Consider the following 50,060-nt stretch of genomic DNA (forward strand, 5'->3'; position numbering starts at 1 on the left):
TCCTCGGGATAACGCCTTGGCACGAACAAGTCTCCTTCGACGACTTCGTGACCAAGAGTCAAGCAAACCAACTCCGGAAAACCGGGGGAACATCACGCCGACCGAGACATTGCGGGAGATCTACCGCTACTTCCACGCCGAGGAGCAGAAGCACGCCAACGCCGAGCTGGCGCTGATGCGCCGGTGGGGCATGCTCGACGGCGACGAGATCCCGCAGCCGAACGTGAACGTCAAGCTGGTGATCGACTTCCTGGACAAGTACTCCGACGACATGTCACTGTCGTTCCTCGGCACCGTGATCCCGATGCTGGAGGTCGCGCTGGACGGCGCCCTGATCAAGTTCATCATGGACGAGATCGAGGACCCGGTCTGCCAGGAGGCGTTCAAGAAGATCAACTCCGACGAATCCCGGCACCTGGCCGTCGATTTCGCCGTGATGGATCTGCTCGGGCACGCGGAGGCGCGCAAGCTGTTCATCGACCTGGTCGGCGGCTGGGCCAAGCCCTCGCTGATCATCGGCGTGCTGAGCTATGTGCCGCTGCTGAACAAGATGCGCGACAACATCGTCGCGATGGGTGTCGACGAGGAGAAGCTCTACGGCGCGCTCAAGCGGTACGCGAACGTCGGCGAGCGCAGCGAATTCGCGCGCCGGTTGCCGATGTACCAGATCGTGAAGACGCACGGCGGCTGGGTGATCGACCGCGGCCACCCCTATCACCTGGTGGCCGACGCGCTGGTGAAGATCACCGGATTGCTGCCGAGGGCACTGCTGCGCACCAACCCGACCTGGTCGAAGGAACTGACCTACGAGCCCGCGGCATGACAGGGGACCCGATGAGCACACACACCCTCGACGTCGCCGTGATCGGCGGCGGGTTCGCCGGAATCGGCACGGCCATCCGGCTGAAGCAGCGCGGCATCCACGATTTCGCGATCTTCGAGCGCGGCACCGCGATCGGCGGCACATGGCGCGACAACACCTATCCCGGTGCGGCGTGCGACATTCCCTCGCGGTTGTACTCCTACAGTTTCGCGCCGAACCCGGATTGGTCGCGCACCTACTCCGGAAGCAACGAGATCCTCGGCTACATCGAGGCGATGACCGCGGAATTCCGGCTCGGACCGCACCTCCGCTTCGGGCACAACGTCACCGGCGTCGTGTTCGACGAACAGGCCGGAGTCTGGCAGATCGCGATCGAGGGCCACGCGGACCCGATCCTCGCCCGCACCGTAGTGCTGGCGTCCGGGCCACTGGCCAACGCCAGTCTCCCGGACATCCGTGGCATCGAGACCTACCAGGGTCACAAGATCCACAGCGCTCGCTGGGATCACGACTACGACTTCACCGGCAAGCGAGTCGCGGTCGTCGGCACCGGGGCCAGTGCGGTCCAGATCATTCCGGAGCTGGTCGACAAGGCCGCCTCGGTGAAGGTGTTCCAGCGCACGCCCGGCTGGGTGCTGCCGCGGGTCAACCGGCAGACCAACGGCCTGACCAAAGAGCTCTACCGCCGCGTGCCCGCCGCGGAACAGCTGGCCCGGCGCGCCTGGTTCTACGGACACGAGTCGGTGGCGCTGGGCGTGGTCTGGAACACGCCGCTGACCAGGGTGGTCGAGCTGGTCGGCAAGGCCCAGCTGCGCAGGCAGGTCAAGGACCCATGGCTGCGCCGCCAGCTCACCCCGGACTTCCGGGCCGGCTGTAAACGCCTGCTGATGACCGACGACTACTACCCCGCCCTGCAACGGGACAACTGCAAGCTGATCACCTGGCCGATCGCCCGGATCTCCGAGCACGGCATCCGCACCGCGGAAGGCATCGAACACCAGGCGGATTGCATCGTGTTCGCGACGGGGTTCGACGTCTCCAAGACGGGGACGCCCATTCCGGTGACCGGGCGCGACGGCCGGATTCTCGCGGACGAATGGGCGCGTGGAGCCTACGCATTCAAGAGCGTCGCGGTCTCCGGATATCCCAACCTGTATCTCACCTTCGGCCCCAATTCGGGGCCGGGGCACAACTCGGCGCTGGTCTACATGGAAGCCCAGATCGACTACCTCGTCGGCGCGATCGGCGTCATCCTGGACCGCGACCTGCGCATGCTGGACGTGCGACAGGATCGGCAGGATCGCTACAACGCCGCCATCCAGCGCAGGCTCTCCGCCACGACCTGGAACTCGGGATGCCGCAGCTGGTACCTCACCGAGGACGGCTTCAACGCGACGATGTATCCGGGCTTCGCCACGCAGTACGTCCATCAGCTGCGCGCGGTCGATCTCGACGACTACCTCGTCGTCGAGCAGACCGCCGACCAGCGGCGACAACGGATGGCACCGGTTTCCTAGGTGCCGGGAGACCGGCGGCGCGGACGATAGACTCGGTCCACACGGAGTTCAGCGGCGCGCCGCCGGTCCATCGGCGCCCCGGTCAGCGAGGGAGGTGAGATCGACGCCGGAGTACCGGATCGATGACCTCGCGCGCGCCGCGGGCACCACCACCCGCAACGTGCGCGCCTATCAGGAACGCGGGCTGCTGCCGCCGCCGGTCGGCAAGGACGGCCGGGCCAGCATCTACGACGACGCGCACCTCGAGCGGCTGCGCCTGATCGACGCGCTGCTGCAGCGCGGCTTCACCACCGCGCACATCGGCGACTTCATCACCAGCTGGGAGACCGGCAAGGACCTGACCGAGGTGCTCGGCCTGCAACACGCCGTGACGGCGTCCTGGGCCAAGGACGAGACCTTCGAAGTGCCCCGCGAGCTGATCGGCACCATCCTCGGCGCCGACGCCGACGAGCTGGTCGACCGGCTGCGCGAGATGAAATTGGTCCGGCTGGAGGGCGACACGGTGGTATTCACCGACACCCAGCTGCTCACCTCGTTCGCCGAGTTGCACGAGTACGGGCTCGAACTGCGCACGCTCATCGAGATCTACGCCAAGGTGGCCGACCGGATCGATGACATCACGCACATCATGATCACCGCCGCCAAGCAGCACATCATCGACGAGCGCGGCCCCGGCTGGATGCCCGACACCAGCGGCGAAATCGCCGAGACCACAACGATGCTCAACAAGATGCGTGAACTGGCGGTCGCCTCGGTGCACGCCACGCTCGCGCGCTCATTGGACGTCACGCTGCGCCGCGAACTCGGCGACTACCTCGCGACGGCGGCCGAGCGAGAGAAACAGCGCAGCGAATCCGGCCGCGACGTACCCTCCTAGACAAGCGCGCAGAGTGCCGACCTTCGACGGATGGAGTCGCAGTGGCGTCCGACCGACCGAGAATCCCTCCGCTGCCGCTGGTGCGGGCCGTCGAGTCGGTGCGCGGCGCCTTGGCCCTCGCGTTTCGCAAGCTGGTGCCCGGCCACGTCGCACTGATGGAATTGATCGCCGCCGGGTGGATCACGCAGGCCATCCACGCGGCCGCGGTGCTGGGTGTGGCCGACGAACTCGCGGCGGGACCACGGTCCGGGGCGGAACTCGCGGCGGCGGTCGGCGCCGACGAGGACGCGCTGCGGCGATTGCTGCGGCTATTGATCAGTCACGGCATCTTCACCCAGCAGCGCGACGGGCGCTACGCGCTGACGCCGATGGCACGAGCCCTGCGCCGCGACGCCGACGTGTCGTTGCGCGATGCCGTGCTGTTCTTCGGTTCGCCCGGGCACCGCAATCACTGGTCGCATCTGGTGGAAGCGGTGCGCACCGGTGAGCCGGTCGGCGAGAAGCTCGACGGGATGCCGTTCTTCGACTACGTCCAGCACGACCGCGAACTCGGCGAATTGTTCGACCGTGCGATGACCAGCATCAGCAGCCTGGCGATGGAACCGCTGTTCGCGGCCTACGATTTCGGCCGCTACGAGACCCTGGTCGACGTGGGCGCGGGCGAAGGGGCGCTGCTCACCGAAATCCTGCGCCGGGCACCACGATCGCGCGGCATCCTGTTCGACCTGCCCGAGGTGGTGGCCGACGCGCCCGCTCGGCTCGCCGAACTCGGTCTCGCCGATCGTTGCGCGGTGCACAGCGGATCGTTCTTCGACAGCGTCCCCAAAGGGGGCGATGCCTACATCCTCAAGCACATCCTGCACGACTGGGCCGACCCGGACGCCGGGCGCATTCTGCGCACACTGCGTGCGGCCATGGAGCCCGACGCCCGGTTGCTGCTTGTCGAACTGGTCGTCCCCGAACACACCGCGCCGGACCCGAGCAAGTACATCGACCTGGAGATGCTGGTCAACGCGGGCGGCCGGGAACGCACCGAGGCCGAGTACCGCGAGTTCCTCGCCCGGCACGGATTCACGCTGACCAGACGCGTGCCGACGGCATCCCCGGACAACGTGCTCGAGGCCCGGCCGAGCTGACCGCCGCCTTGCGGACCGTGTAGCCGAAGGGCTCTCGCCGACAGGTCTCTACGGCGCCGTGGCGGGGACGACGAACGCGAGGGTGGCGATCCCCACGGCGCCGTCGGCCACGCAGGTGACCCGCATCGGCTTGCCGACCGGCGTCTGCTGCGATTCGAAGCCGCTGTAGTAGCCGAATACCGGCCCGGACCGGCCCGACGGCAGGAAGAAGCCCAGACATTCGGCCTCGAGCACCGACGCTCCTTCACCGCTGTGGCACAGGGCGGCCGCGTCGGTGACGCCGCGGTCGACATAGCAGCCGGCCGGGTCCGCTCCTGCTGATCCGGCTCCGGCCCAGAGACCTCCCGCGAGGAACAGCAGAACGGTTCCCGCGCCCACTCGCCGTATCGTGGTGTGCACCGCAATCCCTCCTCGGCAGATCTCAGCCATATCCGGTTGTTGCCGTGCGGGCTTCCACTTCGCCCACGCGCCCCGAAGCCTTTCGGATATTCCAGCAGAACCGGATGAGACGGTCGAGCACGACACCGCCTCGAAATCACGGTTTTTCAGGATGGATGCCGGCAGGCCGTAGCCGCCCCTGCGGTACATCTCTTGTCCGGGCGTCGAGACCGCTAGGCTACGAGCAGCATTGGCGGTTTCGGTGAGGATGTGATTCGGCCGTGGAATGGACCTTCACTCCGGACGAGTTCGCCTATATCTGGCGCGAGACCGACCTGGACCGCCACCCCTACCCGCTGCGCATCCTGGAGACGCCCCGCACCGAGGACGAAGCCGAGAAGTTGCGCATCGCCCTCGCCGAACGGCTGCCGCTGCGCTCCGACCCCGACCTGTCGGCCTGCCTGCGCATCCTGGCGAAGCCGCACACCAGGATCGTGGCGATCGGCGGCACACACCAGCCGGGCAGTGAACTACGCTTGCTGGCCGCCGCCATCTACGACCGCGCCGTGCTCGCGGTGCAGGAGCCCGGTACGAGCCCGGATTTCGGTGGTCGCGTGCGCGTTTCGATCGGCCACAGCACCAAACTGGGCCGACGGATCGCGGCGCTGCTGCCGAGGACACCGGCGGGGCGCGAACCCGCGCGGGTCGCGTCCGGTGCCGCGGTACGCGACCAGGAGACGGTGCCCGCGCGGCAACAGGCCGCGCCGCGAATCCGCAAGCTACTGCTCGAACCGCATACCGCTGAAGGCCACATCAGAATCGAACCGCGGCTGGATCGTCCGACCCCTCCCGCAGCGATCCACTACACCTGGATCGACGTGCGCGACGACGGAAGATACCTGATCAAAGCGGGCGACGAAGTGCGCATCGCTCCCGCCTCCCCCGAGCAGATCGCCCTCCAATTGCAAAAGCGCATACCGGTATAGCTCGTTTTCGCGGCCGTGGCCGCCGACTATTGCTGACCCGGCACCGGGCTTCCGGTTAGTCTGGGGCGGACCGACCGATCTCAGGGGTGAGCGATGACGATCGAGACCAGCCGAGCCGATATCGCCCGATTCAAGGACGCCGCCCGGACGGGGACCGTCCGGTTCGACCCGGCGGCGGCTCGGCAGTGCGCCGAAATGTACGACAGACAGGCAGATCGTCTGCTCCACCTACAGCAGCGCCTCCGATCCGCCGAAGACCTCGGCGGTTTCGGTGGATTCGTCTCCGCACAGCAATTGCAGGCCGGTTTCAGCCACAAAGCGCGAGATGCGGCGGCACTACTCGACCACTACATCGAAGCGGCCTACCGCATGAAGGAAGCCTTCCTGATCAGCGGAGGACTGTTCGAAGAAGCCGACGCCGCCGGCGCCGCAGCCCTGCGCGCAGTCCAGACGAGGTTGCCCCGATGAGCGGCTCCGATCCCACCTACATCAGCTCGATGGAGCATTTCGAGTCCCTGCGGCACGAGGAGATCTACGCGAAGGCACAGCAGATCGACGCCGCGCAGGTGCTGCGCGCCTCGACGATCTGGCTCGAGGCGGCAGGAGCGCTCACCACGTCGTTCCCGCTCACCCGCGGCGGTGTGGATCGCGTGATGGATTCGGCCGACTGGGCAGGCGCCGCCGCCGACGCCGCGCAGGCCTGCGCGCGCAGTTTCGCGGCGGCGGCCGACGAGCTGGCCGCGGTGCTGGGGCAAGTGGGCGCCCGCCTCGGCGGGGTCGCCGCGGCCGCCGAGGCGGTGAAACTCGCGGTGGTGCCGCCGGGCGCTTCCGGCCCGGTCGGCGCGATCGCGCAACTGTTGGAGGCGGCGCACGTCATCAACGCGCAGATGGCGCAGGAGGCGCTGCGCCAAGAAGCCGTGCTCGCGATGAACATGGTCTACAAGCCCGCCTATTCCGCGGCGGGAACCGGCGTGCCCGCGCTGCCCGAACCACCCGTTCTCACGGCGCCGGCCGCACCGCAGGCGCTCTCCCCCGGCACCCCGAAGTACTCGACCCCCGAGCCGGTGCTGCCGGAAGACGAATCCTCCCCGAACACAACGCAACCAGCACCTGATACCACACAGCCCGGACCCGACGCTCCGGAGTCGTCCGCGCCGTCCCACCCGCCCGCACCACCCACCCAACCGGCGCCGGACGCGCAGCAGACTCCCTCGGCGCCACCCACCCAGCAGACTCCGTCGCCGCAGCAGGCCCCCTCCACCGAGACGCCGACGCCGACGCCGACTCCGTCCACTCGGACACCGACGCCGGAACCCACACCGTCGCCTGAGCAAGCGCCGTCCCCGTCCCCCGAGCCGGTGCCGCAGACACAGCAGGCGCCCTCGACCGCACCGGCTCCGCCGAGTCCTTCTCCCGCGCCGGACATTCCGGAGCCCGTGCAACCGCCGAACTCGTCCGCGCCGCCACCTCCGGCCGAACCGACCTCGCCACAGGTTCCCGAACCGACGCAACCACCGAGTTCGTCAGCGCCCCCACCGCCACCGCAGAATCCGGAGCCGGCGCAACCACCGAGTTCGTCAGCGCCCCCACCGCCACCGCAGAATCCGGAGCCGGCGCAACCGCCGAGTTCGTCAGCGCCCCCACCGCCACCGCAGAATCCGGAGCCGGCGCAACCACCGAGCCCGTCGGTGCCGCCACCACCTCCACCCGCACCACCGCAAGCCCCCGAACCGGCGCAACCGCCGAGTCCGCCTCAGACACAGCCGCCGAGCCCGCCGCCACCTCCACCCGCGCAACCCCCGGCTCCCGCGCAACCCCCGGCTCCCGGCCCGTCCGGGCCAGGGGTCCCACTGCCCGACCCGGGTGGCCAACCCGGCGTCACCGGACCGGTGGAAGGCAATCAGCAGCAGATACCGACGACCAACCAACCGGGCGTCGTCCCGTCCTGACGGGCCGGTCCGCCGACCCGGTCCCCACACCGTGGCGGGCAGTTCACGGCAGCACAGTGCCGGGCGCTGCCGCGAACTATCGTGTCCTGCCTTGCCGACCTCCGCGGCCGAAAGGGACACAGTCCGCAGACAACCCGCGCCGCCCCCATCGCACTATCACGCGACCTCCGGGTGCTCCCCGTGCCGAGCGACGATCTCAACCGGCACGCAGACTACGATGCGACCAACTCATCGCCCCCGTACCGCGCACCCTGGATGCGGACGATGTCACTACGCCGTCTCGACAGCTCCCGGCCGTCACCGAGCAACCCGAAGTCGGCCGGTGGCGAGCACGTCCAGAACCGCCTCGCGTCGCCGCGACGGCCACCGGCTCGTAGAACACCGCATTGCCGTGATCGAGCCGCCCGGCCTCGCGATCACGTTCAGCTGGGGTGGACGAGCAGATGAGTTCCCAGGTCAGGCCCGGTGGGGTCGTGTCGGGGCCGAACGAGCGCGTGGCTACGCGCGACCTGCCCGCAGTCGGTGCGGGATCAGACCTTGACCAGGTCGTCGGCGTGGATGACCGGGCGTTGCATAGTGTCTGGGAGTTCGGCGGTGGAGCGGCCGAGCATACCCTCCAGTTCGGTGCTGTCGTATTCGACGACGCCCCGGGCGACGACGCGACTGTCGGGGGCGATCAGGTCCACCACGTCACCGCCGTAGAAGCGGCCCCGGACGCCGACGATACCGGCGGCGAGCAGCGATCGGCGCCGGTGTGCCACCGCTTGGACGGCGCCGTCGTCGATGAGCAGGGCGCCGCGGCTGTCGGCGGCGTGCCGGACCCAGAACTTACGGGCCGACAAGCGCACCGGGCGGGCGGCGAACGCGGTGCCCACGGTGCCGGTGGTCAGTGCGGTGGCGGCCGACGAGGCGGCGGCCAGCAGGACCGGCACGCCCGCGTCCGCGGCCAAGCGCGCCGCAGACAACTTGGACGCCATGCCGCCGGTGCCGAGCGCACCGCCACTGCCCGCGATGACGCCGTCCAGATCGGCACTGCTGCGCACCTCGGGAATCAGCGTGGCCGCGCCCTTACGCGGGTCACCGTCGTAGAGGCCCGCCACGTCCGACAGCAGCACGAGCGCGTCGGCGCCGACCAGATGGGCAACCAGCGCGGCGAGCCGGTCGTTGTCGCCGAAGCGGATCTCCTCCGTCGCGACCGTGTCGTTCTCGTTCACCACGGCCACCGCGCCGAGCGAGCGCAGGCGATCGAGGGTGCGCTGCGCGTTGCGGTGGTGCTCGCGGCGGGCGAAATCGTCGGCGCTCAACAGCACCTGCCCGACGGTGCGGTGGTAGCGGGCGAACGACGTGCCCCACGCGTGCGCGAGCGCCAGCTGCCCGACGCTCGCCGCGGCCTGCTTGGTCGCCAGATCGCGCGGGCGGCTGGTCAAGCCGAGCGGCGCGATACCCGCACCGATCGCGCCCGAAGACACCACCACCACATCGGATCCGGCGCGCATCCGAGCCTCCACCGCGTCGGCGAGCAGATCCAGCCGCGCGGTGTCCAGACCGCCTTTCAGGCTGGTCAGTGCCGACGAACCGATCTTCACCACGACCCGGCGCGCCGCCGCGATCGCCAGCCGGGCCTCACTCAGGCCCGACGAATCCGCCTCGGCGGTAATCGAATTCACCTGCATCGCCACCGAACTCTCTGCACCACAATCGAATCCACAGTAGTCTGGGCCGCTGCCCCGGCCCCACCCGGACCGCCCGCGATCGAGCCCGCCGAACGCGGCACCCGCCGCGAGCGCACGACGACTCGACCGTCGTGCACTTCCTACTCCTCGTCTTCCCGCACCAAACCGCGGCGCACCCGGGACGCGTGCTTGCGCTCCGCAGCGCTGACCCGGTCGGTCTGCTCCAGCCGGATGTCGGTGCCGCGTCCGGTGGGCACCATGTCGACACCCGCCGAGATCTGGGGTTCCCATTCGAACGTCACGTCGCCGATGGTCACCGGCGCTCCCGGCTCCGCGCCCAGCCGCACCAGTTCGTCTTCCACGCCCAAGCGGGCCAGACGGTCGGCCAGGTAACCGACGGCTTCGTCGTTGTCGAACTGGGTCTGCCGTACCCAGCGTTCCGGCCGGGTGCCGCGCACGATGAAACCACCCGGCTCCTCCGGGTCGGCGAGCACGCTGAACCCGGTGTCGTCCACCGCGATGGGGCGGATGACCGGGCGCTTGGGCGCGGCCTGCGGATGCTCCTCGCGGTACCGGCGCACCAGGTCGGCGAGGGCGAAGGTCAGGGTGCGCAAGCCGGCCCGGCTCACCGCGGAGATCTCGAACACCGGCCAGCCGCGTTCGGTGAACTCCGCGGTCACCATTTCGGCCAGTTCGGCCGCGTCGGGCACGTCGATCTTGTTCAAGATCACCACACGCGGCCTGCCCGCCAGGTCGCCGAGTACGGCGTCCGCGCTCAGCGCCGGCTTGTACGCGGCGAGTTCGGCCTCGAGCGCGTCGACGTCGGACACCGGGTCGCGGCCCGGCTCCAGCGTCGCGCAGTCCACCACATGGGCGAGCACCGCGCAGCGCTCTAGGTGCCGCAGGAAGTCCAGGCCCAGTCCGCGCCCCTCGCTGGCGCCCGGGATCAGTCCGGGCACATCGGCGACCGTGAAGGTGGTGTCGCCGCTGGCGACCACGCCGAGATTGGGCACCAGCGTGGTGAACGGGTAGTCGGCGATCTTCGGCTTCGCCGCCGACAGCACCGAGACCAGCGAGGACTTGCCCGCCGAAGGGAAGCCGACGAGCCCGACATCGGCGACCGACTTCAGCTCCAGAACCAGGTCGAGTTCTTCACCGTCCTCGCCGAGCAGCGCGAAACCCGGCGCCTTGCGGGCCTTCGAAGCCAGCGCGGCATTGCCGAGCCCGCCGCGACCGCCACGCGCGACGATGAAGCGGTTGCCGGTACCGACCAGGTCGACGAGCACCTTGCCGTCGTCGTCGAGTACCACGGTGCCGTCGGGCACCTTCAGCACCAGGTCGGCGCCCTGCTTGCCGTCTCGGTTGCCGCCCTCACCCGGCTTGCCGCTGCCTGCCTTCGCGTGCGGGTGAAAATGGAAGTCCAGCAGGGTGTGCACGTTGGAGTCGACTTCGAGGATGACGTCTCCGCCGTTGCCGCCGTTGCCGCCGTCCGGCCCGCCGAGCGGCTTGAACTTCTCGCGGTGCACCGAAGCGCATCCGTGGCCGCCTTTACCCGCACGCACATGTAGTACGACGCGGTCGATGAACTTGGACATACGCCGAATCATCCTCCTTCGGGACTGGTCGTACTGAGGGCTGGTCGTTCGGAAACACGAAAAACGGGCCAGGGTTTCGAGACCCTGACCCGCTCGCTGTGTATCCGGAAGTGGTTCGGCGGTCAGGCCTGAACCGGCTCCGGGGCCACGATGTTGACGGTCTTGCGTCCACGCTTGGTGCCGAACTCGACCGCGCCCGCCGCCAGGGCGAACAGGGTGTCGTCACCGCCACGGCCGACGTTCACGCCGGGGTGGAAGTGGGTGCCGCGCTGACGCACCAGGATCTCGCCCGCCTTGACGGCCTGGCCGCCGAAGCGCTTGACGCCGAGTCGCTGGGCGTTGGAATCACGCCCGTTCCGGGAGCTGGACGCACCCTTCTTGTGTGCCATAGCTGGTTCTCCTCGGGATGTCTTACTTGATGCCGGTGACCTTCAGGACCGTCAGCGGCTGACGGTGACCCTGGCGCTTGTGGTAGCCGGTCTTGTTCTTGAACTTGTGGATGCGGATCTTCGGGCCCTTGGTCTGCTCGACCACCTCGGCGGCCACGGAGATATCGGCCAGCTTGGCCGCGTCGGTGGTCAGCTCGGCGCCATCGACGACGAGGACCGGGTTCAGCGCCACGGCGGTGCCCGGCGCGCCCTCGATCTTCTCGACCTTCACCAGGTCACCGACCGCGACCTTGTACTGCTTTCCGCCGGTCTTGACGATCGCGTACGTTGCCATCGGTCGGCTGCCCTTCTTCCTGTAGTGCTCGGCACTCGCTCACGCGGCGACTCCTCCGGTGTGATGCCACCGGAAACCGCCACACGACTGGTCTGGTAATCGCCACCGCCTCGGCATCTGGTGGCTCTCGGTATCGAACTGTCGAGAACCGGGCCACGGAGACAAAACATGTTGCCACCGGGCAGCGACTGTCCAAGATTACAGGACGGCTACCGCCACGACCAAACCGGCGGCCACCCCCGCTCCCCGGCCATGCCACCGGTTCGCTGCCGGGACGCACGTGACCCCCGCCGGATGCGCCGGCGGGGGCCACGGAACGTGCGCGACGACTCAGTGCGACGCGTCCGGCGCACCTGCCGGGCGGCCGACCGCCCGCCTGCGCGGCCGGCCACGCTGCGGCAATTCGGCCGGTGCCGGCTGGGAGTAGTCGATCGCGGGTGCGGGCGCCTGCTCTCCGGTGGGCAGCACGAACACCGCTCCCGAACTGTCCGCGGCAGGTGCGGCGGCCGAGCGGGCAACCCTCCGGCGACGAGCCGGACGGGCCGCTCCCGGTTCGGCGACACCGTTGGCGGCGGCACCGTTCTCCGATGCCGGAGCGGGCTCCGCAGCCGGGACGGACGCCGGAGCCGAGACGGGCTCGGGCTCGGCAGCCGGAACGGACGCGCCGACGGCGGCGGCGGGCTCCTGCGCCGGTACCGGCTCGACCTTTTCGACTTCCTCGATGACCTCGACCACTTCGGCGGGCTCGGTCTCGGGCTCCTCGGCGGGCACGGCCACCGCGGCATCGACGGTCTCGGTGACCACTCGCTCGTCGGCCGGCCGGTCGGCGCTCGCGCCCTGCGGCTCGGCGGCGATCTCCTCGGCCTGTTCCGGCTCCTGCTCGGTCTCCTCCGAGTGGTGCGCGGCCATCGCCAACGCGACCGGATGCGCCCGCTTGACGGCCGCGTCCTCCTCGGTGTGCTCTTCCACGGGACCCGACCCGTTGGCAGGCTGGGCCGGTGCTGCCGCACTCTTGTCCCGGCCACGACGCCTGCGCGAACCGCTCTCTTTGGTGCGTCCGGCGGTCTCCTCACCGGAACCGGTCTCCACCGGGTAGGCGTGCACGAGGATGCCGCGTCCGTGGCAGTGCTCGCAGGTGGTGGAGAACGCCTCGACCAGGCCGGTGCCCAGCTTCTTGCGGGTCATCTGGACCAAGCCCAGCGAAGTGACCTCGGAGACCTGGTGGCGGGTGCGGTCCCGGCCCAGCGCCTCGGTCAGGCGGCGCAGCACCAGGTCGCGGTTGGACTCGAGCACCATGTCGATGAAGTCGACGACGATCATGCCGCCGATGTCGCGCAGCCGCATCTGGCGCACGATCTCCTCGGCCGCCTCCAGGTTGTTCCTGGTGACGGTCTCCTCCAGATTGCTGCCGCCGGAACCGGTGAACTTGCCGGTGTTCACGTCGATCACCGTCATGGCCTCGGTGCGGTCGATCACCAGGGTGCCGCCGGAGGGCAGCCACACCTTGCGATCCAGCGCCTTGGCCAACTGTTCGTCGATCCGGTAGGTCTCGAACACGTCGACGCCGTTGTTCTCGTGCCGGTCGACCCGGGCGAGCAGGTCCGGCGCGACGGTGCCGATGTACTTCTCCACCGTGCTCCAGGCCCGGTCACCCTCGATGACCAGCTTCGAGAAGTCCTCGTTGAACAGGTCGCGGATGACCTTGACCAGCAGGTCGGGCTCTTCGTAGAGCGTCTTGGGCGCGTTGCTGTCCTTGCCGGTCTGCTGCTGGATCGTGCGCCAGGTGGCCTGCAGCCGCTCCACGTCACGGGCCAACTCGGTCTCGCTGACGCCTTCGGAGGCGGTGCGGATGATCACACCGGCGTCGGAGGGCACGATGTCGCGCAGGATCTCCTTCAGGCGCTTGCGCTCGGTGTCCGGCAGCTTGCGGCTGATCCCGGTGGAGGTACCACCGGGGACGTACACCAGGAAGCGCCCGGCCAGGCTGATCTGAGTGGTCAGCCGGGCGCCCTTGTGGCCGACCGGGTCCTTGCTCACCTGGACCAGCACTTGGTCACCCGGCTTGAGCGCCTGTTCGATCTTGCGCTCCTTGCCGCCGAGCCCGGCGGCCTCCCAGTTGACCTCGCCGGCGTAGAGCACGCCGTTGCGGCCGCGACCGATATCGACGAACGCGGCCTCCATGCTGGGCAGCACGTTCTGCACCTTGCCCAGGTAGACATTGCCCACCATGGACGCCGAACCGGTGCTCGTCACGAAGTGCTCCACCAGGACGCTGTCCTCGAGCACGGCGACCTGCGTCGCGGTGGGGTGGTCGGGGAAAGACTTCTCGCGCACGACCATCACGCGATCGACGGCTTCGCGCCGCGCCAGGAATTCCGACTCGGTGAGAATCGGCGGACGGCGGCGGCCCGCCTCGCGGCCGTCGCGACGGCGCTGCCGCTTGGCTTCCAACCGGGTGGAGCCGGTGATGCCCTGGACCTCGTCGGCCGCGGCGGCGCGGGTGCGGGTCTTGTTGCGCGGCTCGCGCTCGTGCACGACCGTGTTCGGCGGATCGTCCTCGGACGCTTCGTTCTCGCCCGATTCCCCGGCCACCTTGCGACGACGGCGACGACGGCGACGACGAGTGGAGCCTTCCGGCGCACCGTCCTCGTCCTCGCCCTCGCCGGTTTCATCGGACTCCGCCGACTCGGCGGACTCGGTGGTTTCGGAAGCCGGCTCGTCCTCGGTTTCGGACTCGGACTCGTTCTCCTCGCCGTCGTCGGACTGCTGCTCGCCCCGGCCGCGACCCCGCCCCCGGCGACCGCGGCGTCTGCGGCGCGGTTGGCCTTCGGCGTCATCCTGCTGGTCGGCCGCCTCGGTCTCGTCCTCGGAGACCTCGGTCTCGTCCTCCTCGGCGGGCTCGGGCGCCCGCTCCTCGGTGCGCCGGGTGTCGCGCTCGGCGCGGCGCTGCTTACGCGCCTGCTCCGCGACCGCGGCGTCGGGCGACAGGAACAGCGGCGCCTGCACGACAGCGGCGGACTCGAACACCGCCGGGGCCACCGGCTCCGGCTCCGGGCGCGCCGAGTGCGTGAACAGTTGCGTGTGCTGGGTCGCCGACGTGCCGGTCGGCACCGGGGTGGCGCCCGGCACCTCCGGCGCGGAGAAGATGACGCCCGCACCGGTGAAGGGCGTGTCGGCCGGTGCTTCCCGTCCGGGTTCCGCCGGTGGTGCGTCCGCGACCGGGGCGGTCGCCGGCCCGGCGGTGGCGGCGTCCGGGGGCTCGGCGGTCTGCGCCGGTGCAGGGGTCTCTACCTGCCCCGTAGCGGGCTGCGCGGTCGCGGCGTCCGCCTCGACCGTCACCAAGGCGTCGCGCACCGACTCCGCGACGGCCCGGTCGACGTTCGACTGGGCGCTGCGCGCGTCCGCCCCCATCTCGGTCAGCTTGGCCAGGATGCGCTTGCTCGTTACCCCCAGCAGCTTGGCGAGTGCATGAACTCGGATTCGCTCCGGCAATTGTTCGGCATCCTGTGATGTTGTTTCCAGCGGCTCTTGATCGGCCACGAAGTCTCCTCGGGCCCCCGGGCGCGTCCCTCCCGGCGGGAGTGACGCGGCCGACGCGGGGGCGCTGTCCGTTCGACTCGCACCCGGTGGGCGCGAGTTCAAGTGGTCTCGCCCCGCGTGCCCGGTTATCTCTCGGTTGTTCGTCGTTCGGGCTAACTGGTCACGCGGCGCCTGGCTGTATGGCTGAACTCCGCGGTGCGAGCGCTCATCCAGCGTGCCTGCGCGAACAGCCGACCCTATGACCAGGCCGTTTGTCCATGGCAGCGATGATCGGCATCGAACCGTGGTGTCATCCGGCTGCGCTCGTCACCTCTCGTTCGCGCACCTGCACGAACAGTCGGCATCGAAAGCAGCCGATGCCAGTATCCCACACCGCGCGCCGGGCGTTCGCCATCGGCGCTCGACTCGGTCCGGCCGGCGACGCGAACACAGCCGTCGCGGCGGCGCGGGCACGGCGCTCGAGACTCGGTCAGGCGGGCCGATCGGGGAACCAGAGCGCGATCTCACGCTTGGCCGATTCGGGTGAATCGGAGCCGTGGACCAGGTTCTCCTGGGTCTCCAGAGCGAAATCCCCGCGAATGCTGCCGGGCACGGCCTTCTCGACCGGGTCGGTGCCGCCGGCGATCTGGCGGAACGCGGCGATGGCGCGGGGGCCTTCCAGAATGGCCGCGACGACCGGGCCCGAGGTGATGAACTCGATCAGGGACCCGAAAAACGGCTTCTCGGCGTGCTCGGCGTAGTGGCCCTCGGCCAGTTCCTCCGATACGTGCTTCAGTTCGAGGGCGGCGATCTTCAGGCCCTTGCGCTCGATTCGTGCCAGCACCTCGCCGACAAGGCCACGGGCCACACCGTCCGGCTTGATGAGTACCAACGTCTGCTCAGTCACGGCGCACAGCCTATCCGGCGCACTTCCGGGCAGTGCACCAGCGGTCGGACCGAGCGGCATCCCGGTGACGCAGCCGCCGCGCCCGCGTGCCCTGCGGCTATGGCCGCTGGATGCGCTGGCTGGGCAGCAGGCCCTTCTCCATCCGGCCGCGCACGTCGGCGCGCAGCACCAGGAGGAAGCCCCAGACCACGCCGAACACCACACCGATGATGCCGATGGACAGATGGATGAACGCGCCCAGCAGGACGAACACTTGAAGCCCGAGGTTGAACGGCAGCGCCCAGGACCGGCGCTGCACCCCCGCTCCGAGGAACATCACCACCGCCAGAACCACGAGATAGGTACCGGACAGCCAGGTCACCCCGCCGCCGACGTCGGCGACCACCGGCAGCGCGAGCAGCACCACGATCGCCTCGAGCACCAACGTTCCCGCCATCACCCCGCGAAAACCCTTCCACGGGTCGGTCGCGGGCGCGGGGACCGATTGCTCGCCCCGGTCGGCCGGTTCGCTCATGCTGTGCCCTCCTCGGCATCCGCCGGGCTCATGGGGTGTCCGGCGCTGGTGCGGCGGTTCTCGGCGGACGCGGGCCCGCCATGCTCACGTGGTCCGCCGTCCACGGGCCCGGCGCTCACGCCGGGTCCTTCCCGAACAGCGCGCGGGCCGCGCCCGCCGTGACCACCGATCCCGTGACCACCACCCCGGCGCCGGACACCATCTCACCCGCCTCGCCCACCTCTTCGGCGATCGCGATGGCGGTCTCCAGCGCGTCGGGCAGGGTGGCGGCGGAGACCACGCGCTCGTCCCCGAACCGCTGCACCGCGAGGTCGGCGAGAGTTTCCACGTCCAGTGCGCGGGGCGAACCGTTGCTGGTGACGACGATCTCGTCGAACACCGGCTCCAGCGCGGTGAGGATGCCGGCGGCGTCCTTGTCACCGAGCACCGCGACCACACCGACCAGCTTGCGGAAGTCGAACTCCTCGGACAGCGTGGCGGCCAGCGCTCGCGCCCCCGCCGGATTGTGCGCGGCGTCGATGAAGATGGTCGGCGCGCTGCGCATCCGCTCCAGCCGCCCCGGGCTGGTGACGCTCGCGAAACCGGCGCGCACGGCGTCGATGTCCAGTCTGCGTTGCGCGCCCGCGCCGAAGAACGCCTCCACCGCCGCGAGCGCGAGCACCGCGTTGCGCGCTTGATGCTCGCCGTGCAGCGGCAGGAAGATCTCGTCGTACACCCCGCCCAGGCCCTGCAACTCGAGTTGCTGCCCGCCCACCGCGATCTGCCGGGCGAGCACGCGGAACTCGGCGCCCTCACGCGCGACCGCGGCGTCCACCGCCACGGCGCGGCGCAACAGCACCTCCATCGCCTCGGGGTCCTGCTCCGCGATCACCGCGACGTTGTCGCGCGGCACCAGGCTCTCCGGGGCTCGCTTGATGATCCCGGCCTTCTCCCCCGCGATCGAGGTCAGATCCGGGCCCAGGTATTCGGTGTGGTCCAGGCCGATCGGTGTGATCACCGCTACCTGCCCGTCGACGACGTTCGTGGCATCCCAGGTGCCGCCCATCCCCGTCTCGACGACCGCGACGTCGACCGGTGCCTCGGCGAAGGCGGCGAAGGCCATGCCGGTGAGCACCTCGAACTTGCTCATCGCAGGGCCACCCGCGGCCGCCGACTGCTTGTCGATCAGCTCGACGAAAGGCAGCAGTTCGCGGTAGATCTCCACGTACCGGGCCGGGGTGATCGGCGCGTTGTCGATGCTGATCCGCTCGGTGGCCAGCTGCAGATGCGGGCTGGTGATCCGGCCGGTGCGCCGGTGCAGCGCGGTGAGCAGGGCGTCGATCATCCTGGTGACCGAGGTCTTGCCGTTGGTGCCCGCGATGTGGATCGCCGGGTAGTTCTGCTGCGGCGAACCGAGCAGGTCCATCAGCGTGACGATCCTGGTCAGCGACGGCTCGATCTTGGTCTCCGGCCAGCGCCGGTCGAGTTCTGCCTCGACCAGCGCCATCTCGGCCAATTCCACCGGGGAAGGGCCCGAGCCCAACCGCGCTCCGCCGCCACGGCGCTCGTCGTCGCCGTATTGCGGTTCCGGCTCGTGGTTCACTTGCCGCTCAACTCCGCCAGTCGCGCCCCGATGCGCGCCACCTCGTCGGAGGCGACCTGCTGCCTGCCGCGGATCTTGGCGACCACGTGCTCGGGCGCCTTGGCCAGGAACGCCTCGTTGCCGAGCTTGGCCGCGGTGCCCTGCAATTCCTTCTGCGCGGCGGCCAGGTCCTTCTCCAGCCTCCGGCGTTCGGCGTCCAGGTCGACCGCGCCCGAGGTGTCCAGCTCCACGGTGACCGTCCCCGCGCTCAGGCGGACCTCCACCGACGCGGTCGCGGCGAAGTCGGCGCCGGGCTCGGTCAGCCGCGCCAGGTTCGCCACCGACGCCTCCTGCTCGCCCAGCCCTGCCTCCTCGACCCCGATCAGCTTGGCCGCGACCTTCTGCTTGTCCGCCAGGCCCTGATCGCTGCGGAACCGCCGGATCTCCGTGATCAACCGCTGGGTGTCCGAGACGCGTTGCGCCGCTTCCTGATCCACCGGCACACCGGAGGCCTGCGGCCACGGCGCGAGCACCACCGACTCGCCGCCGGTCAGCGCCTGCCACAACGACTCGGTGACGAACGGGATCACCGGGTGCAGCAGGCGCAGCACCGCGTCGAGCACGGACCCGAGCACCAGCTGGGTCGCCTCGGCGCGGGCGCCGTCGGCGGCGAACTGCACCTTGGCCAGTTCCAGGTACCAGTCGCACAGCTCGTCCCAGGCGAAGTGGTAGAGCGCCTCGCACGCCTTTCCGAACTCGTAGGCGTCGAACGCGGCGTCCGCTTCGGCGCGCACCGCGTCCAGCCGGTCCAGGATCCACCGGTCGGCGTCGGTGAGCTGTGCTCGATCGGGCAGATCGCCCACCCGCGCGCCGTTCATCAGCGCGAACTTGGTCGCGTTGAACAGCTTCGTGACGAAGCTGCGCGAGGCGAGCACATGCGGCTCGCCGACCGAGAGATCACCGCCGGGCTGCGCGCCGCGCGCGAGGGTGAACCGCGTGGCGTCGGCGCCGAAGGTGTTGATCCAATCCAGCGGGTCGATGCCGTTGCCGCGCGACTTGGACATCTTCTTGCCGAACTGGTCGCGGATCAAGCCGTGCAGGAACACGTCCTTGAACGGCACCTGTCGCGCACCGTCCTTGCCCACGGTCAGCGCGGCGTCCTCGGCGACATAGGTGCCGAACATCATCATCCGCGCCACCCAGAAGAACAGGATGTCGTAGCCGGTGACGAGCACGCTGGTGGGATAGAACTTCCCGAGCTCGGCGGTGGCGTGCGGCCAGCCCATCGTGGAGAACGGCCACAAGCCGGAGGAGAACCAGGTGTCGAGCACGTCCGGGTCCTGCACCCAGCCCTCGGGCGCCTGCTCGTCGGGCCCCACGCAGACCACTTCGCCCTCGGGCCCGTACCAGATCGGGATGCGGTGGCCCCACCACAGCTGACGCGAGATGCACCAGTCGTGCATGTCGTCGACCCAGTCGAACCAGCGCGGCTCCTGGCTCTTGGGATGGATCACGGTGTCGCCGCTGCGCACGGCGTCACCGGCTGCCTCGGCCAGCGACTCGACCTTCACCCACCACTGCATGGACAGGCGCGGCTCGATCGGCTCGCCGGTGCGCTCGGAGTGCCCGACGCTGTGCAGGTACGGCCGCTTCTCGGCGACCACCCGGCTCTCCCGCGCGAGCCGCTCACGCACCTTGACGCGCGCCTCGAACCGGTCCATGCCGTCGAATTCGGTGCCGGTCCCGGTGATCCGGCCGCGCTCGTCCATGATCGTCGGCATCGGCAGCCCGTGCCGCAGACCCATCTCGAAGTCGTTGGGGTCGTGCGCCGGTGTGATCTTCACCGCGCCCGAACCGAATTCGGGATCGACGTAGTCGTCGGCGATGATCGGGATCTGCCGTCCGGTGATCGGATGCTCCAAGGTGGTGCCGAGCAAGGCCCGGTACCGCGGGTCCTCCGGATGCACGGCCACCGCCGTATCGCCGAGCATGGTCTCCACCCGGGTGGTGGCCACGACGACATGCGGCTCGTCGTCGTCGAGCGAGCCGTAGCGCAGCGAGACCAGCTCGCCTTCCACGTCCTCGTACTTGACCTCGATGTCGGAGATCGCGGTGCGCAGCTCCGGCGACCAGTTCACCAGCCGCTCCGCGCGGTAGATCAGGCCCGCGTCGTAGAGCCGCTTGAACATGGTCTGCACGGCGCGCGAGAGGCCCTCGTCCATGGTGAAGCGGTCCCGGCTCCAGTCCACGCCGTCGCCGAGCGCGCGCATCTGCCATTGGATGGCGCCGCCGGACTCCCGCTTCCAGTCCCAGACCTTCTGCACGAACAGTTCGCGGCCGAAGTCTTCCTTGGTCTTGCCGTCCACCGCCAGCTGCTTTTCCACCACGGTCTGGGTGGCGATGCCCGCGTGGTCCATCCCGGGCAGCCAGAGCACCTCGTAGCCCTGCATACGCTTGCGGCGCGACAGCGTGTCCATCAGCGTGTGGTCGAGCGCGTGGCCCATGTGCAGCGTGCCGGTGACGTTCGGCGGCGGCAGCACGATCGAGTAGGCCGGCTTGCCGCTGTCCGGGTCCGCGGTGAAATAGCCCGCGGCTACCCAGCGCTCGTACATCTCGGCCTCCACCTCGCTGGGAGTCCAGCTCTTGGGGAGGGCATCGGCACGATTACGCGTGTTGTCAGGGGCTGCGCTGGTCACCCCGCGATTCTAGAGCGCGTCGATCCGCCGACCTCGCGTCGGTCGGCCGGGGTCGCCGCTGCCGTGGATCCTCCGGTCGGCGGCGCGGGGAAATCGCGAGACATATCGCCCACCGGGTGGCGCTCGGTACGAACCGTACGGAGCGGTATTTCGCGACGAAGACAAAGAAAGGCGGAGTCTTCGGTGGATGAGGGACACCGAACACTCCGCCTATGTCAGAAGCTTACCGGCGATCCGAGGCCGAGCTCGGAATCCATAAGCAATTCTCAGCTTCCGGCATTTCGCACCCCGATATCGTCCTCAACGAGCGGGCACCGTGGCGTCGGCCAGCACCAAATCGCCGTTGATCGCGATGGCGGCGGTCGAACCCGCCCCGGCGGCGGAAATCACCTGGGCGGCCGGATTGCTGACGTTGCCCGCCGCCCAGACACCCGGCGCGCTGGTGCGCCCGGTCGCGTCCACCACCACCCAGCCGTCGGCGCCGAACGCGCAACCGAGCGCGACCAGCACGTCGTCGTTCGCACGGAAGGTCGGCGCGACGAACATCGCCGTCCTCGGCACCGCTCGCCCGTCGGCCATTTCCACGCCGCGCAGCCGATCGTCCACTACGAATCGGGCCACCTCGCCCTCGATCAGCCGGACGGCGCGCGCGTCCAGGTGAGCGCGATCACTCTCGGACAGGGGCATCGTGTTCGGAAAGAAGACGACGTCGTCCGACCACTGCGGCAGCAGCAGCGCCAGATGCACCGCGCGGGCCAGGGCGCCGGGGTCCGTACCGCCCAGCACCCCGATCGGCTGGTCGCGCACCTCGTATCCGTGACAGTAGGGGCAGTGCAGCACGTCACGGCCCCAGCGCTCCCGCACTCCCGGCAGCTCCGGCAGTTCGTCGCGCAGCCCCGTGGTCACCAGCACGCGGCGAGCCCGCAGCGCCCCGCCTGCCCCGAGCCGCAGCGCGTAGTCCGACTCCCCCGTGCGCTCCGCGCCGACGACTACGTCGTCGATCAGTTCCGCGCCGTAGCTCGTGACCTCGGCGGCCCCGGTCGCCAGCAGTTCGGCCGGCGGCATCCCGTCCCGGGACAGGAACCCGTGCATATGCTCGGCCGGAGCATTGCGCGGCGCGCCGCCCCTGACCACCGCGACTCGCCGCCGGGCACGGGCCAGCACCAGCGCCCCGGCCAGTCCTGCCGCACCGCCACCCACGATCACTACGTCGTATACCTCGCTCATCAGCGATCACCTCCACGGACACAGTGCCGTCACCGCTCCCGGTTCAGCAACTAAAATTGCCAAATCAGGGAAATCGGAGTGCACTGGTGACATGTCCACACCACCGGCCGTCACCCAGGCCCTCGCCGACATCGGCCCGCGGCTCAAAGCGCTGCGCACCCGCCGCAACGTCACGCTCACCGCGCTGGCGGAGAGCACCGGGATCTCCAAGAGCACGCTCTCGCGGCTGGAGTCCGGCCAGCGAAAAGCCAGCCTGGAACTGCTGCTGCCGATCGCGATGGCCCACCAGGTGCCGTTGGACGAACTGGTGGCCGCCCCCCAAATCGCCGATCCCCGGGTGCACACCACGGCGCGGAAGATGAACGGATTCACCATCCTTCCGCTCACCCGGCAGCCGGGGCCGCTGCAAGCGTTCAAGATCGTCATCCCGCCCGACCGTTGCGAACCCGACCCCAAGGTGCACGAGGGCTTCGAGTGGCTCTACGTGCTGTCCGGACGACTGCGGCTGGTGCTCGGCGAGCACGATCTGGTGCTCGGCCCCGGCGAGGCCGCGGAATTCGACACGCGCCAACCGCATTGGTTCGGCAGCGCCGGCCGGGGCCCGGTGGAAATCCTGAGCCTTTTCGGGTCGCAAGGCGAACGAATGCATCTTCGCGCGCGGTCGGCGGGTCGTAAGACCACGTAAGCCACACTGCCTGAAATGTCCGATATTGCCGAAACGGTGAAAACGAAGGACCCTGGAGAGAGTGAATACCCCAGGCGCCCCACCTCCGGTGAATCCTCGAGAAAAACCAGGGTTTTCCCGGTTGCCGAACACGTGTCGGCTGCGGACGCTGGAAGAGGTGAACCCCCCGCTGGAAACCGTGCAGGCGTCCGCACCCGAACCCCGGCTGCCGATCCTGGTCCCGGACGCGTTGCACGATCTGCGCGGTCGGGCGATCACCGAGATTCGGTACCCCGCCGCGGCCGCGCTGATCGTCGCGGGCGTCCCCGGCGCGGGCAAGAGCACCGCGCTGCGCAAGTTCTTCGGCGCCGATGCCGCGGCCACCGCGCCTTCGCGCAGTTCCGCCGGCGTGCTGGTGCTCGACTCGATACAGGCACGTAATCGCTTGCGGCCCAAGCTGTGGTGGCTGCCCTACCTGTTGTGGCGCCCGGTGGTGCACGCCGCGCACTTCCTGGCCATTCGCAACGCGTTGCGTGAGGTCACCGGCCCCGTCGTCATTCACGACTGCGCCACGTTCGGCTGGGCCCGCAGCCTGATCGAGCGTTGGGCGGCGCATCGCGAACTGCACCTACTCATGGTCGACGTGCCCGCGGCGGTGGCGCGCGCGGGCCAGCACAGCCGCGGCAGGCGGATCAACCACGTGGCCTTCCGAATGCACGTGCGCCGCTGGCGGCGCCTGATGCGCGCGGTGGCGACGGAGCATCGCTCGGCTGCCCGCGCGTCACGGTCGGTGGTCATCGTCGACCGCGCGACCGTGAACCATCTGCGGTGGGTGACTTTCGCCTGACCGGCGCGGGTCAGGGCACCAGAACGGTCAACGCCGCGGGCACCGCCCGAATCGTGATCGGCAGGGTGCCCGCCGGTTCACCGTCCGCGGTGGCGGGCGCGCCCGCCGCGGTGAGCGTGACGGCCGCGGCGCGGAACTGTTTGACTTCCGGATGATTCTGGCGTCTACCCGCCGACAGCGCGGGCAGCAGGCGCAGCATCTCTCCTCGCGACAACGCGCCGACCACGGTCAAGTCGAGCAAACCATCGTCCATGATCGCGTCGGGGCAGATCAGCATGCCGCCGCCGTAGGTGCGGGTGTTGCCGACCGCGACCATGACCGCCTCCGTCTCCAGCACCGAGCCCGCTCCGGGGTTGGTCAGCCCGTCGGTCACCGCGTCCACCAACTCGACCCGGTAGGGCACCGTGAAGCGCCCGGAGATCTCGGCCAGCGCGGCGACGGTGTAGCGCAGCCTGCCTGTGGGCCAGCGCATGTCGTTGGCGCGCAGGGTGACCCGCGCATCGAATCCGGTTCCGGCAACGGTAGCGAACCACATCGGCGGCTCGGACGACTCGATCCGGCCGAGATCGATCGTCCTGGTCCGTCCGCGCAACACGAGCGCGGCGGCGGCGACCGGGTCGTCGGTCGGCACACCGAGTTCCCGGGCCAGATCGTTGCCGGTGCCCGCGGGAATCATGCCGAGCGCGACGCCGGTCTCCGCGACGGCCGCGAGGGTCACGTTGATCAGGCCGTCGCCGCCGATACAGACCACTGCGTCGGGGGTCGCGCCGCCCACGCCCGCGATCGCATCCCGCACCTGCCGAACCGTTTCGGCGGCCGAGGGGGCGCACACCTCGGTGATGTCGGCGCCGCCCGCGCGAAGGCGGGCGATCGCGGCGGTCGCGGCAGCGCTTCCCTTGCCGTGCCCGGACCGCGGATTGGTCACCACCGTGACCTGACGCACCGGTGAATAGTCTTTCACGGCACCAGCTTTCCGGGATTGAGGATGCCGGCCGGGTCGAGTTCGGCCTTCACCGCGCGCAGGACGCGCACGCCGAGGTCACCCACTTCGTCCGGCACCCAGGGACGGTGATCGGTGCCGACCGCGTGGTGGTGGGTGATGGTGCCGCCCGCCGCGACGATGGCGTCGCCCGCGGCGCGCTTGGCGACCTGCCACTGAGCGAGTGGGTCGTCCAACTGCTTGGCGACCACGGTGAAGTACAGCGACGCGCCGGTCGGGTAGGTGTGCGAGATGTGACACATGACCAGGGCCTGCGTGCCTTGCGCGCCGAGCGAATCGGTCAGCGCCGCGGTCACCTCGGCCTTCAGCGCGCTCAGATTCGACCAGGTGGTCGCCGTCTCCAGCGTTTCACAGAGCACGCCGGCGTCCAGGAGCGCGTCGCGCAGATACGGCGCGGCGAAACGACCGTGCTCCCACTCCCTGGCCGGGGTCTCCCCCAGGGCCGAGCCGCCCGCCGCGGCCAGCACGGCACCCGCTTCGGCGCTGCGCGCGGCGACGTGCGCCACGCTGCCCTCATAGGTGGTGATGGCCAGGCACCCGGCCACCGGGTTGCCGCCGATGTCGCCGGAGCGAGCGAGATTGATCCCGGTTTCCACCTCGTCGGAGAGCCGGAGCACCGTCGGCGCCGCGCCCGCCTGCACCACCGCACGTAACGCGGCGGCGCCGGTGGCGAAATCCGGGAACGACCACGCCTGGTAGGCAATGGTTTCCGGGACCGGATGCACCCGCAGGGTGACCTCGGTGATCACACCGAGCGTTCCCTCCGATCCGACGAACAGCTCACGCAGGTCCGGCCCCGCCGCCGAAGCGGGGGCGCGCCCGAGTTCGAGCGTGCCACCGGGCGTGGCGATCTTCAGCCGCTGCACCATGTCGTCGAAGCGGCCATAGCCCGCCGAGGCCTGGCCGGACGACCGGGTCGCCGCGAAGCCGCCGATGGTGGCGAACTCGAAACTCTGGGGGAAGTGGCCGAGGGAGAGTCCGTGCGCGCCGAGCAGTTCCTCCGCGCGCGGACCGGTGAGGCCGGCACCGAGGGTGGCCGTGCCACTGATCGGATCGATCTCGGTCACCCCGTCGAGCCTGCGCAGATCCAACGCGATCACGGTGTCGAAGCGACCGCGCACGGGATCGACGCCACCGACGACGCTGGTGCCGCCGCCGAACGGAACCACCGCGACGGCGTGCTGCGCGCAGTAGGCGAGCACGGCGAGAACCTCGTCGTGGTCGGCGGGGAAGACGACGGCATCCGGCGCGTCCTGCGGCCCATCAGCGCGGCGGCGCAGCAGATCGGGTGTGCTCTTCCCTCCGGCGTGCCGCAGCCGATCGAGGTGGTCGACCGACACGTTCCGCGCGCCGACCACCTCGACCAACCCGGCTCGTCGCGCGGGCGTCAACGCCGATTCGCGCAGTGGCACGTCGCCCTCATCGCGGCGCGCCACCGGATTGCCGGACACCCCGAACACCTGCGTCAGCAGACCACGGACCCGCTCCGAAAGCGGCTGCTGCCCAGCCGGGATCCCCCAGGCATCCCAGACCATACCCGTGGCCGACCCGGCCGACCCGGCTGAGCCGGTCTTCGCCGACGAAGCCGGGTCGCCGTCGGTGTGCTGCTGCGTGTCCACCATGCGTTACAGTTTGACATAGATTGTCAAGTAGTAACGAAGCTCGGACCTCGCATCCCGCCGACGCCCGCCGTCGGCCGATCTACCACCGGTGGTGACATGTGACCGCTCCCGACGACACCGCCGAGCGCCTCTCGGCGACCGACCTGGCGATTCTCGACGCCGCTCGCGCCTGCGTGGAGGAGTTCGGCGTGCGCCGCACCACGCTCACCGAGGTGGCGCGGCGGGCAGGCGTCAGCAGGCCGACCGTCTACCGCCGCTGGCCGGATACCGGTGCGCTGGTGGCCGAGCTGCTGGTCCGCGAACTGCGCGGCATCGTGGCGGCCACCATGCCGTCCGCGGGCAGCGCACGCGCCAGACTGGTCGAGGGCGTGGTCGCCGGAGCGGCGACGATCCGGTCGAATCCGTTGTTCGGCAAGATCTTCCGTACCGACACCGATCTGATGCTCACCTATGTCTTCGGCAGGCTGGGGCGCAACCAGCGCGCGCTGATCGAGCTGTTCGCGGCGGGCATCCGCGACGGCCAGCGCGACGGCTCCGTCCGCGCGGGCGACCCGGAGCGGATGGCCACCATGCTGCTGCTGATCGCCCAGTCCGCGGTGCAGTCGGCGGGCACCGTCGCGCCGCTGCTGGCGGGCGAGCACCTCGACACCGAACTGCGTCGCGCGATCGACGGATATCTCGACGACCGCACCCTCGAATCGGCCGAGGACTCCGACCGAAGACAACCGCGCTGAGCACGTGCTCGCCCGGTTCCGACGCATTCGAAAGGCATTGTGATGACCATTGATTCGTGGCCTACCGGAGATTCCGCGTTGAACGCCGCACGCCGCGCCGCGGATCTGTCCCGGCTCGGCGACGGCGCCGAGATCGACGTTCTGGTGATCGGCGGCGGTGTCACCGGTGCGGGCGCCGCACTGGACGCCGCCGCCCGCGGACTGCGCACCGTACTGGTCGAGCGCCACGACCTCGCTTTCGGCACCAGCCGCTGGAGTTCCAAGCTGGTGCACGGCGGCCTGCGCTACCTGGCGAGCGGCCGGGTCGGCATCGCCCACGAGAGCGCGGTGGAACGCGGCATCCTCATGCGCACCACGGCGCCGCATCTGGTGCGCCCGCTGCCGCAGCTGGTGCCGCTGCTGCCGAATGTCGGTGCGGCGCAAGCCGCGCTGGTGCGCGCCGGTTTCCTCGCGGGCGACCTGCTGCGGCGCGGCGCGGGCACCCCCGCGGCGATCCTGCCCCGCTCCCGGCACGTCGCCGCCGCGGAGGCCGTGCGCCTCGCCCCCACCGTGCGCCGTGCGGACCTGCGCGGCGGCCTCCAGTCCTGGGACGGGCAACTGGTCGACGACGCGCGCCTCGTCGTCGCGCTGGCCCGCACCGCGGCGGCCTACGGTGCGCGGATCCTGACCCGCGTCGAAGCGAGCGAGGTGACCGGGATTTCGGCGACCCTACGCGACACGCGCACCGGCGAGACCCTCACGGTGCGGCCGCGCACCGTGGTGAACGCGACGGGCGTCTGGGCGGATCAGGTGGATCCGAGCATCCGGCTACGCCCGAGCCGCGGCACCCATCTGGTGTTCTCCGCCGCGGCCTTCGGCGGCCTCACCGCGGCGCTGACCGTGCCGGTGGCGGGCAGTGTCGGCCGCTTCGTCTTCGCCTTTCCCGCCGCGCACGGCCGGGTGTACCTGGGCTTGACCGACGAGGACGCGCCCGGCCCGGTACCCGACGAGCCGAAGCCCAGCGACGAGGAGATCGATTTCCTGCTCGACACCATCAATCCCGCCTTGCGTGAGCCGCTGACCCGCAACGATATTCGCGGCTCGTATGCCGGATTGCGTCCCCTGTTGCAGACCGCGGGCGACAGCACGGCCGACATCTCCCGCAAGCACGCCGTGCTGCGTTCCCCGACCGGCATCGTCACCATCGTCGGGGGCAAGCTCACCACGTACCGGAAGATGGCCGAGGACGTGATCGACGCCGCGGTCGCGCACGGCGGTCTCGCGGCGGGGCAGTGCCGCACCCGGCGGCTGCCGCTGGTGGGCGCGGTCTCCGGCGCGGCGCGCGACCGTATCGACGCCCCGCCCGTGCTGATCGAGCGCTACGGCAGTGAGGCGGCCACCGTGCTGGCCACGGCGCGCCGCGATCCGTCGCTCGCCGAGCCGGTGGCGCCCGGCATCGACGTGCTCGGCGCCGAATTCGCGTTCGCGGTCTCCCACGAGGGGGCGCTCGGGGCCGATGATCTGCTGGATCGGCGCACACGCATCGGTCTGATCGACGAGGACCGTGCCGCCGCGACGGCCGCGGCGGAGCGCGCGGTCGCCTGACGGCACCGCCGGCTCAGTCCATCGACCAGTCGGCCAGCTCCGCGCGCATGCACGCACGCGGCCAGCGGTCCAGGCCGTGAGCCTGTTCGGCGGCACGCACGGCGATCAACCCCGGCGTCTCCTCGTCCGACGACAGATACCGGAAGCCGAGCCGCTCGTAATACGGGCCGTTCCAGGGCACCTCGGTGAACGTGGTCAACGTCATCGCGGGCATGCCCGCGGTGGCAGCCCATCGGGCGGCCCGGTCGATCAAGCGCTTGCCGATCCGGCGGCCCGCGTAGTCCGGGCGTACCGAGACCTGCTCGATATGGGCGATCTCATCGACCACCCCCGCGACCAGGTAGCCGATCGGCAGATCGTCCTCGGTCCACACCCAGGCTCGACCGGCTTGCTGGAACTCGCGCAGCGCCGCCGTCGAAGGAGGTTCGTCGTCGGCCACGGCCGCCATCCCGATCTCCGCGAACGGCGTGCCCGCCGCGCGTTCGATATCTTGCAGCACGGTGAGGTCTTCGGTCGTCACAGCCCGGATCATCGGCCCATTGTGATCCGGCAACCGCGGCGCGGACCAGCGAATTTCACTCCGCCCGTGTGGCGAGGATGCCGTTGAGCAGCACTTGCACGGCCCAGGCCGCGCGCGCGTCGCCGTCGCCCGACAGCAGAGCGTCCCGCATGGCCACGACAGTCGGAAAACGGTCGGCGGGTAGCTCGGCGAAGCGCCGCTCGATCGCGGCGAGGTACTCCTGCTCGGTACCGCCGCCGGTGTTGTGCGCGCTCTGTTCGGCCGCCGACGCGGTGATGTGCAGAAAGAGCAGATCCACCGCCCACGATGCGGTCCGGTCGTCCAGTCCCGCCGCGACGAGCGAGCCGAGCATCAGTTCCACCAGTCGCACAGCGTTCGGACTGCTCGGAATCACGCCGAGCGCGACCAGCGCCAGCCCTTCATGCCCGCTCATCGCCGCCACCATCGCATCGACCAGCGCGGTGAGCCGTTCCCGCCAGCTCGCCCCGGCGGGCTCCGGGACGGACCCGAGGACATGGTCGAGCATGGCGGCCATCAGATCGTCGCGATTGGCGACGTACACATACAGCGAGGCCGCGCCGGTGTCCAAGTCCTGCGCCACCCGGCGCATGGTCAGCGCAGCCGCGCCGTCCCGGTCCAGGACGCGCAGGCCGGTCTCGACGATCACCTCGCGACTCAGCGGAGCTTTTGCCGGGCGGGCCCGGCGGCTGACGGCTGCTGCGCTCATGAGCCGAGCATAACCAGCAACGAACGCCGTTCGGGTCAGCGGCGCAGGTCCGTAGCGGGGGAAACTCGGCGAACCGCGCAGCGCCACGCCCCCATCGCCGCGACAGCCACGGCTTCTGACGTGCCGGCACAGCAGACTCGGTCGGGATTCGGCTCGGTTCCGCCACGGCGCCGGGCTCCCGAGTGCGGCGACGCATACAACGAGTGCGCCGACAATCCGGACCGTAGGCGCCAAGCCGATCTCGCCTGTGCGAAAGGGGAATCCTCGTCTTATGACTCGTGACACTGTCGTCGATCTCCGCGCATGACCACCGCCGAATGCGGAGAAGACCACAACCCGCAGCTCACGCCCCCTCGGAACGGTGCCGGGACCGCTCCCGAGAACGCTCGCAGCAGAGTGCGATTCGACGCCCCGGCGACACGACCGAGCGGTTGCGTCTCCCCCTTGCCGATGCGCGCAGACCCCGGTTCGACGGTCGCCGACGCTCTATGCTGGCTTCGGTATGCCGGTAGTGCGCCGGGAAGGAGGCGCGGGTGCGCAGTAAACCGTCCACCGTGGGAGTCGCACCGGGCGACGGACTCGTCGCCCGCTTCGGTGCGGTCGTCGCCTACCTCGGGCCCGAAACGACTTCCACGGACCGAATACTCGGCACCATCGAAGCGGTGGCCGAAGGGGAGCATCCCGGCGCGGCGCTGGCGCAACGCTTGGCCGCGGTGATCTTCGGCAGCACGGTGCAACCGCCGCCCTTCGGTGTGGTCGCGCCGACCGGCGACGGCATGCTGATCCTGTTGCGCGGATCGGTGACCGCGCAGATCCAAGGCGCCGAGGGTACCCGCCTGCTCCACGGCGGCCGTGCGTTCACCTGGGTGGACGAGATCCTGCGCGAACCGGTGCGCAGCATCTCGATCGGCGCGGACACCGGCGCGCCGCCGACCGCGCTACCCCGCACCGACTTGCGCGCCGGCGTGGTTCCCGGCGGCGGCTTCGTCTTGCAGGCAGCGGTGCGGCGCGCCGGAAAAACCAGCGAGCCACCCACATCCGCGCCCTCCACGCAGGCCGAGCCCGAGCCGACGGCAGCGGCCGGTTTCGCGGCGACGCCCGAACCGACGGGTGCCGCCGACTCCGTCGCGCGGGCAGCGCCGCCCGTCCGGCCGACCGAATCGTCCCGGCCCCTCGCCAAACCACGTCCGCCCCGGTCCGCCACGGATCGACCGCTCGCGTGGTCCCAGGTGCAGCCCGCGCACGAATCGGTCGCCCTGCGCAAAGCGCCCGAGAACGGCGGAACGCGAGCTGCGCATCCCGTCACGTCGTCCGGCGGGGCCGCCGTCGGTGCCCTGGTCACCGAGGACGGCGCGGCCTACCCGCTGAACCGCGCCTACGTGATCGGGCGCGGACCGCAGGTGGACGAATCGGTCCGCGCCGCCACCGCCGCCCCGATCGTCATCCAGCGCGACCGCCACGTCTCGCGCGTGCACGCCTATGTGTCGATCGACAGCGGCAAGGTCTACGTCCGGGACGCCGCCGCGACCTCGGGCACCTTCATCGCCGGTCCCGGCACCGACCAGTGGACCAGGATCAGCACCTCCCCGACCGAACTGCCGCCGGGCTGGCGCGTCCGCATCAGCGAACGAGTCCTCACCTACCGCGGCGACGAGCAGCGCACCGGCGCGGCGGACATCACCGGAGCACGCCGCCGCTCCTGACCGCGAGGTCCTGCACCGGTCCCCGCCCGGTCCGGACCGCGCGGAGAGGACAATGGCGGCATGCACCGAAACGGACCGAGCCGGGATATCGACGAGTCCGAGCTGACGGTGACCCCGCCCGAAGAGCAGGCCGCGGGTGTCACCGCCGTGGCGGTGGCGCTGAAACGCTCGGTCGAGGAGATGGGTGTCATCCGCACCGTCCGCACACTGGCGCGGGTCAATCAGGTACACGGCTTCGACTGCCCCGGCTGCGCCTGGCCGGAACCGGCCGGTCATCGCAGGCCCGCCGAGTTCTGCGAGAACGGCGCCAAGGCAGTCGCCGAGGAAGCCACGCTGCGCACGGTGACCCCGGAGTTCTTCGCGGCGCACTCCCTCGCCGAACTGAGCGAGAAGTCCGGCTATTGGCTCGGGCAGCAGGGCAGGCTGACCCACCCGATGGTGCTGCGGCCCGGCGACACCCACTACTCCCCCATCGCGTGGGACGAGGCCTACCGGTTGATCGCGGACACGCTACGCGGCCTGGACTCCCCCGATGAGGCGGTGTTCTACACCTCCGGCCGCACCAGCAACGAGACCGCGTTCCTCTATCAGTTGCTGGTGCGCAGCTACGGCACCAACAACCTGCCGGACTGCTCCAACATGTGCCATGAGTCCTCCGGCGCGGCGCTGATCGGCTCGATCGGGATCGGGAAGGGCTCGGTCTCCATCGATGACTTCGCGAAAGCCGACCTGATCGTCGTCGCGGGACAGAATCCGGGCACCAACCATCCGCGCATGCTCAGCGCGCTCGCCGCCGCCAAAGCCGAGGGCGCCCGGATCATCGCGGTGAACCCGCTGCCGGAGACCGGGCTGCTCGGTTTCCGGGATCCGCAGACGGTCAGGGGCGTCACCACCGGCGTACCGATCGCCGACGACTTCCTGCAAATCCGCCTCGGCGGCGATATGGCCCTGTTCCAGGCGCTGGGCCGCCTACTGCTGGAAGCCGAGGACCGCGCGCCGGGCACGGTCGTCGACCGGGCGTTCGTCGACGCCCACTGCGCGGGCTACGCCGAGTACGAAAAGCATGTGCGCACGGTCGATCTCGCCACCGTGCTGGAGGCCACCGGCCTGAGCCGGACCGAACTCGAGCGCACCGCGGAGGCGTTCGCCCGCTCCCGCAACATCATCCTGTGCTGGGCGATGGGCCTGACCCAGCAGACCCACGCCGTGGCCACCATCGAGGAAGCCACCAACCTGCTGCTGTTGCGCGGCATGATCGGCAAGCCGGGCGCGGGCGTGTGCCCGGTGCGCGGCCACTCCAACGTGCAAGGCGACCGCACCATGGGCATCTGGGAGAAGATGCCCGAGGCCTTCCTCGACGCCCTCGACCGCGAGTTCGGCATCATCAGCCCGCGCGAGCACGGCTTCGACACCGTCGCGGCCATCCGCGCCATGCGCGACGGACGGGCGAAAGTCTTCTTCGGCATGGGCGGCAACTTCGTCTCCGCCACCCCCGACACCGCCGTCACCGAGGCCGCGTTGCGCGACTGCGCGCTCACCGTGCAGGTGTCCACCAAACTCAACCGCAGCCACATCGTGCACGGCCGCACCGCCCTCATCCTGCCCACCCTCGGCCGCACCGATCTCGACCTCGCCCCGGACGGCACCAAGCGGCAGGTCTCGGTGGAGGACTCGATGTCGATGGTGCACTTGTCCACCGGACGGCTGAAGCCGGTCAGCGAGCAGCTGCGCAGCGAAGTCGCCATCGTCTGCGAACTGGCCTCGGAACTCTTCGGCGACGAGCACGCGGTGTCGTGGGCACGCTTCGCCCGCGACTACGACAGCATCCGCGACGCCATCGCCCGTGTCGTGCCCGGCTGCACCGACTACAACACGAAAGTCCGCGGGCGCAATGGATTCCAGCTACCTCACCCACCGCGCGACGCCCGCGAGTTCCGCACCGTCACCGGCAAGGCGAATTTCGCCGTCAACGAACTGACCTGGCTGCCGGTCCCCCAGGGCAGGCTGATCCTGCAAACCCTGCGCAGCCACGATCAGTACAACACCACCATCTACGGCTTGGACGACCGCTACCGCGGCATCCACAACGGCCGCAAAGTCGTCCTGGTGCACCCCGACGACATCACCGCGTTCGGCTTCCGCGACGGCGATCCGGTCGACATCGTCTCCGAATGGACCGACGGTACCGAACGCCGTGTCGAAAACTTCCGCCTGGTCTCCTACCCCACGCCTCGCGGCAACGCCGCCGCCTACTATCCCGAAACCAATCCTCTGGTGCCGCTCGACCACGTCGCGAAACGGTCGAACACCCCCGTCTCCAAGGCGGTCACCATCCGGCTCGAAGCCCGCCCGGCATGAGCGGTCAGGTCCGGACGGGGCAGCGCAGCGTCACCGTGCGGAGTCCCGCCCATACCGAACCCGAACACAGCCGGAGCGGGCGGCAACCGAGCATGACCACCCAGGGCCGCGCGCATGCCGAGAGGGGCACAACATGAGTCGCGTCACCGCCCGCCGCCGGATGCGCCGGATCACTCCCGGCGCGGATATCCAGCGTCCGGACACCCTCGCGGTCGAAGAGCCGCTGGAAATCCGTATCGGCGGGCAATCGCTGACGGTCACCATGCGCACTCCCGGCAACGACATCGACCTCGTGCACGGATTCCTACTGAGCGAGGACATCATTCGCTCCGCCGAGGACATCGTGGCGGCCCGTTATTGCGCGGGCACCGACGACCAGGGCCGCAACACCTACAACGTCCTGGACATCACCCTGCGCACCCCCGCCCAGGTGCCGACCCGCTCCTTCCTGACCACCGGAGCCTGCGGGCTGTGCGGCAAGACCGCCCTCGACGAGGTCCGCACCCGCACCCGGTTTCCCTTGCCGCCCGGCGGCCCCGCGGTCGACACCCGCGTACTGGCCGCCATGCCGGGCGGGTTGCGCGACCGCCAATCCGTCTTCGACGCCACCGGCGGCCTGCACGCCGCGGGCCTGTTCACCTCCGATGGCCGACCACTGGCCGTGCGCGAGGACATCGGCAGGCACAACGCCGTCGACAAGGTCGTCGGCTGGGCGCTACGCGAAACCCGCATCCCAGCCCACGATCTCGTGCTGATCGTCAGCGGGCGCGCCTCCTTCGAACTGGTGCAGAAAGCCGTCATGGCCGGGATCCCCCTACTCGGCGCGGTCTCGGCGCCGAGTTCGCTGGCGGTCGACCTCGCCGCCGACGCGGGACTGACCCTGGTCGGCTTCCTGCGCGGCGAGACCATGAACGTCTACAGCGCTCCCGAGCGGATTCGCACCGACCCGGGCGCCGACTCGTTGTTGGCCTGACTCACTATTGCCCGCGCCGGATACTCGCTTTACCGTGACTGCACGGAGCCGAAACGGGTTCGGCGAGAACGGAGCGGCCGATGCGGATCTCGGTGCAGGGCAACTCCGAGGGCCTGCGGGTACGGATGCGGTTCGGGCAGCACCGCCGCCTGCTGCTCACGCGAATCGTGCTGGCCGTCCTGGCTGCGCAAGGGGCCGTCGTCGGCCTCTGGGCCACCCTGGCGCCGCACTCCTGGTACACCAGTTTTCCGGGGTTCGGCACCCAGTGGGTGGCGGCGGACGGCCCGTACAACCACCATTTGGCCGCCGATGTCGGGGCCTTCTTCCTGGCGCTGACCGCGGTGACGATCGCCGCGCTGATCATCGATCGAACCACGGCGGCCCGGATGGCCGGCATCGGCTGGCTGACCTTCGGCGTCCCCCATTTTCTGTACCACGTGCTGCACAAGCCCGCCGAAATGGGCGCGGCGAGCTTCGCGGCCAGCCTGATCGCGGCGTTCCTGCTCGTGGCCGGCGGAGCCGTCTGTGTCCTCGCCCCGCCGCGAGGCGACCTGCCTCTGTCGGATCCGCAACCGGTCACGGTGCGTTTCCCGCGCCGCCGCCGTACGCCGCCCGCCCGTTGACCGGCGAGACCGGCAGGTGAGTGCGGGACGCCCGTGGGAGATCACCACGGGCGTGATCCGGTGCGTCCGCGGATGCGCCGCCGAATTCCCCGCCCGTCAGTCCTTCAGCGCTTCGAGCAGTGCCGCGCGCTGACGCGCGCCGAGACCACCGATGCGGCGATCCTCGGGGATCTCCGCCTGGTCCATCAGCTTCGCGGCCTTCACCGGCCCGACACCGGGCAGGGCCTTGATCACCGCGGCCACCTTGGTCTTCTTGACCAACTCGTCGGAGTCGGCCTTCTTCAGCAGGTCCGCGACCGAGACCTTGCCGTCTTTCACCTTGCCGATCAGTTCGGAGCGTGCCTTGCGGACCGCAGCCGCCTTGGCCAACGCCTCGGTGCGCTGCTCTGCGGTCATGGTAGGCAGTGCCATGTCTCCTCCGCTTCCACTCGTCACTCGAACATCTGGTTGACCGGACCGAGTAAACAGCACGCCACCGAGAGCGCAAGCTCGACACACCGGGGCGCGAACAGCGGAAATAGCGATGAATTTCCCCGGTCCACGCCGTCGGAACCCATGAACGGCCGACGCCGGACGGGCGAAAAGGACGAAAGGAACAACGGCGGTAACACGGGGTGCGCCTTCCCCGACAGACTCAGCGAACACCGAGCACGGGAGACGGTTCAACGTCGAACCAGGGGGATCAACGGCGATCCCCCGTACCCGGCACAGTGGCTCGCGGTCGGCATCGTCTGCCGGCGCGAACGACAACCGAACACGGTCACACCCTCGCAGCGTGCCAGCATGACGGCATGCCGAACACCTCGCACGGATTGCCCGCGACGCTGTGGCTGTGGGCCGGGCAGGCGATCTATCGCGGACCGTCACTGCGCCTGGACGCGCATTCGACCGCGGTCGACTGCCTGGCGGTCGGGATCGACGCTCCGTTCACCCTCGCGGCCGACGGCAGAGTACGTACCGCGCGCAGCGCCCTCGTGCCGCCGCGCCGGGTCCACCGGGTGGTCACCGAGGGTGACCACATGATGTTCTGCTACCTGGATCCCGGATCACCTGCCGCTCGCGCCTGCCGCGCTCGGATGACGCAGTGGGACAACGATTTCGGGCTACACCATGTGTCGGAGAACGCACTGGCGACGGCTGCGGGCAGCGCTCGCCCCGAACCGGGATCGTTGGCGGGACTCGCCGGCGCGGCACCGGTCGCCCCGCTGGACGAGCGCATCGTGGAGGCGCTCGCCGACCTCCACGCACATCCCGCCGCCGCATTCACCGCCGCACGGTTCGCCGCGGCCGCACATCTGTCGGAGTCGCGATTCCTGCACCTGTTCGCCGCCCAGGCCGGGACCTCCTTCCGGCGCTACCGCCTCTGGGTCAGGATGCTCGCCGTCGGACGCGCGATCGCCGGAGGCGCGAACCTCACCATGGCCTCGACCGACGCCGGATTCGCCAGTCCCTCGCACTTCAGCGACACGTTCCGCACGCTGTTCGGGTTGTCCGCCTCCGACCTGCTCGCCACCGGCGTCCAGGTCGTCGTGCTGGACCTGGCCGAGGGGATCGAATCGCGCCAGGGAACTTGCTAGGCTATAAAACTAGAACACGTTTCACTTCGGAGGAGACTCGATGGCCAAGCAGATCCGCGACGTGGTCGAGCAGTACGTCAAGCTGGTCGGCTCGGGCCCGACCGAGGACATCGTCGCGCTCTACGCGCCCGACGCGATCGTGGAGGACCCGGTCGGCACCCCGCCCAAGCGCGGCCACGCCGCCATCCGCGAGTTCTACGAGGTGATCGCCGCGCTGGATCGGGAGACCGAGTTGCGGCCCGAGGACGTCAGGATCGCGGGCACTCGAGCCGCGTTCCCGTTCACCATCGTCACCAAGGTCGGCGGACAGCGCTTCATCGTGTCGCCGATCGACGTGATGGAATTCGACGAGGAAGGCCGGATCACCGGGATGCGCGCCTACTGGAGTCAGGAGGACATGCGGGTCGAACCCGAGTAGTCCGCGCGGTGGCCGGGGTGCCTCACGTCACATCGCGGCCCCATCACATTCCGGCACGGTCTCTCGTCCGAGAAGTAGGAACCACATCCGCTGATCGAAGGAGATCGACATGGGCGCCACCCGTATCGCCGCCGTCACCCCGCAGCAGGCCGGGCCGATGACCAAGCTGCTGTACCGGCTGGCCAAGCGCCGCTTCCACGAAGTGCCGGAGCCGTTCGCCGTCACCGCCAATCACCCGAAACTGCTCACCGCCAACGCGGTTCACGAGACCATGGTGGGCAAGGCCAGCACCGCCCTGCCCGCTGTCATCCGCGAAATCGCCGTCTATCGCACGGCGTGGACGATCGGTTGTTCTTGGTGCGTCGACTTCGGCGCCATGCTCATGCGGCTGGGCGAACTGGACGTCGCGCGGCTCGAGCACATCGCCGACTACGCGACCTCGTCGCTGTACTCCGACGACGAGCGCGCCGCCATCGCCTACGCCGACGCGATGACCGCCACGCCGACCGCGGTCACCGACGAGCAGGTCGCCGACCTGGAGCGGCGGTTCGGCCGAGCGGGCGTGATCGAGCTCAGCTATCACATCGCGCTGGAAAACTCGCGCGCCCGGTTCAATTCGGCGCTCGGGATCACCGCGCAGGGTTTCAGCACCGATTCGTGCCGAGTGCCCTGGGCGTGAAAACCGCCGTGGCGCTGCGGGAAAGGCCCGGGGCGACCTGGCATTTCGAGGCCGCGGATACTCCGGACTGTCGTTATAGCCCGGAATGCACTAAGAATAGGAGGTGTTGACGTCGCCTGGCCGCGCCGCGGTCGACGAGCTGCCGTCGCGAATTTCGCGCAACGGCAGGCCGTGCCGGCGTCTTCGGTTTCTCGAGTTCCCCTCCGCTCAACCCTTTGGAGCCGCATGCTCGACGAACAGACCTCGGACGACGACGTCGCGCGGCTGGCCAGACGGGTCGAGAAGGCCCGCGGCCGGCTCGCCTATCAGTTCGACCCGGCGCTGACCGGCGCGCTGTCGGAGGAGGAACTGGTCGCGGAACGCGAACTGGCCGAACGCATCCGGACGCAGGATCGCGACCAGCGCTGGAAGCAGGCCGAGGCGGCCTCCGCGGCCTCCGACCGGTCACGGAACACTTCGGAGGCCATCGAGAAGGCCGAGATCAGGGACCTGCTGCTGGCCCGCAAAGCCATCGCCGCGCAGCGGCGCGCGTCCAGCCCGCATGCCAGGCTGGCGTCGCTGTACCGGCACCGTTCGTGGTCGCTCGGCGCGCTGGCGGGCGTGGTCGCCGCCGGGATGCTGTGGTCGGCGGTCAACGTCCAGCACAACATCGCGCCGGGTGGCCCCACCGACCCGCTGTACTGGTTCAGCTACCTGCTCGAGGCGATGATCAGCGTGTCGCTGATCATCATCATGATCGGCACGAACAAGGTCACCGAGTGGGGCGTGCTGGACAACCGCAACCAAGTGGCGGCGGCCGAAGTCGCGTTGCTGGCGCTCACCGTGGGACTGAACACTTACCCGTATGTGAGCGAAGGCCGGTGGTTCGACGCCGCCGTACACGGGGTAGCCCCGGTGATGATCGGCGTCGCGCTACTCATCCACGACGCCGCGAGCGCGCGATACGGACGCGCGATCAGCTACGCCACTGACCAGGTACGGAATCTGCCCGACCCGGCCGGGCACGACCCGTTGCCGGAACGCTCCTCGGAGAACACCCGGTCCGGCGCGGACGCCGGCTTCCCGATGGATCTGCACGCACCTTTGGTTCAAGGCGCGCACAGCTAGGTCTGACGCGCGGCAGCACAACAGAATTCGTCACCGATCACGGACCGGGCGGTCCGGTGGCGGCGCGAACCGCCGGAAAGGGTGGTCGGTGGGCGTGAGCCGTTTAATGGAGCCCGGCCCGCGCCCACCACACCGACATTCAGTACGGGTACCGGCTTTCGACCGCGTCCTTGGCCTCTTTGAGCCCGCAGCCGGTGAGTTCCCGATACCGCTTGATCGCGTGAATCTTCTTGCCCTGCGCCAGTAACGCGTCGATTTCCGCCATGCCGTCACCCCGCGGAACCGACGGCACGGTACGTGGCGGGGCGACCGAGGCAGGCGCTTCGATGCCCAGATGGGTCATGATCAGGTTGAGCTTGATGTGTAACGAGTCGACCTTGCGCTCCAAGCGCCGGTTGGCAAACATGACCCATCGTAACGACCGGCGCCGTGCGTCACGCCGCGTCGAGCACAGCGTCGGCGAGACTCGACCTGGTTTCGAAACGCCCGAGGTCCTGGGCCAATTGCAACAGCCGGTCCACACACCAGGCGCCGGTGACCAGGCGCAGCCCGCGACCGGTCTGCGTAAGCATGGTCCGCGCGTCGACCAGGACATACAGCCCGGCGACGCCGAAGAACGTGACTTTCGACAGATCGATGACCACCAGGGGCGCCGCCGTACCCAACGAGCCGATCAGCCTGCGGCGGAACACTTCCGCGGTGTAATGGTCGACCTCACCCGCTAGCGCGCATAGCGTGACCTGTTCGCTCGGGGCCGTGACGGAGATCTTGAGCCGCTCGGCGGGGTGATCGGCATTGCGAGCAGCGGTGAGAACGTACGTGGGATTGGCCAAGCCTGCCGACATGAGGACCTCGGTCCTGTCGCCCGCAACAATCTCCCGACGAGGTGCCTGCGGGTAATGATGCGCTCCGGAAGACAGGGCCACCGGAACTAGGCTGTTTGCTCAACCCTCACGAAGGAGTACCCCCGCGGTAGGGCCGCCACACCTGGATTACGCCGACTTCTCCCGGCGCTCCGCCCGCTGCGCCTTGCGCGGCACGATGGTGGGCAGCACGTTGTCGTTGACCGTGTCCGCGTTCACGACCACCTTGGCGACGTCGTCGCGGCTGGGGATGTCGTACATCGCGGGCTGGAGGACCTCCTCCATGATCGCCCGCAGGCCACGCGCGCCGGTACCGCGCAGGATCGCCTGATCGGCGACCGCCTCCAGCGCGTCGTCGGTGAACTCGAGGTCGACCCCGTCCATCTCGAACAACCGGACGTACTGCTTGACCAGCGCGTTCTTCGGCTCGGAAAGGATCTTGACCAACGATTCCTTGTCCAGGTTGGTCACCGACGCGACCACCGGCAGACGACCGATGAACTCGGGGATCAAGCCGAACTTGATCAGATCCTCGGGCATGACGTCCGCGAAGTGATCGGTGGTGTCGATCTCGGCCTTGGAGCGCACCTCGGCGCCGAAACCGATGCCGCGGTGGCCGGTGCGGTCGGAGATGATCTTCTCCAGGCCCGCGAAAGCGCCCGCCACGATGAACAGCACGTTGGTGGTGTCGATCTGGATGAACTCCTGGTGCGGGTGCTTGCGCCCGCCCTGCGGCGGCACGCTCGCCTGGGTGCCCTCCAGGATCTTCAGCAGGGCCTGCTGCACGCCCTCGCCGGACACGTCGCGGGTGATCGACGGGTTCTCGCTCTTGCGGGCGATCTTGTCGACCTCGTCGATGTAGATGATGCCGGTCTCGGCGCGCTTGACGTCGTAGTCGGCGGCCTGGATCAGCTTCAGCAGGATGTTCTCGACATCCTCACCGACGTACCCGGCCTCGGTCAGCGCGGTGGCGTCGGCGATGGCGAACGGCACGTTCAGCATCTTCGCCAACGTCTGGGCCAGATAGGTCTTGCCGCAGCCGGTGGGGCCCAGCATCAGGATGTTGGACTTGGCCAGCTCGACGGTCTCGCCGCGGCTGTCGCGCCCCTTGTCACCCGCCTGGATGCGTTTGTAATGGTTGTAGACGGCCACCGCGAGAGTGCGCTTGGCGGTGTCCTGGCCGATGACGTAGTTCTCCAGGAAGTCCCGGATCTCCGCCGGCTTGGGCAGCTCATCGAGCTTGACCTCGCTCGATTCGGCGAGCTCCTCCTCGATGATCTCGTTGCAGAGATCGATGCACTCGTCGCAGATGTACACCCCTGGTCCCGCAATGAGCTTCTTGACCTGCTTCTGGCTCTTTCCGCAGAACGAGCACTTCAGCAGATCGCCGCCATCTCCGATGCGCGCCATCTCGTGGGTCCCTACTTCCTTGTCCGCGTGCAACCGTCCGTCCAGGTTGCCAGCTGTCCACCACTTTCGCAGCCGCAAACGCATCGGCTGATTCGTGGCCGGTGGGCAGTGCTGTCAACCGGGAGCAAAGGTCCCTAGGTCGACCGTACCCGGTGTTCGGGACGGAGGTCGACAACTCGCGCATGTTTCTCGCGCGGGTTGTGCGAGTTGTCACCCACTGTCGAAAGGCGGACCGCCCGCCGGATCGGCAATCGACACTCCGGACCGCCCTCGCGCCGCGCCGGGTTCGAACAAATTCTCGAATCGCGGCGGTGTGATAAGCGGTCCGGCCGGGCGGCATACCCCATGGCATGCTTCCCGGCCGGAATCTCCCTGTCATAGAACCATTTCCGAGCGAACCGCCGCCGGGATCGGCAATTCGCCCAGTCGTCCCGGCCCGGCCGGAAACGACGATTCGCGCTTTTATTTCTGCGCGCTGAGCTTGCGGTAGTCGAACACCGTGTCGATGATCCCGTACTCCTTGGCCTCCTCGGCCGTCAGGATCTTGTCACGGTCGGTGTCCTTGCGGATGGTGTCGGCGTCCTTGCCGGTGTGCCGCGCGAGCGTGGTCTCCATCAGGCGACGCATGCGCTCGATCTCGGCGGCCTGGATCTCCAGGTCCGACACCTGACCCTGGATGCCACCCTCCAGCGACGGCTGGTGGATCAGGACGCGAGCGTTGGGCAGGCAGGCCCGCTTGCCGGGGGAGCCCGCGGCCAGCAGCACGGCCGCGGCCGAGGCGGCCTGGCCGAGGCAGACCGTGGCGACGTCGGCGCGCACGTACTGCATGGTGTCGTAGATGGCCATCAGCGAGGTGAACGAGCCACCCGGCGAGTTGATGTACATGGTGATGTCGCGGTCGGGGTCCAGCGACTCCAGCACCAGCAGCTGCGCCATGATGTCGTTGGCCGAGGCGTCGTCCACCTGCACGCCGAGGAAGATGATGCGCTCCTCGAACAGCTTGTTGTACGGGTTGGACTCCTTGACGCCGAAGCTCGAGTGCTCGATGAACGACGGCAGGATGTAGCGCGCCTGCGGGCTCTGCGGTGCGATACCGGACAGGCCGGCGCGCGGGTCGATCGAATGGGCCATCTGAGTCTCCAAAGTCGGTGCGGCGGCCGGACGTTCGAGGCGTCCGGGGGCCTGTGGGTGATCCGGTGCGTTACTTCTTGGCGCCGTTGGCCTGATTCGCGTGGCTGATCACGTGGTCGATGAAGCCGTATTCCAGGGCTTCGGACGCGGTGAACCAGCGGTCCCGGTCGGCGTCGGTGGTGACCTGCTCGACCGACTTGCCGGTGTGCAGCGCCTGCAGCTCGTTCAGCTCCCGCTTCGTGTGCGCGAATTGCTCCGCCATGATCGCGATATCCGCCGCCGAGCCGCCGATACCCGCGGAGGGCTGGTGCATCATGATGCGCGCGTGCGGCAGCGCGTAGCGCTTGCCCTTGGTGCCCGCGGTGAGCAGGAATTGCCCCATCGACGCGGCCAGGCCCATGCCGTAGGTGGCGATGTCGCACTCGGCGAACTGCATCGTGTCGTAGATGGCCATGCCCGCGGTCACCGAGCCGCCCGGCGAGTTGATGTAGAGCGAGATGTCCTTGGTGGGATCCTCCGCCGAGAGCAACAGGATCTGCGCGCACAGCTTGTTCGCGATGTCGTCGTCGACCTGCGTGCCGAGGAAGATGATGCGCTCCCGCAGCAGGCGCTCGTACACCGAATCACTGAGGTTGAGACCAGCAGTCGCGGTTGTCATGACCCCTGCCTGGTTGATTGTCACGGATACCTGCCTTCTCTCGCCGGCTCGTTGCGGAGTGCCACATAGCCATCACTGGTCGGATATGCCGCGCCCAGCGGACGGGCTATCCGACTTGCCGTCACAAACATTAACGAAGCAGGGCGGCACCGAACTCCCGGTACCGCCCTTTCTTCGCTCACAGCGCAATCAGCGCACCTCTCGGGCGTCGAACACGCCGACATTCCATGAAATTATTCGGCGTCCGCCGCGGCCGCCTCGGCGGCCTGGTCCTCGTCCGCGGAATCGGCGGGAGGGCCGAACATTTCGGCGGTGTCCACCGGGTTGCCCGCGGAGTCGGTGACGGTCACCTTGCCGACCACGCCCGCCAGCGCCTTGCCGCGGCGCACATCCGCGAACACCGCGCCGAGCTGGCCCGCCTGCTGCACCTGCTGGATGAACTGCTCCGGCGACATGCCGTAGCGCTGCGCCTGGAACAGGATCCGCTCGGTGAGCTCCTCCTGCCCGACCTGGGTGCCCTCCGCCTCGGCGATCGCGTCCAGCAGCAGCTGGGTCTTGACCGACTTCTCGGCGGACTCCTTGGTCTCGGTGTCGAACTCCTCGCGTGTGCTGCCCTGCGCCTCGAGCGCCTCGGCGAACTTGGCCTCGTCGTGGTCGAAGCCGTGCACCGCGTCGTGGGTCACCGCGTCGATCTCGGCCTTCACCACGGCCTCGGGCAGCGGTACCTCGACCTGCTCGAGCAGGGTCTCCAGCACCTTGTCGCGGATCTCGCCCGCCTGCTGCACCTTCTTGACCCGCTCGACGCGGCTGCGCAGGTCGGTCTTCAGCTCGTCCAGGGTGTCGAATTCGCTGGCCAGCTGGGCGAACTCGTCATCGGCCTCGGGCAGCTCGCGCTCCTTGACGGTCTGCACGGTGACGGTGATGACCGCCTCCTTGCCCGCGTGCTCGCCCGCGACCAGCGTCGAGGTGAACTCCTTCGACTCGCCCGCCGACAATCCGACCAGCGCCTCGTCCAGGCCCTCGATGAGCTGACCGGAACCGACCTCGTGGGACAGGCCGGTCGTGGCGGCCTCGGGCACCTCCTGGCCGTCCACCGTCGCCGCGAGATCGATGGAGACGAAGTCGCCGTCCTGCACCGGACGCTCGACCCCGGCCAGGGTGCCGAAGCGCTGGCGCAGCGACTGCAACTGCTCCTCGATGTCCTCGTCGCCGACGGTGAACGCGTCGACGGTGACCGCGATGCTCTCGTAGTCCGGCAGAGTGATCTCCGGACGCACGTCGACCTCGGCGGTGAAGGCGAGCTCCTGGCCGTCCTCGATCTTGGTGATCTCGATCTCCGGCTGACCGATGACCTTCACCTCGGAGGTGGTGACGGCCTCGCTGTAGCGACCGGGCAGCGCGTCGTTGACCACCTGCTCCAGGATCGCGCCACGGCCGAGACGGGCCTCGAGCAGCTTCGCGGGCGCCTTACCGGGGCGGAAGCCGGGGATACGAACCTGCTTGGCCAGTGCCTTGTACGCGCGGTCGAAATCGGGCTTCAGCTCCTCGAAGGGCACCTCGACATTGATCCGGACCCGGGTCGGGCTCAGCTGCTCGACGGTGCTCTTCACGGACATGCTCCTTGTTCGTTGTTCGTACTGGTTTACGTTCGGTGTGCGGTGCCTCACCCCGGCACTCCAACTCGGAACGGCGGATGAGGCGGCCCTACGCCGGCTGCCGCACTCCCCCACCGGCGCGGTTCCGAACCGGAGTACCGGCCTCGGCCGAGACGACGAGGAATGCGGCGTACGCCACGCATCCCGACCAGGTTAGTTGACCGGCCGAGCGGGCCTGCATCCGGCGGTGCCCGGCGCGGGCCGCGAAAGCCGGAGTCACTTCCCCACCGAGACCGCGTCGGTGACGAAGACCAGCGTCTCGTACGGCGCGATGCCGCGTCCGCCCGCGCCGTAGCCCAGCTCCGGCGGCACGATCAACAACCTGCGCGAGCCTTCCCGGACACCGACGAGCCCCTGGTCCCAGCCGTCGATGACCTGTCCTCCGCCGAGGGTGAGCTGGAACGGCTTGCCGCGATCGAACGAACTGTCCAGCGTCTTCTTGTCCGACCAGGTGACCAGCGCGTAGTTCATGGTCAGCTGCTGGCCTGCCGCGGCGCCTGGCCCGCTGCCCTCGCTCAGATCCTTGACGATCAGCCGCTTGGGCGGGTCGCAGTCGTCCGGGATGGTGATGGTGGGTGCGACGCCGAAGTCGCCGGCGACGCGGATGTCCTCGGCGGTGCACTCCCGGCCTTTGCTCTGCGTGGCCGGGCGCTGCGCGGGGGAAGGCCCCGCCGCCACGGTGGTCCTCGTCGCGGAGACGGTCGTGGCGGTCGGCTCGTCGTCCGAGCCGCAAGCCGCCAGCGCGATGGTCGTCGCGGCGAGGGCGCCGACACCGATGATCCTTCCGAGAATGTGCATGCCGCGGACCCTAGACCACGAACGGGGACCTGGCCGGGTGGGCTTCCCGCGACACGCGCGGACCGCCGCGCGGAGCCCACTCCGGCTAGGCTGGCGGTGAATTCTCCATCCGGCGTTGCCGATTCCGATCGGCGACCGTTGCAGGATCGGAACGGCTGTTCCGCGTGGCGCCGCCGCCCCCGATGCCCCCGAACCTGAGGAGAGTCGGCGCATGACCCACATGGCAAGTGCAGGTGGCGACACCTCGGCGGACAACGTCGGCAGCACCGGCGGTCGAACCGTGGCCCCGCGTCCCTACCGGCTGGCGGACGTTCCGGGCCCGTTGGAACGCGACGAACTGGCGTCGATCGACGCGTGGTGGCGGGCCGCCAACTATCTCGCGGTCGGCCAGATCTACCTGATGGCCAATCCGCTGCTGCGCGAGCCGCTGCGCTCCGAGCACATCAAGCCCAGGTTGCTCGGGCATTTCGGCACGGTACCCGGCCTCAATCTGGTCTGGACGCACGCCAATCGCGCGATCCGGCAACGCCGGCTCAACGCCGTCTTCGTCGCGGGCCCCGGACACGGCGGTCCAGGGCCGAACGCGTGCGCCTGGCTGGAGGGCACATATTCCGAGCTCTACAGCCACATCTCGCAGGACGCCGCGGGCATGGGAGCACTGTTCGGCCAATTCTCCTTTCCCGGCGGGGTGCCGAGTCACTGCGCACCGGAGACCCCCGGCTCCTTCCACGAGGGCGGTGAACTCGGCTATTCGCTGCTGCACGCGTTCGGCGCCGCGTTGGACAACCCCGATCTCACCGTGTTCTGCGTGGTCGGCGACGGCGAGGCGGAGACGGGACCGCTGGCCACGAGCTGGCATGCGAACAAGTTCCTCAATCCGGCGCGCGACGGCGCGGTGCTGCCGATCCTGGCGCTGAACGAGTACAAGATCGCCAACCCGACCATTCTGGCGCGCATCCCGGAATCGGAACTGCTCGCCCTGCTGCGCGGATACGGCTACGAACCGATCGTCGTCGCCGGCGACGATCCCGCGGTGGTCCACCAGGCGATGGCCGCGGCGGTGGACACGAGTATGGATCGCATCGACCGGATCCAGCGCGCCGCGCGCGGCGGCGGCGATGGGACGCGGCCCACCTGGCCGATGATCGTGTTACGCACGCCCAAGGGCTGGACCTGTCCGCCGGTGGTGGACGGCGACCAGGTCGAGGGCACCTTCCGGGCACACCAGGTGCCGTTGCCGGGTGCGCGCACCGATGCAGGCCACCGCGCGGTCCTGGAACAGTGGCTGCGCTCCTACCGTCCGGAGGAGCTGTTCGACGCCGGCGGTGCACCGGCGCCGGAACTGATCGCGCAGGTACCCGGCGGCGATCGGCGGATGAGCGCCAATCCGGTCGCCAACGGCGGTGCGCTGCTGCGCGACCTGCGCCTGCCGGACTGGGGCGACTTCGGCGTCGAGGTGTCCGCGCCGGGCGCGACCGAGCACTCGGCCACCAGGGTGCTCGGCGGCTGGCTGCGGGAGGTCACCAGACACAATCCGGACAACTTCCTGACCTTCGCGCCGGACGAATTGGCCAGTAACCGGTTACAGGACATCCTCGAGGTCACCGGCCGCGACTGGCAAGCCGAGATCGACCCCCGCGACGAGAAACTCGACCGCACCGGCCGGGTGATCGAGGTGCTGTCCGAACACATGTGCCAGGGATTGCTGGAGGGCTACCTGCTGACCGGCAGGCACGGCGTCTTCACTTGCTACGAGGCGTTCATCCACATCGTCGACGCCATGTTCAACCAGCACGCCAAATGGCTCGACGCCAGCTCGGCGGTGCCGTGGCGGCGCCCGATTCCGAGCCTGAACTATCTGCTGTCCTCGCACGTCTGGCGCCAGGACCACAACGGCTTCACCCACCAGGATCCCGGTTTCCTGGACGTGGTGCTGAACAAGAAGGCCTCGATCGTGCGGGTGTACCTGCCGCCGGACGCCAACACACTGCTGTCCACCTATGACCACTGCCTGCGCTCCCGGCACTATGTGAATGTGGTGGTCGCGGGCAAGCAGCCCCAGGCCGACTGGCTGTCGGTGGCCGAAGCCGCCGAGCACTGCGCGCGCGGGATCGGCATCTGGCCGTGGGCAGGCCACCGCGACGACGGGGGCACCACGCCGGACGTAGTGCTGGCGTGCGCGGGCGACGTGCCGACGCTGGAAACCCTCGCCGCCGCCGCGATCCTGCGCGAACGGCTGCCGGATCTGCGCGTCCGGGTGGTCAATGTGGTCGACCTGATGCGGTTGCAACCGCCGAACGAGCATCCGCACGGTCTGCCCGACCACGAGTTCGACACGCTGTTCACCCGGGACCGGCCGGTGATCTTCGCCTTCCACGGCTATCCGTGGTTGGTGCACCGGCTGACCTATCGGCGCACCAACCACGGCGAACTGCATGTCCGCGGGTACAAGGAGCGGGGCACGACGACCACGCCGTTCGACATGGTGATGCTCAACGACCTGGACCGCTACCACCTCGTCATGGATGTGATCGATCGCGTGCCCAGCCTGCGTGAGCGCGCCGCGGGGCTGCGGCAGGAGATGGTCGACGCGCGTTGGACGGCTCGTGCGTGGACCAGGGAACACGGCACGGACATTCCCGAGGTAGCCGACTGGAGCTGGCCCTACCGGCGCGATTGAACATCCCCGGAGAGCAAGTACGATCGACCGTATGGAAAGTGGCCGGCGCACCGCCGAGATCACCGACAAGCGATTGCTGCGCGGTGCGCGAACTCGCGCCACGGTGCTGCGGCAGGCGGTCGACATCGCCTCGCTGGACGGATTGGACGGTCTCAGCTTCGGCAGGCTGGCCGCCGACACCGGGCTGAGCAAAGCGGGAATCCAGACCCTGTTCCGCACGAAGGAAGCACTGCAACTGGCCGCCGTCGACCACGCGCGCGACCGGTTCGTGGAAGCGGTCGTCGAACCGGCCCGTTCCGCGCCGCACGGTGTCGCTCGGCTGCGAGCCCTGCTCGACCACTGGATGGTCTACGCCGAGACACCGCTGTTCGCGGGCGGCTGCTTCCGCGTCGCGACCATGGCCGAGTGCGACAGCAAGCCGGGACCGGTGCGCGACGCCCTGTTCCGTGATCAGCGAGCGTGGGTGCGGCTACTGGCCCGGGAGTTGCGCTCGGCGGCGTCCGCCGGTGAGATCGCCGAACTCGACGCGGAGCTGACCGCGTTCCAGATCGATGCGGTGCTGTGCGCCACCAACACCGCGCTGCGAATCGGCGACCCGGAGGCCGCCGATCGCGCCCACCGCATCGTCGAAGGCTTGCTGCGGCCATCCTGAGCACGGGCTATGCGACTCGGGCAGGACACGAACCGAATTGTGAGCGAGTCCAGGACATTCGGAAATCTCGGACAGAGGTCGCCGCCACCTTGTATCTTGCGGACAACGCGTTTCACGCGTTCCCGTAGCAACTCCCCCATCCGTCGCCGTTGCCGGAGGGCGCGCAGAAGGGCGGTTCCCATGAACCACACAGCCGAAGCGACCGGGTTGGAAATCCTTGGTGCGATCTTGATGGTGGCCTGGATGGTCGTCATGTGGGCGGCCGTCGGCGTACTCGTCGTCGCGTTGCGTAAACCTCTGCGACCATGGATGTTCCGCACCGCGCTCGGTGTCGTCGCGCTCGGTGTGGTCGCCCAGATAGGACACTTCCAGGAGCACGTGGCACAGGTCGGGTACTGGATCCAGCACCCGAACTCACCGGCGTGGATGACCCCGTGGGGCACCGGCCTGGCCAATGGATTCGCTCAGGTCGACCACATGAAGCCGGCGCTCGGCATGGAAATCCTGCACTTGGTCGGCAATTTCCACTTCCTCGCCGGACTGGTCGGGGTCGCCCTGATCACCCACCACGCGCTGGAGAGCAAGGCTCGCAAGTGGGGTCGTATGGGCGTGCTGATGCAAGGCATCCACGGGCTCGAGCATCTCGCGCTCACCCTGACGGTCGCGTTCGGCACCAAAGCGATCGGGCTGTCGACCATCTTCGGCCTGCTCGACCCCGGCCCCGGCGCGGCCACATACCGCATCTGGTGGCACTTCCTGGCCAACGTGATCGGCACGACCATCTTCGCCCTCGCGCTGTACCACCTGTGGCGCGAGCGCGCGATGATCGAAGCTGGATACCGTGACTCCGCCGCCGCGAAGCCGAAGCGCGCTCCGGCTGCTGCCGGGGGTTCGGGGGCTCCGGCGTTCGCGGCGATGACCGAAGCCTGATCCGTAGATCGATTCCGCACATTCGGTGCGGTACATACCGATATCGCCGCCACGGCCCTGCGGGAC

Annotated in this window: 44 protein-coding genes and 1 pseudogene; 22 read left to right on the forward strand and 23 right to left on the reverse strand. The window is 69.2% G+C overall.

What is annotated here, in order from left to right; genetic code table 11:
* Nucleotides 1–97: 97 nt before the first annotated feature.
* From ACFU5M_RS20305 to ACFU5M_RS20320, 4 genes and pseudogenes are all read left to right on the forward strand, one after another.
* Nucleotides 98–823: pseudogene (locus ACFU5M_RS20305) on the forward strand (ferritin-like domain-containing protein); the annotation flags it as partial.
* Nucleotides 824–834: 11 nt separating this feature from the next.
* Entirely contained in the window at nt 835–2,340 is a 1,506-nt protein-coding gene (locus ACFU5M_RS20310) for a flavin-containing monooxygenase (protein ID WP_379051344.1), read from the forward strand.
* A gap of 94 nt (nt 2,341–2,434) precedes the next feature.
* Complete coding sequence (locus tag ACFU5M_RS20315) at nt 2,435–3,217, forward strand: MerR family transcriptional regulator (protein WP_379051346.1); 783 nt, start codon at nt 2,435–2,437, stop codon at nt 3,215–3,217.
* Between the two features lie 41 nt (nt 3,218–3,258).
* Nucleotides 3,259–4,353 (forward strand): methyltransferase, encoded by a 1,095-nt coding sequence (locus tag ACFU5M_RS20320; protein ID WP_379051348.1) that lies wholly within the window; start codon nt 3,259–3,261, stop codon nt 4,351–4,353.
* A gap of 48 nt (nt 4,354–4,401) precedes the next feature.
* Here the strand turns inward: ACFU5M_RS20320 and ACFU5M_RS20325 are convergent, their stop codons facing one another.
* A complete protein-coding gene (locus ACFU5M_RS20325) occupies nt 4,402–4,752 on the reverse strand; it encodes a hypothetical protein (RefSeq protein WP_379051352.1) in 351 nt (116 codons plus the stop codon).
* A gap of 260 nt (nt 4,753–5,012) precedes the next feature.
* On the opposite strand from ACFU5M_RS20325, the gene ACFU5M_RS20330 reads away from it, so the two are divergent.
* From ACFU5M_RS20330 to ACFU5M_RS20340, 3 genes are all read left to right on the forward strand, one after another.
* Nucleotides 5,013–5,717, forward strand: a complete 705-nt coding sequence (locus ACFU5M_RS20330; protein WP_379051354.1) for an ESX secretion-associated protein EspG — start codon at nt 5,013–5,015, stop codon at nt 5,715–5,717.
* A gap of 93 nt (nt 5,718–5,810) precedes the next feature.
* Nucleotides 5,811–6,185: a hypothetical protein gene (locus ACFU5M_RS20335; protein ID WP_379051357.1), complete on the forward strand. Its 375-nt coding sequence runs from the start codon at nt 5,811–5,813 to the stop codon at nt 6,183–6,185.
* Entirely contained in the window at nt 6,182–7,666 is a 1,485-nt protein-coding gene (locus ACFU5M_RS20340; RefSeq protein ID WP_379051359.1) for a hypothetical protein, read from the forward strand. Before ACFU5M_RS20335 ends, ACFU5M_RS20340 begins: the two co-directional genes overlap by 4 nt.
* Before the next feature lie 530 nt (nt 7,667–8,196).
* On the opposite strand, the gene proB is transcribed toward ACFU5M_RS20340, so the two are convergent.
* From proB to ACFU5M_RS20390, 10 genes are all read right to left on the reverse strand, one after another.
* Entirely contained in the window at nt 8,197–9,297 is a 1,101-nt protein-coding gene (proB, locus tag ACFU5M_RS20345; protein ID WP_379051441.1) for a glutamate 5-kinase, read from the reverse strand.
* Between the two features lie 182 nt (nt 9,298–9,479).
* Nucleotides 9,480–10,934: a GTPase ObgE gene (gene obgE, locus ACFU5M_RS20350; RefSeq protein WP_379051362.1), complete on the reverse strand. Its 1,455-nt coding sequence runs from the start codon at nt 10,932–10,934 to the stop codon at nt 9,480–9,482.
* A 122-nt stretch (nt 10,935–11,056) separates the two neighbouring features.
* Nucleotides 11,057–11,323, reverse strand: a complete 267-nt coding sequence (gene rpmA, locus ACFU5M_RS20355; RefSeq protein WP_379051365.1) for a 50S ribosomal protein L27 — start codon at nt 11,321–11,323, stop codon at nt 11,057–11,059.
* A 22-nt stretch (nt 11,324–11,345) separates the two neighbouring features.
* Nucleotides 11,346–11,657 (reverse strand): 50S ribosomal protein L21, encoded by a 312-nt coding sequence (rplU, locus tag ACFU5M_RS20360; protein ID WP_062977502.1) that lies wholly within the window; start codon nt 11,655–11,657, stop codon nt 11,346–11,348.
* 330 nt (nt 11,658–11,987) lie between these two features.
* A complete protein-coding gene (locus ACFU5M_RS20365) occupies nt 11,988–15,197 on the reverse strand; it encodes a translation initiation factor IF-2 N-terminal domain-containing protein (protein ID WP_379051369.1) in 3,210 nt (1,069 codons plus the stop codon).
* A 469-nt stretch (nt 15,198–15,666) separates the two neighbouring features.
* A complete protein-coding gene (ndk, locus tag ACFU5M_RS20370; protein WP_063053963.1) occupies nt 15,667–16,083 on the reverse strand; it encodes a nucleoside-diphosphate kinase in 417 nt (138 codons plus the stop codon).
* A gap of 97 nt (nt 16,084–16,180) precedes the next feature.
* On the reverse strand, nt 16,181–16,597 hold the full coding sequence (locus ACFU5M_RS20375) for a DUF4233 domain-containing protein (protein ID WP_379051372.1): 417 nt from the start codon (nt 16,595–16,597) through the stop codon (nt 16,181–16,183).
* Nucleotides 16,598–16,712: 115 nt separating this feature from the next.
* Nucleotides 16,713–18,083, reverse strand: a complete 1,371-nt coding sequence (locus tag ACFU5M_RS20380) for a bifunctional folylpolyglutamate synthase/dihydrofolate synthase (protein ID WP_379051443.1) — start codon at nt 18,081–18,083, stop codon at nt 16,713–16,715.
* A gap of 92 nt (nt 18,084–18,175) precedes the next feature.
* Complete coding sequence (locus ACFU5M_RS20385) at nt 18,176–20,854, reverse strand: valine--tRNA ligase (RefSeq protein ID WP_379051375.1); 2,679 nt, start codon at nt 20,852–20,854, stop codon at nt 18,176–18,178.
* 300 nt (nt 20,855–21,154) lie between these two features.
* The gene (locus ACFU5M_RS20390; protein ID WP_379051377.1) at nt 21,155–22,081 is read right to left on the reverse strand and encodes an NAD(P)/FAD-dependent oxidoreductase; all 927 of its coding nucleotides are present in this window, start codon (nt 22,079–22,081) and stop codon (nt 21,155–21,157) included.
* A gap of 91 nt (nt 22,082–22,172) precedes the next feature.
* Here ACFU5M_RS20390 and ACFU5M_RS20395 point away from each other — a divergent pair, with 91 nt between their 5' ends.
* Together ACFU5M_RS20395 and ACFU5M_RS20400 are read left to right on the forward strand one after the other, a co-directional pair.
* Nucleotides 22,173–22,766: a helix-turn-helix domain-containing protein gene (locus ACFU5M_RS20395; protein ID WP_379051380.1), complete on the forward strand. Its 594-nt coding sequence runs from the start codon at nt 22,173–22,175 to the stop codon at nt 22,764–22,766.
* 157 nt (nt 22,767–22,923) lie between these two features.
* On the forward strand, nt 22,924–23,592 hold the full coding sequence (locus ACFU5M_RS20400) for a hypothetical protein (RefSeq protein ID WP_379051382.1): 669 nt from the start codon (nt 22,924–22,926) through the stop codon (nt 23,590–23,592).
* Nucleotides 23,593–23,602: 10 nt separating this feature from the next.
* Here ACFU5M_RS20400 and ACFU5M_RS20405 read toward each other — a convergent pair whose 3' ends face one another.
* On the reverse strand, nt 23,603–24,553 hold the full coding sequence (locus tag ACFU5M_RS20405; protein WP_379051385.1) for a YegS/Rv2252/BmrU family lipid kinase: 951 nt from the start codon (nt 24,551–24,553) through the stop codon (nt 23,603–23,605).
* Nucleotides 24,550–26,127: an FAD-binding oxidoreductase gene (locus ACFU5M_RS20410; RefSeq protein WP_379051445.1), complete on the reverse strand. Its 1,578-nt coding sequence runs from the start codon at nt 26,125–26,127 to the stop codon at nt 24,550–24,552. Before ACFU5M_RS20410 ends, ACFU5M_RS20405 begins: the two co-directional genes overlap by 4 nt.
* Nucleotides 26,128–26,312: 185 nt before the next feature.
* Here ACFU5M_RS20410 and ACFU5M_RS20415 point away from each other — a divergent pair, with 185 nt between their 5' ends.
* Both ACFU5M_RS20415 and ACFU5M_RS20420 read left to right on the forward strand, forming a co-directional pair.
* Nucleotides 26,313–26,948, forward strand: coding sequence for a TetR/AcrR family transcriptional regulator (locus ACFU5M_RS20415; protein ID WP_379051388.1), 636 nt, complete (start codon nt 26,313–26,315; stop codon nt 26,946–26,948).
* 42 nt (nt 26,949–26,990) lie between these two features.
* Nucleotides 26,991–28,532: a glycerol-3-phosphate dehydrogenase/oxidase gene (locus tag ACFU5M_RS20420; RefSeq protein ID WP_379051391.1), complete on the forward strand. Its 1,542-nt coding sequence runs from the start codon at nt 26,991–26,993 to the stop codon at nt 28,530–28,532.
* A gap of 13 nt (nt 28,533–28,545) precedes the next feature.
* Here the strand turns inward: ACFU5M_RS20420 and ACFU5M_RS20425 are convergent, their stop codons facing one another.
* Complete coding sequence (locus ACFU5M_RS20425; protein WP_379051394.1) at nt 28,546–29,052, reverse strand: GNAT family N-acetyltransferase; 507 nt, start codon at nt 29,050–29,052, stop codon at nt 28,546–28,548.
* A gap of 55 nt (nt 29,053–29,107) precedes the next feature.
* Nucleotides 29,108–29,779, reverse strand: a complete 672-nt coding sequence (locus tag ACFU5M_RS20430) for a TetR/AcrR family transcriptional regulator (RefSeq protein ID WP_379051397.1) — start codon at nt 29,777–29,779, stop codon at nt 29,108–29,110.
* A gap of 533 nt (nt 29,780–30,312) precedes the next feature.
* Here ACFU5M_RS20430 and ACFU5M_RS20435 point away from each other — a divergent pair.
* The 4 genes from ACFU5M_RS20435 to ACFU5M_RS20450 all read left to right on the forward strand — a co-directional run bounded on the left by ACFU5M_RS20435 (nt 30,313) and on the right by ACFU5M_RS20450 (nt 35,436).
* A complete protein-coding gene (locus ACFU5M_RS20435; RefSeq protein WP_379051400.1) occupies nt 30,313–31,482 on the forward strand; it encodes an FHA domain-containing protein in 1,170 nt (389 codons plus the stop codon).
* 60 nt (nt 31,483–31,542) lie between these two features.
* Nucleotides 31,543–33,840, forward strand: a complete 2,298-nt coding sequence (locus ACFU5M_RS20440) for an FdhF/YdeP family oxidoreductase (protein ID WP_379051403.1) — start codon at nt 31,543–31,545, stop codon at nt 33,838–33,840.
* A gap of 133 nt (nt 33,841–33,973) precedes the next feature.
* Entirely contained in the window at nt 33,974–34,813 is an 840-nt protein-coding gene (gene fdhD, locus ACFU5M_RS20445) for a formate dehydrogenase accessory sulfurtransferase FdhD (RefSeq protein WP_379051406.1), read from the forward strand.
* 80 nt (nt 34,814–34,893) lie between these two features.
* Nucleotides 34,894–35,436: a hypothetical protein gene (locus ACFU5M_RS20450; RefSeq protein WP_379051409.1), complete on the forward strand. Its 543-nt coding sequence runs from the start codon at nt 34,894–34,896 to the stop codon at nt 35,434–35,436.
* A 96-nt stretch (nt 35,437–35,532) separates the two neighbouring features.
* On the opposite strand, the gene mihF is transcribed toward ACFU5M_RS20450, so the two are convergent.
* Nucleotides 35,533–35,847, reverse strand: coding sequence for an integration host factor, actinobacterial type (mihF, locus tag ACFU5M_RS20455; protein ID WP_379051412.1), 315 nt, complete (start codon nt 35,845–35,847; stop codon nt 35,533–35,535).
* Between the two features lie 380 nt (nt 35,848–36,227).
* Between mihF and ACFU5M_RS20460 the strand changes: the two genes are divergently transcribed.
* From ACFU5M_RS20460 to ACFU5M_RS20475, 4 genes are all read left to right on the forward strand, one after another.
* Entirely contained in the window at nt 36,228–37,013 is a 786-nt protein-coding gene (locus tag ACFU5M_RS20460; protein WP_379051415.1) for a helix-turn-helix domain-containing protein, read from the forward strand.
* 40 nt (nt 37,014–37,053) lie between these two features.
* Nucleotides 37,054–37,431, forward strand: coding sequence for a nuclear transport factor 2 family protein (locus ACFU5M_RS20465; protein WP_379051417.1), 378 nt, complete (start codon nt 37,054–37,056; stop codon nt 37,429–37,431).
* Between the two features lie 109 nt (nt 37,432–37,540).
* The gene (locus tag ACFU5M_RS20470) at nt 37,541–38,110 is read left to right on the forward strand and encodes a carboxymuconolactone decarboxylase family protein (RefSeq protein WP_379051419.1); all 570 of its coding nucleotides are present in this window, start codon (nt 37,541–37,543) and stop codon (nt 38,108–38,110) included.
* A 225-nt stretch (nt 38,111–38,335) separates the two neighbouring features.
* Nucleotides 38,336–39,217, forward strand: a complete 882-nt coding sequence (locus ACFU5M_RS20475; protein ID WP_379051421.1) for a hypothetical protein — start codon at nt 38,336–38,338, stop codon at nt 39,215–39,217.
* A 139-nt stretch (nt 39,218–39,356) separates the two neighbouring features.
* Here ACFU5M_RS20475 and ACFU5M_RS20480 read toward each other — a convergent pair whose 3' ends face one another.
* From ACFU5M_RS20480 to ACFU5M_RS20510, 7 genes are all read right to left on the reverse strand, one after another.
* Nucleotides 39,357–39,623, reverse strand: a complete 267-nt coding sequence (locus ACFU5M_RS20480) for a ribosomal protein L7/L12 (protein ID WP_379051423.1) — start codon at nt 39,621–39,623, stop codon at nt 39,357–39,359.
* A 28-nt stretch (nt 39,624–39,651) separates the two neighbouring features.
* The gene (locus ACFU5M_RS20485) at nt 39,652–40,062 is read right to left on the reverse strand and encodes an STAS domain-containing protein (protein ID WP_379051424.1); all 411 of its coding nucleotides are present in this window, start codon (nt 40,060–40,062) and stop codon (nt 39,652–39,654) included.
* 147 nt (nt 40,063–40,209) lie between these two features.
* Nucleotides 40,210–41,490, reverse strand: coding sequence for an ATP-dependent Clp protease ATP-binding subunit ClpX (gene clpX, locus ACFU5M_RS20490; protein ID WP_043688668.1), 1,281 nt, complete (start codon nt 41,488–41,490; stop codon nt 40,210–40,212).
* A 462-nt stretch (nt 41,491–41,952) separates the two neighbouring features.
* Nucleotides 41,953–42,582 carry an ATP-dependent Clp protease proteolytic subunit gene (locus tag ACFU5M_RS20495; RefSeq protein WP_379051448.1) on the reverse strand — a complete coding sequence of 210 codons (630 nt, stop codon included), beginning with the start codon at nt 42,580–42,582 and terminating at the stop codon, nt 41,953–41,955.
* A gap of 109 nt (nt 42,583–42,691) precedes the next feature.
* Nucleotides 42,692–43,279, reverse strand: coding sequence for an ATP-dependent Clp protease proteolytic subunit (locus ACFU5M_RS20500; RefSeq protein WP_040865480.1), 588 nt, complete (start codon nt 43,277–43,279; stop codon nt 42,692–42,694).
* Between the two features lie 233 nt (nt 43,280–43,512).
* Entirely contained in the window at nt 43,513–44,889 is a 1,377-nt protein-coding gene (gene tig / locus ACFU5M_RS20505) for a trigger factor (protein ID WP_379051428.1), read from the reverse strand.
* 261 nt (nt 44,890–45,150) lie between these two features.
* Nucleotides 45,151–45,732 (reverse strand): FKBP-type peptidyl-prolyl cis-trans isomerase, encoded by a 582-nt coding sequence (locus tag ACFU5M_RS20510; protein WP_379051431.1) that lies wholly within the window; start codon nt 45,730–45,732, stop codon nt 45,151–45,153.
* Between the two features lie 211 nt (nt 45,733–45,943).
* Between ACFU5M_RS20510 and ACFU5M_RS20515 the strand changes: the two genes are divergently transcribed.
* The 3 genes from ACFU5M_RS20515 to ACFU5M_RS20525 all read left to right on the forward strand — a co-directional run bounded on the left by ACFU5M_RS20515 (nt 45,944) and on the right by ACFU5M_RS20525 (nt 49,994).
* Complete coding sequence (locus tag ACFU5M_RS20515; protein ID WP_379051433.1) at nt 45,944–48,412, forward strand: phosphoketolase; 2,469 nt, start codon at nt 45,944–45,946, stop codon at nt 48,410–48,412.
* Between the two features lie 31 nt (nt 48,413–48,443).
* On the forward strand, nt 48,444–49,064 hold the full coding sequence (locus ACFU5M_RS20520) for a TetR/AcrR family transcriptional regulator (protein ID WP_379051435.1): 621 nt from the start codon (nt 48,444–48,446) through the stop codon (nt 49,062–49,064).
* 180 nt (nt 49,065–49,244) lie between these two features.
* Nucleotides 49,245–49,994 (forward strand): DUF6008 family protein, encoded by a 750-nt coding sequence (locus tag ACFU5M_RS20525; protein WP_379051438.1) that lies wholly within the window; start codon nt 49,245–49,247, stop codon nt 49,992–49,994.
* Nucleotides 49,995–50,060: the final 66 nt, after the last annotated feature.

Source organism: Nocardia sp. NPDC057455 (assembly GCF_042802775.1).
Lineage (GTDB): Bacteria > Actinomycetota > Actinomycetes > Mycobacteriales > Mycobacteriaceae > Nocardia.

Coding starts and splice junctions, on each gene's coding strand:
- ACFU5M_RS20310 (WP_379051344.1), top strand. CDS start 835: ATGAGCACACACACCCTCGACGTCGCCGTGATCGGCGGCGGGTTCGCC.
- ACFU5M_RS20335 (WP_379051357.1), top strand. CDS start 5,811: ATGACGATCGAGACCAGCCGAGCCGATATCGCCCGATTCAAGGACGCC.
- ACFU5M_RS20340 (WP_379051359.1), top strand. CDS start 6,182: ATGAGCGGCTCCGATCCCACCTACATCAGCTCGATGGAGCATTTCGAG.
- obgE (WP_379051362.1), bottom strand. CDS start 10,934: ATGTCCAAGTTCATCGACCGCGTCGTACTACATGTGCGTGCGGGTAAA.
- rpmA (WP_379051365.1), bottom strand. CDS start 11,323: ATGGCACACAAGAAGGGTGCGTCCAGCTCCCGGAACGGGCGTGATTCC.
- rplU (WP_062977502.1), bottom strand. CDS start 11,657: ATGGCAACGTACGCGATCGTCAAGACCGGCGGAAAGCAGTACAAGGTC.
- ACFU5M_RS20375 (WP_379051372.1), bottom strand. CDS start 16,597: ATGAGCGAACCGGCCGACCGGGGCGAGCAATCGGTCCCCGCGCCCGCG.
- ACFU5M_RS20380 (WP_379051443.1), bottom strand. CDS start 18,083: ATGGCGCTGGTCGAGGCAGAACTCGACCGGCGCTGGCCGGAGACCAAG.
- ACFU5M_RS20390 (WP_379051377.1), bottom strand. CDS start 22,081: ATGAGCGAGGTATACGACGTAGTGATCGTGGGTGGCGGTGCGGCAGGA.
- ACFU5M_RS20395 (WP_379051380.1), top strand. CDS start 22,173: ATGTCCACACCACCGGCCGTCACCCAGGCCCTCGCCGACATCGGCCCG.
- ACFU5M_RS20410 (WP_379051445.1), bottom strand. CDS start 26,127: ATGGTCTGGGATGCCTGGGGGATCCCGGCTGGGCAGCAGCCGCTTTCG.
- ACFU5M_RS20420 (WP_379051391.1), top strand. CDS start 26,991: ATGACCATTGATTCGTGGCCTACCGGAGATTCCGCGTTGAACGCCGCA.
- ACFU5M_RS20430 (WP_379051397.1), bottom strand. CDS start 29,779: ATGAGCGCAGCAGCCGTCAGCCGCCGGGCCCGCCCGGCAAAAGCTCCG.
- ACFU5M_RS20440 (WP_379051403.1), top strand. CDS start 31,543: ATGCACCGAAACGGACCGAGCCGGGATATCGACGAGTCCGAGCTGACG.
- fdhD (WP_379051406.1), top strand. CDS start 33,974: ATGAGTCGCGTCACCGCCCGCCGCCGGATGCGCCGGATCACTCCCGGC.
- ACFU5M_RS20450 (WP_379051409.1), top strand. CDS start 34,894: ATGCGGATCTCGGTGCAGGGCAACTCCGAGGGCCTGCGGGTACGGATG.
- mihF (WP_379051412.1), bottom strand. CDS start 35,847: ATGGCACTGCCTACCATGACCGCAGAGCAGCGCACCGAGGCGTTGGCC.
- ACFU5M_RS20460 (WP_379051415.1), top strand. CDS start 36,228: ATGCCGAACACCTCGCACGGATTGCCCGCGACGCTGTGGCTGTGGGCC.
- ACFU5M_RS20465 (WP_379051417.1), top strand. CDS start 37,054: ATGGCCAAGCAGATCCGCGACGTGGTCGAGCAGTACGTCAAGCTGGTC.
- ACFU5M_RS20470 (WP_379051419.1), top strand. CDS start 37,541: ATGGGCGCCACCCGTATCGCCGCCGTCACCCCGCAGCAGGCCGGGCCG.
- ACFU5M_RS20475 (WP_379051421.1), top strand. CDS start 38,336: ATGCTCGACGAACAGACCTCGGACGACGACGTCGCGCGGCTGGCCAGA.
- ACFU5M_RS20480 (WP_379051423.1), bottom strand. CDS start 39,623: ATGTTTGCCAACCGGCGCTTGGAGCGCAAGGTCGACTCGTTACACATC.
- ACFU5M_RS20485 (WP_379051424.1), bottom strand. CDS start 40,062: ATGTCGGCAGGCTTGGCCAATCCCACGTACGTTCTCACCGCTGCTCGC.
- clpX (WP_043688668.1), bottom strand. CDS start 41,490: ATGGCGCGCATCGGAGATGGCGGCGATCTGCTGAAGTGCTCGTTCTGC.
- ACFU5M_RS20500 (WP_040865480.1), bottom strand. CDS start 43,279: ATGACAACCGCGACTGCTGGTCTCAACCTCAGTGATTCGGTGTACGAG.
- ACFU5M_RS20510 (WP_379051431.1), bottom strand. CDS start 45,732: ATGCACATTCTCGGAAGGATCATCGGTGTCGGCGCCCTCGCCGCGACG.
- ACFU5M_RS20515 (WP_379051433.1), top strand. CDS start 45,944: ATGACCCACATGGCAAGTGCAGGTGGCGACACCTCGGCGGACAACGTC.
- ACFU5M_RS20520 (WP_379051435.1), top strand. CDS start 48,444: ATGGAAAGTGGCCGGCGCACCGCCGAGATCACCGACAAGCGATTGCTG.
- ACFU5M_RS20525 (WP_379051438.1), top strand. CDS start 49,245: ATGAACCACACAGCCGAAGCGACCGGGTTGGAAATCCTTGGTGCGATC.